The organism is Coprothermobacter proteolyticus DSM 5265 (assembly GCF_000020945.1).
Taxonomy (GTDB): domain Bacteria; phylum Coprothermobacterota; class Coprothermobacteria; order Coprothermobacterales; family Coprothermobacteraceae; genus Coprothermobacter; species Coprothermobacter proteolyticus.
On record NC_011295.1, the window covers coordinates 682,128 to 739,798 of the forward strand.

Annotated in this window: 58 protein-coding genes and 9 tRNA genes (2 of these 67 cut by a window edge); 64 read left to right on the top strand and 3 right to left on the bottom strand. The window is 44.3% G+C overall.

What is annotated here, in order from left to right; genetic code table 11:
• From COPRO5265_RS03515 to COPRO5265_RS03790, 56 genes are all read left to right on the top strand, one after another.
• A tRNA-Leu gene (locus COPRO5265_RS03515) sits at positions 1-39 on the top strand; it begins 47 nt to the left of the window's first position.
• Positions 10-972, top strand: coding sequence for an AIR synthase related protein (locus COPRO5265_RS03520; protein ID WP_234397833.1), 963 nt, complete (start codon positions 10-12; stop codon positions 970-972). Before COPRO5265_RS03515 ends, COPRO5265_RS03520 begins: the two co-directional genes overlap by 30 nt.
• A 151-nt stretch (positions 973-1,123) precedes the next feature.
• Positions 1,124-1,306 carry a ferredoxin gene (locus COPRO5265_RS03525; RefSeq protein ID WP_012544499.1) on the top strand — a complete coding sequence of 61 codons (183 nt, stop codon included), beginning with the start codon at positions 1,124-1,126 and terminating at the stop codon, positions 1,304-1,306.
• A gap of 146 nt (positions 1,307-1,452) precedes the next feature.
• The gene (gene rpsT / locus COPRO5265_RS03530) at positions 1,453-1,719 is read left to right on the top strand and encodes a 30S ribosomal protein S20 (RefSeq protein ID WP_012544144.1); all 267 of its coding nucleotides are present in this window, start codon (positions 1,453-1,455) and stop codon (positions 1,717-1,719) included.
• 57 nt (positions 1,720-1,776) lie between these two features.
• Positions 1,777-1,959 carry a ferredoxin gene (locus COPRO5265_RS03535; protein WP_012544776.1) on the top strand — a complete coding sequence of 61 codons (183 nt, stop codon included), beginning with the start codon at positions 1,777-1,779 and terminating at the stop codon, positions 1,957-1,959.
• 36 nt (positions 1,960-1,995) lie between these two features.
• Positions 1,996-2,556, top strand: coding sequence for a dCTP deaminase (gene dcd, locus COPRO5265_RS03540; protein ID WP_012544487.1), 561 nt, complete (start codon positions 1,996-1,998; stop codon positions 2,554-2,556).
• Positions 2,557-2,562: 6 nt separating this feature from the next.
• Positions 2,563-3,912, top strand: a complete 1,350-nt coding sequence (gene glmU, locus COPRO5265_RS03545) for a bifunctional UDP-N-acetylglucosamine diphosphorylase/glucosamine-1-phosphate N-acetyltransferase GlmU (protein ID WP_012543485.1) — start codon at positions 2,563-2,565, stop codon at positions 3,910-3,912.
• Positions 3,912-4,862, top strand: a complete 951-nt coding sequence (locus COPRO5265_RS03550) for a ribose-phosphate diphosphokinase (protein WP_012543903.1) — start codon at positions 3,912-3,914, stop codon at positions 4,860-4,862. Before glmU ends, COPRO5265_RS03550 begins: the two co-directional genes overlap by 1 nt.
• Before the next feature lie 23 nt (positions 4,863-4,885).
• Positions 4,886-5,521 (top strand): 50S ribosomal protein L25, encoded by a 636-nt coding sequence (locus COPRO5265_RS03555; RefSeq protein ID WP_012543659.1) that lies wholly within the window; start codon positions 4,886-4,888, stop codon positions 5,519-5,521.
• A 15-nt stretch (positions 5,522-5,536) separates the two neighbouring features.
• Complete coding sequence (gene pth, locus COPRO5265_RS03560) at positions 5,537-6,115, top strand: aminoacyl-tRNA hydrolase (RefSeq protein ID WP_012544804.1); 579 nt, start codon at positions 5,537-5,539, stop codon at positions 6,113-6,115.
• Positions 6,102-8,795, top strand: a complete 2,694-nt coding sequence (locus tag COPRO5265_RS03565) for a helicase-related protein (RefSeq protein WP_041735667.1) — start codon at positions 6,102-6,104, stop codon at positions 8,793-8,795. Before pth ends, COPRO5265_RS03565 begins: the two co-directional genes overlap by 14 nt.
• On the top strand, positions 8,771-9,991 hold the full coding sequence (hisS, locus tag COPRO5265_RS03570) for a histidine--tRNA ligase (RefSeq protein WP_012543718.1): 1,221 nt from the start codon (positions 8,771-8,773) through the stop codon (positions 9,989-9,991). The genes COPRO5265_RS03565 and hisS overlap by 25 nt, the downstream gene beginning before the upstream one ends.
• A complete protein-coding gene (gene aspS / locus COPRO5265_RS03575; protein WP_012544867.1) occupies positions 9,984-11,711 on the top strand; it encodes an aspartate--tRNA ligase in 1,728 nt (575 codons plus the stop codon). Before hisS ends, aspS begins: the two co-directional genes overlap by 8 nt.
• A gap of 4 nt (positions 11,712-11,715) precedes the next feature.
• Positions 11,716-12,039, top strand: coding sequence for a hypothetical protein (locus tag COPRO5265_RS03580; RefSeq protein WP_041735669.1), 324 nt, complete (start codon positions 11,716-11,718; stop codon positions 12,037-12,039).
• Entirely contained in the window at positions 12,036-12,767 is a 732-nt protein-coding gene (locus COPRO5265_RS03585; RefSeq protein ID WP_012544273.1) for a sigma-70 family RNA polymerase sigma factor, read from the top strand. Before COPRO5265_RS03580 ends, COPRO5265_RS03585 begins: the two co-directional genes overlap by 4 nt.
• Complete coding sequence (locus COPRO5265_RS03590; RefSeq protein ID WP_012543801.1) at positions 12,760-13,785, top strand: AI-2E family transporter; 1,026 nt, start codon at positions 12,760-12,762, stop codon at positions 13,783-13,785. The genes COPRO5265_RS03585 and COPRO5265_RS03590 overlap by 8 nt, the downstream gene beginning before the upstream one ends.
• A complete protein-coding gene (ruvX, locus tag COPRO5265_RS03595; RefSeq protein ID WP_012543874.1) occupies positions 13,782-14,195 on the top strand; it encodes a Holliday junction resolvase RuvX in 414 nt (137 codons plus the stop codon). Before COPRO5265_RS03590 ends, ruvX begins: the two co-directional genes overlap by 4 nt.
• A complete protein-coding gene (locus tag COPRO5265_RS03600; RefSeq protein ID WP_012544595.1) occupies positions 14,182-14,472 on the top strand; it encodes a DUF1292 domain-containing protein in 291 nt (96 codons plus the stop codon). The genes ruvX and COPRO5265_RS03600 overlap by 14 nt, the downstream gene beginning before the upstream one ends.
• Before the next feature lie 37 nt (positions 14,473-14,509).
• On the top strand, positions 14,510-14,743 hold the full coding sequence (locus COPRO5265_RS03605) for a hypothetical protein (protein ID WP_012544745.1): 234 nt from the start codon (positions 14,510-14,512) through the stop codon (positions 14,741-14,743).
• Positions 14,744-14,745: 2 nt separating this feature from the next.
• Positions 14,746-15,789, top strand: a complete 1,044-nt coding sequence (locus tag COPRO5265_RS03610; protein WP_012543873.1) for an ATPase, T2SS/T4P/T4SS family — start codon at positions 14,746-14,748, stop codon at positions 15,787-15,789.
• Positions 15,776-16,837: a type IV pilus twitching motility protein PilT gene (locus tag COPRO5265_RS03615; RefSeq protein WP_012544179.1), complete on the top strand. Its 1,062-nt coding sequence runs from the start codon at positions 15,776-15,778 to the stop codon at positions 16,835-16,837. The genes COPRO5265_RS03610 and COPRO5265_RS03615 overlap by 14 nt, the downstream gene beginning before the upstream one ends.
• Positions 16,821-17,837 carry a type II secretion system F family protein gene (locus tag COPRO5265_RS03620; protein ID WP_012543535.1) on the top strand — a complete coding sequence of 339 codons (1,017 nt, stop codon included), beginning with the start codon at positions 16,821-16,823 and terminating at the stop codon, positions 17,835-17,837. The genes COPRO5265_RS03615 and COPRO5265_RS03620 overlap by 17 nt, the downstream gene beginning before the upstream one ends.
• 4 nt (positions 17,838-17,841) lie before the next feature.
• Positions 17,842-18,879, top strand: a complete 1,038-nt coding sequence (locus COPRO5265_RS03625; protein WP_012544586.1) for an aminopeptidase P family protein — start codon at positions 17,842-17,844, stop codon at positions 18,877-18,879.
• Between the two features lie 26 nt (positions 18,880-18,905).
• Positions 18,906-19,466, top strand: a complete 561-nt coding sequence (efp, locus tag COPRO5265_RS03630) for an elongation factor P (protein WP_012544516.1) — start codon at positions 18,906-18,908, stop codon at positions 19,464-19,466.
• A gap of 2 nt (positions 19,467-19,468) precedes the next feature.
• Entirely contained in the window at positions 19,469-19,762 is a 294-nt protein-coding gene (locus COPRO5265_RS03635; RefSeq protein ID WP_012543842.1) for a hypothetical protein, read from the top strand.
• Positions 19,749-20,195 carry a transcription antitermination protein NusB gene (locus COPRO5265_RS03640; RefSeq protein WP_012544677.1) on the top strand — a complete coding sequence of 149 codons (447 nt, stop codon included), beginning with the start codon at positions 19,749-19,751 and terminating at the stop codon, positions 20,193-20,195. The genes COPRO5265_RS03635 and COPRO5265_RS03640 overlap by 14 nt, the downstream gene beginning before the upstream one ends.
• Complete coding sequence (gene dxs, locus COPRO5265_RS03645) at positions 20,167-22,056, top strand: 1-deoxy-D-xylulose-5-phosphate synthase (protein WP_012544716.1); 1,890 nt, start codon at positions 20,167-20,169, stop codon at positions 22,054-22,056. Before COPRO5265_RS03640 ends, dxs begins: the two co-directional genes overlap by 29 nt.
• A gap of 79 nt (positions 22,057-22,135) precedes the next feature.
• Positions 22,136-22,954, top strand: a complete 819-nt coding sequence (locus COPRO5265_RS03650; RefSeq protein ID WP_012544443.1) for an NAD(+)/NADH kinase — start codon at positions 22,136-22,138, stop codon at positions 22,952-22,954.
• Entirely contained in the window at positions 22,951-24,552 is a 1,602-nt protein-coding gene (locus tag COPRO5265_RS03655; protein WP_041735679.1) for an AAA family ATPase, read from the top strand. Before COPRO5265_RS03650 ends, COPRO5265_RS03655 begins: the two co-directional genes overlap by 4 nt.
• Positions 24,518-25,618 (top strand): butyrate kinase, encoded by a 1,101-nt coding sequence (gene buk, locus COPRO5265_RS03660; RefSeq protein WP_012544271.1) that lies wholly within the window; start codon positions 24,518-24,520, stop codon positions 25,616-25,618. The genes COPRO5265_RS03655 and buk (COPRO5265_RS03660) overlap by 35 nt, the downstream gene beginning before the upstream one ends.
• 1 nt (position 25,619) lies before the next feature.
• Positions 25,620-26,513 (top strand): phosphate acyltransferase, encoded by an 894-nt coding sequence (locus COPRO5265_RS03665; RefSeq protein WP_012543943.1) that lies wholly within the window; start codon positions 25,620-25,622, stop codon positions 26,511-26,513.
• Positions 26,513-27,583 (top strand): butyrate kinase, encoded by a 1,071-nt coding sequence (gene buk / locus COPRO5265_RS03670; RefSeq protein ID WP_012544774.1) that lies wholly within the window; start codon positions 26,513-26,515, stop codon positions 27,581-27,583. The genes COPRO5265_RS03665 and buk (COPRO5265_RS03670) overlap by 1 nt, the downstream gene beginning before the upstream one ends.
• A 1-nt stretch (position 27,584) precedes the next feature.
• A complete protein-coding gene (locus COPRO5265_RS03675) occupies positions 27,585-28,217 on the top strand; it encodes a nucleoside/nucleotide kinase family protein (protein WP_012544053.1) in 633 nt (210 codons plus the stop codon).
• Between the two features lie 4 nt (positions 28,218-28,221).
• Complete coding sequence (locus tag COPRO5265_RS03680) at positions 28,222-28,455, top strand: 4Fe-4S dicluster domain-containing protein (protein ID WP_012544412.1); 234 nt, start codon at positions 28,222-28,224, stop codon at positions 28,453-28,455.
• Entirely contained in the window at positions 28,452-29,507 is a 1,056-nt protein-coding gene (gene vorB / locus COPRO5265_RS03685) for a 3-methyl-2-oxobutanoate dehydrogenase subunit VorB (RefSeq protein WP_012543710.1), read from the top strand. Before COPRO5265_RS03680 ends, vorB begins: the two co-directional genes overlap by 4 nt.
• 5 nt (positions 29,508-29,512) lie before the next feature.
• Positions 29,513-30,265 (top strand): thiamine pyrophosphate-dependent enzyme, encoded by a 753-nt coding sequence (locus COPRO5265_RS03690; protein WP_012544496.1) that lies wholly within the window; start codon positions 29,513-29,515, stop codon positions 30,263-30,265.
• Positions 30,262-30,810, top strand: a complete 549-nt coding sequence (locus COPRO5265_RS03695) for a 2-oxoacid:acceptor oxidoreductase family protein (RefSeq protein ID WP_012543807.1) — start codon at positions 30,262-30,264, stop codon at positions 30,808-30,810. Before COPRO5265_RS03690 ends, COPRO5265_RS03695 begins: the two co-directional genes overlap by 4 nt.
• Positions 30,785-31,288 (top strand): NUDIX hydrolase, encoded by a 504-nt coding sequence (locus COPRO5265_RS03700; RefSeq protein ID WP_041735683.1) that lies wholly within the window; start codon positions 30,785-30,787, stop codon positions 31,286-31,288. The genes COPRO5265_RS03695 and COPRO5265_RS03700 overlap by 26 nt, the downstream gene beginning before the upstream one ends.
• Positions 31,198-32,067 carry a tyrosine-type recombinase/integrase gene (locus COPRO5265_RS03705; protein WP_012544012.1) on the top strand — a complete coding sequence of 290 codons (870 nt, stop codon included), beginning with the start codon at positions 31,198-31,200 and terminating at the stop codon, positions 32,065-32,067. Before COPRO5265_RS03700 ends, COPRO5265_RS03705 begins: the two co-directional genes overlap by 91 nt.
• Positions 32,042-33,223 (top strand): phosphopentomutase, encoded by a 1,182-nt coding sequence (locus COPRO5265_RS03710; RefSeq protein ID WP_012544861.1) that lies wholly within the window; start codon positions 32,042-32,044, stop codon positions 33,221-33,223. The genes COPRO5265_RS03705 and COPRO5265_RS03710 overlap by 26 nt, the downstream gene beginning before the upstream one ends.
• Positions 33,224-33,240: 17 nt before the next feature.
• Positions 33,241-34,047: a purine-nucleoside phosphorylase gene (locus tag COPRO5265_RS03715; RefSeq protein WP_012544320.1), complete on the top strand. Its 807-nt coding sequence runs from the start codon at positions 33,241-33,243 to the stop codon at positions 34,045-34,047.
• Positions 34,047-35,336, top strand: a complete 1,290-nt coding sequence (locus COPRO5265_RS03720; RefSeq protein ID WP_012543549.1) for a thymidine phosphorylase — start codon at positions 34,047-34,049, stop codon at positions 35,334-35,336. The genes COPRO5265_RS03715 and COPRO5265_RS03720 overlap by 1 nt, the downstream gene beginning before the upstream one ends.
• A gap of 7 nt (positions 35,337-35,343) precedes the next feature.
• Entirely contained in the window at positions 35,344-37,461 is a 2,118-nt protein-coding gene (locus COPRO5265_RS03725) for a poly(A) polymerase (RefSeq protein ID WP_012544223.1), read from the top strand.
• Between the two features lie 46 nt (positions 37,462-37,507).
• Positions 37,508-38,488 carry a tryptophan--tRNA ligase gene (trpS, locus tag COPRO5265_RS03730; protein ID WP_012544391.1) on the top strand — a complete coding sequence of 327 codons (981 nt, stop codon included), beginning with the start codon at positions 37,508-37,510 and terminating at the stop codon, positions 38,486-38,488.
• Positions 38,485-39,651 (top strand): (d)CMP kinase, encoded by a 1,167-nt coding sequence (gene cmk / locus COPRO5265_RS07370; protein WP_012543775.1) that lies wholly within the window; start codon positions 38,485-38,487, stop codon positions 39,649-39,651. Before trpS ends, cmk (COPRO5265_RS07370) begins: the two co-directional genes overlap by 4 nt.
• Positions 39,648-40,814 carry a (d)CMP kinase gene (gene cmk, locus COPRO5265_RS07375; protein WP_012543439.1) on the top strand — a complete coding sequence of 389 codons (1,167 nt, stop codon included), beginning with the start codon at positions 39,648-39,650 and terminating at the stop codon, positions 40,812-40,814. Before cmk (COPRO5265_RS07370) ends, cmk (COPRO5265_RS07375) begins: the two co-directional genes overlap by 4 nt.
• Positions 40,801-41,649 (top strand): LytB protein, encoded by an 849-nt coding sequence (locus tag COPRO5265_RS03745; RefSeq protein ID WP_012544492.1) that lies wholly within the window; start codon positions 40,801-40,803, stop codon positions 41,647-41,649. The genes cmk (COPRO5265_RS07375) and COPRO5265_RS03745 overlap by 14 nt, the downstream gene beginning before the upstream one ends.
• Positions 41,618-42,895 (top strand): ribosome biogenesis GTPase Der, encoded by a 1,278-nt coding sequence (gene der, locus COPRO5265_RS03750; protein ID WP_012543644.1) that lies wholly within the window; start codon positions 41,618-41,620, stop codon positions 42,893-42,895. The genes COPRO5265_RS03745 and der overlap by 32 nt, the downstream gene beginning before the upstream one ends.
• 1 nt (position 42,896) lies before the next feature.
• The gene (murC, locus tag COPRO5265_RS03755; RefSeq protein ID WP_012543896.1) at positions 42,897-44,252 is read left to right on the top strand and encodes a UDP-N-acetylmuramate--L-alanine ligase; all 1,356 of its coding nucleotides are present in this window, start codon (positions 42,897-42,899) and stop codon (positions 44,250-44,252) included.
• A gap of 99 nt (positions 44,253-44,351) precedes the next feature.
• Complete coding sequence (locus COPRO5265_RS03760; RefSeq protein ID WP_012544234.1) at positions 44,352-48,047, top strand: 5'-nucleotidase C-terminal domain-containing protein; 3,696 nt, start codon at positions 44,352-44,354, stop codon at positions 48,045-48,047.
• Positions 48,048-48,113: 66 nt separating this feature from the next.
• The gene (locus COPRO5265_RS03765; RefSeq protein ID WP_012543584.1) at positions 48,114-49,826 is read left to right on the top strand and encodes an NAD+ synthase; all 1,713 of its coding nucleotides are present in this window, start codon (positions 48,114-48,116) and stop codon (positions 49,824-49,826) included.
• 18 nt (positions 49,827-49,844) lie between these two features.
• Positions 49,845-49,922: transfer RNA gene (locus COPRO5265_RS03770), tRNA-Pro, on the top strand.
• 4 nt (positions 49,923-49,926) lie between these two features.
• Positions 49,927-50,003, top strand: a tRNA-Arg gene (locus tag COPRO5265_RS03775).
• 5 nt (positions 50,004-50,008) lie between these two features.
• A tRNA-His gene (locus COPRO5265_RS03780) sits at positions 50,009-50,085 on the top strand.
• An 8-nt stretch (positions 50,086-50,093) separates the two neighbouring features.
• Positions 50,094-50,170: transfer RNA gene (locus tag COPRO5265_RS03785), tRNA-Arg, on the top strand.
• 6 nt (positions 50,171-50,176) lie between these two features.
• A tRNA-Arg gene (locus tag COPRO5265_RS03790) sits at positions 50,177-50,253 on the top strand.
• Positions 50,254-50,280: 27 nt separating this feature from the next.
• On the opposite strand, the gene COPRO5265_RS03795 is transcribed toward COPRO5265_RS03790, so the two are convergent.
• The 3 genes from COPRO5265_RS03795 to nadE form a co-directional block, all read right to left on the bottom strand.
• Entirely contained in the window at positions 50,281-50,484 is a 204-nt protein-coding gene (locus COPRO5265_RS03795; RefSeq protein ID WP_012544037.1) for a helix-turn-helix transcriptional regulator, read from the bottom strand.
• 12 nt (positions 50,485-50,496) lie between these two features.
• A complete protein-coding gene (locus tag COPRO5265_RS07380) occupies positions 50,497-50,871 on the bottom strand; it encodes a DUF3796 domain-containing protein (protein WP_012544581.1) in 375 nt (124 codons plus the stop codon).
• Between the two features lie 96 nt (positions 50,872-50,967).
• Positions 50,968-51,858: an NAD(+) synthase gene (nadE, locus tag COPRO5265_RS03805; RefSeq protein WP_012544665.1), complete on the bottom strand. Its 891-nt coding sequence runs from the start codon at positions 51,856-51,858 to the stop codon at positions 50,968-50,970.
• Positions 51,859-51,968: 110 nt separating this feature from the next.
• On the opposite strand from nadE, the gene COPRO5265_RS03810 reads away from it, so the two are divergent.
• The 8 genes from COPRO5265_RS03810 to COPRO5265_RS03845 form a co-directional block, all read left to right on the top strand.
• Positions 51,969-52,044 (top strand) — tRNA-Lys (locus COPRO5265_RS03810).
• A 2-nt stretch (positions 52,045-52,046) separates the two neighbouring features.
• Positions 52,047-52,122, top strand: a tRNA-Lys gene (locus COPRO5265_RS03815).
• Positions 52,123-52,130: 8 nt separating this feature from the next.
• A tRNA-Leu gene (locus COPRO5265_RS03820) sits at positions 52,131-52,216 on the top strand.
• A gap of 56 nt (positions 52,217-52,272) precedes the next feature.
• Positions 52,273-53,472, top strand: a complete 1,200-nt coding sequence (locus COPRO5265_RS03825) for a trigger factor (RefSeq protein WP_012544054.1) — start codon at positions 52,273-52,275, stop codon at positions 53,470-53,472.
• Between the two features lie 3 nt (positions 53,473-53,475).
• Positions 53,476-54,075, top strand: a complete 600-nt coding sequence (gene clpP / locus COPRO5265_RS03830; RefSeq protein ID WP_012544504.1) for an ATP-dependent Clp endopeptidase proteolytic subunit ClpP — start codon at positions 53,476-53,478, stop codon at positions 54,073-54,075.
• 5 nt (positions 54,076-54,080) lie between these two features.
• Positions 54,081-55,334, top strand: coding sequence for an ATP-dependent Clp protease ATP-binding subunit ClpX (clpX, locus tag COPRO5265_RS03835; protein WP_012543920.1), 1,254 nt, complete (start codon positions 54,081-54,083; stop codon positions 55,332-55,334).
• A complete protein-coding gene (lon, locus tag COPRO5265_RS03840; RefSeq protein ID WP_012543642.1) occupies positions 55,327-57,633 on the top strand; it encodes an endopeptidase La in 2,307 nt (768 codons plus the stop codon). Before clpX ends, lon begins: the two co-directional genes overlap by 8 nt.
• A gap of 37 nt (positions 57,634-57,670) precedes the next feature.
• Position 57,671: a 1-nt sliver of a hypothetical protein gene (locus tag COPRO5265_RS03845; protein WP_236608181.1), read on the top strand. It continues 572 nt past the right edge of the window; just 1 of its 573 coding nucleotides falls inside the window; its start codon straddles the right edge of the window (only 1 of its three bases is visible, at position 57,671); the stop codon falls past the right edge of the window.

Genomic DNA, 57,671 nt, shown 5'->3' on the forward strand with positions numbered 1-57,671 from the left:
CAAGCGCTCGTGTGGGTTCGACTCCCACCGCCCCCACCAATGGAAGGCAAAGTACCAGTTTCTTATATAGGCGATTTGGTAGAGCGGTTCTACGGAAAACGCCGTCAAGAAGTGTTGATCGATGCTAGCAATCTCACTGACAGTGCAGTGGTAGATTTAGATGCTCCCATGGTGGTTAGTACTGACCCAATAACTGGTGCTGATAACCATGTGGTTACACAGCTAGCAGTCCACATAAATGCAAATGATGTAAGGGTTGCTGGCGGAGAGCCAGTAGCTTTTTTGGCAGTTCTTCTTTTGCCCACCAATTTTCCACAAAAAGACATAGAAGGCATGTTTGAGCATCTTCATGAAGGGTTGGATTACGAGAATGCTCAGTTAGTGGGAGGCCACAGCGAGTTTACATCAGCTGTGACGAAACCTGTAGTAGTTGGCACTATGTTTGGTAAAAGGATTAGAGTACTTGGTAAGGACCTTGTAAGACCTGGGCAGCACGTGTTTTTCGCAGGAACATTGGGCCGGGAGGCTATGATGATTTTAAGGGGTTCCTACGGAGACGACATACTCAAGGTTTCTGTCAAGCCCATCATGGATGTCGCCTTAAATGTTCCCTCATTGGTCTTTGCCCATGATCTGACTGAGGGAGGGCTAGTGGCTGGTCTCTGGGAGCTGACACGGGGAACGTCCCTTGGCATTGAGGCTTCTTTTCCTGAGAGTTATCTGGACCAAGAACTGATTCAGCTTTCCCGCCGGTTCCAGTTTAACCCCTACAAAATAATTTCTTCGGGTTCTGTGCTGCTGGTCTGCGAGAATGAACGTGAAATGAGAGAAAAACTCGAAGAAGAACATCTGCCTTTTGTCTATCTGGGGCAGTTACATAAAAACTCTGTTACGTCTTTGAATGGTGTGCCACTGGGGGATCTTGATCCTGAAGGCCCCGATGAGCTCTGGACTTTGCAGAAGAGAGTATAGCTCCAATACTTCAACACTACACAGTAGCTAATAGCTTGCTTAGAGAAGAAAGCCATTTTAGTGAACGACATTGTATTCTTCCAAGTGTTCAAACGTTTACAAATGTGTATAATTGTGTTAGATACCCTATCTCAAAGGAGGCTTGCCAAAAATGGCTGTAAAAGTAGACAAGGATTTGTGTATTGCTTGTGGAGTATGTATGGCACTGTGCCCAGAGGTATTTCAGGCTGATGCCGAAGGAAAAAGCGAAGTAATCCCAGGTGCAGATGAGAGTCTGCCTTGTGTGGATGAAGCAATTGATTCTTGCTCAACAGGGGCTATCAGCAGGGAATAGTCTACGTATCCTAGTACACTGAGCTGTGGATCGGCTAGTTACTCTTTAAGTCATTGAAAATGTCTATGCTGTGAAACGTTGACAATTTCAAATTTCTTGCTATACTTAAAATACAAGTCAAGAAATTTGTTGAAAGGAGTGAAGTTATGGCTAACACAATTTCTGCAGAGCGACGCATTCGGCTTACGAAGAAAGAAACCGCATACAACAGATACTGGCGTACAACCATGAAGACGTATGTAAAGAGGGCTAAGAAAGCTATCGAAAGTGGTGATCGTGAAGCAGCTGAAGCAGCCGTGCTGAAAGCTCAGAGTGTCATTGACAAGGTGGCAGTAAAAGGCGTTATTCACAAGAACGAAGCTGCCAGGCGTAAATCTCGTCTGATGAAGCTATTCAATCAGAAGTTTCAGTAGTGTTGGAAGCAGTATGTCTTGTATAATGAAGACAGCCTGTAAAAAGGAGGGCTGAGCATGGCTCTAAAAGTTGATAAAGAACTGTGCATAGCCTGCGGGGTATGCATGGCACTGTGCCCGGAAGTTTTCCAAGCAGATGCTGAGGGCAAGAGCGAAGTAATAGAGGGCGCTGATGAGACGCTGCCCTGCGTAGACGAAGCAATAGATTCGTGCCCTACGGGAGCAATTAGTCGGGAATGAGGCTTCGGCCTCATTCCTTTTACTTTTAGAATAAGGATGATTCTATCCGATGGTCTAATCAAGGAGCTTATATCTTACAGGGCATTGGTAATAGAGCCTTTGAGTGAAACACAAATACAACCTTCATCGGTGGATTTAACGCTGGGGAGTACATTTCTTGCCATTGACAATATTAACGTACCGTTCTTAGATCCAAAGAGAAAAGAAACAATTAAATATAGGGAGATTCACATAGAAAAGGGTGGCCAATTAATCCTTCAACCTGGCTTTTTTTTGCTAGGAACAACTACAGAGCGCCTCATGTTACCCAACTTTCTCGTAGCTCGAGTCGAAGGAAGATCCTCCTTGGGACGTATGGGCATTCTTATACATGCCACTGCTGGTTATGTTGACCCAGGATTTTGTGGTCAGATTACGTTAGAAATATCAAATGTGAATAACATACCAGTAGCTCTTTATCCAGGAATGAGAATATGCCAAGTAAGTTTTGAGTTGCTTTTTGAGAACTGTGTGATCCCATACGGGCTCAAAGGGAAGTATCAAGGACAAGAAGGTCCAGAAGGGACAAGAATTTTCTTGGATTTCTTAAAGGAGTGATGTGTAGTGCATAGTGCTATTGTACTAGGGGGTGGAGTTGGAAAAAGGTTTAATTCCAAGGTGCCCAAGATAATGCATACACTAGGGGAAAAACCTATTATCTATCACCTTTGGGACACGCTGCAAACAGTAGATGGTATCGAAGAGGTTATATTGGTAACTTCTCCTCAAATTGCCGAGTTACTACCTGATAATGCAAATGTGGTGATCCAGGATGAGCCCTTAGGAACGGCGCATGCTGCGTTCTTGGGAGCCTCCGTTGCCAAGAATGAGAATGTCATTATTGTCAACGCAGACATCCCCCTTGTTAGAAAGGAAACATTTTCGACAATGGTGGAATCTTCTTATTCAAGATTGATAGCAGTTACTCGGTTTCCCTTTGAAAGCGATTTTGGAAGAGTTCGATTTGTAGACGGTCTTTTGCGTCAAATAGTAGAAGTATCTGATTTACGAGATCGGCGCGAAAAAGAAATACCTTTTGTCAATACGGGGGTCTATAAGGCAAGAAAAGAAGACATAGTGAATGGTTTTCCGCTTCTTGGCAAGTCCAATGCAAAGAAAGAATATTACATCACGGATTTGTTCAATTTGTTAGCTGAGGATAAAGGAGTACATGTGCTTTTGTTTGAAGATTGGTCACAGTTCTTGGGTATCAATACTAGACAGGATTTGGCAAGAGTCTTGCATGTTTATAAGCAAAGGCTTCTGGAAAGAATTATGGAAGCGGCCACTATTGTGGACCCTGAGAGCACCTATGTGGGTGAAAACGTAAAGGTAGGAAAAGATACAATTATCCTTCCGAATACCACATTACTTGGTTCGACTGAAATTGGCGAAGATTGTGTAATAGGGCCGAATGTGGAAATAAGAGACTGTGTGATTGGGAACAAATGTGAGATAAAGTTTTCCGTGCTAGAAGAAGCAACTTTAGAAGACTCAGTCGTTGTTGGACCGTTTGCTCGTATTAGACCGGGAACTTACTTAAAGTCGAGCGCGAGAATCGGTAACTTTGTGGAAATCAAGAAAAGTGTTGTGGGTAGTAGGACAAAAATCAACCATCTTTCATACGTTGGGGATGCCGAAGTTGGCGAGGACACCAACATTGGAGCTGGTACGATAACCTGCAATTATGATGGCTACAATAAAAACCCAACGATAATCGGAAACAGGGTTTTTATCGGTTCGGACACAATTTTAGTAGCACCTGTTGAACTTGAGGACGATTCTTTTACTGCTGCAGGTTCAGTTATCACTGAGAAGGTGCCGAAATACGCTTTAGGCATAGGTAGAGCCATGCAGGTTAATAAAGAAGGTTGGGTGCTTAAGTACAGGAAGAAAAAGGAGATGAACCAGTAATGGGCGTTGATGGCAGACCGATGGCGGTCATTTCGGGAACTGCCAATAGACCTTTGGCAGAAAAGATTGTGAGCGAGCTTGGAATGGATCTGTTACCAGTAGAAATTTACCACTTTAAGGATGGTGAGACTGGTATACGGATTAAAGAATCGGTCAGGGGATACGAGGTTTTTCTCATACAGCCCACGTCTCCGCCTGTGAACGAGAACTTAATGCAACTATTAATAATGTTGGACGCTCTCCGGAGAGCCTCTGTTGCAGAAATCACTGTAATCATGCCTTACTACGGCTATGCACGCCAGGATAGAAAGAGCAAACCCAGGGAACCAATTTCGGCAAGACTAGTTGCTGAGCTCATAGAGGCTGCTGGAGCTGACAGAGTAGTGGCTGTAGATTTGCACGTTCCTCAGATACAAGGTTTCTTCAAAGTACCTGTGGATAACCTTACTGCCATGCCGCTTTTTGCTGATTACGTGAGAAGGGAAAAACCTTTGTTGCAAGATGTCGTAATTGCCTCACCTGATGTAGGTGGAGTAGTAAGAGCTAACGGGTTAGCATACCGTCTTGATAACAGGCCTTTGGTCATTTGTGACAAGAGAAGAACGGCAGCAAATGTGGCAGAAATTGTCCATGTCATAGGCGATGTTGTGGACAAAGACGTGCTCATTGTTGATGATATAATTGATACCGGCGGTTCTTTGATAAAGGCTGCTCAAGTCTTTAAGGATAGAGGGGCCCGTAGCATTTGGGCTTTCGCTACTCATGGCTTGTTTAGTGAAGGAGCAGTTGATGCCATTGAAAAATCAGTGATTGAGCGTGTTGTGGTTACGGACACTGTTCGAAGCGAATACTCAAGTGAAAAAGTGCAAGTGGTCAGTGTGGCGCGGCTAATCGCTGAGGCTATAAAACGTATAAGAACAAATCAAAGCATATCAGCATTATTTGATTAACTTAGATAAAAGGAGTGGTTAAAGTGGCTGTAAAAGTTATTAAGCGTACAGAAACGCAAACTGGAACAAGAAAGGTCAAGAAGATCAGAAAGAATGGTTACGTGCCAGCGGTTTTGTACGGGCAGGATATGGAAGCTACGCCCTTGTTGTTGGAGCGGAGCCAGGTTATAAGAGAACGTGTAACGTTAGGACGTTCATTGGAACTTGATGTGGATGGAAAGATTGTCAGGGTCATCGTTAAGGAAGAACAAGTGGATCCCATTTCACAGGAAGTGATTCACTTGGATTTCCAGGCATTGAGTGCTGGAAGCACTGTAACTGTGTCCATACCCATAGTACTGGTAGGCGAACCCGTAGGTATCAAGAAAGGTGGCATATTGGAATTCCCAACTCGTGAAATAGAAGTGGAGTTACCTACTGAAAAGTTAGTTGAACAGGTCACTGTGGATGTTTCAAATATGGACATTGGAGATATCATACACATCGGTGAGCTCGACCTTCCACCCGAGGCTAAAATCTTCGCAGATTTGGAAGAAGTAGTAGTCGCAGTAACAGTTCCAGTGGAAGAAGAAGTAGAAGAGGTCGAGGAAGAAGCAGCAGTTGAAGGTGAACCTGAAGTGATATCTAAGGGCAAGAAGGAAGAAGAGGAGGAAGAGTAATAATATATCCTTTTCATGCTACTAATTGTTGGACTGGGAAACCCGGGTATAGAATACGAGAAGACTAGGCACAACATAGGCTGGTGGGTTTTAGATCTTCTTAGGACTAAGCTCACCGGCCTTAATTTACGTTTACTGTGTTATAGCCGAGTTTATGAATTGAAACATGAATTAAAGAAAGAAGTAGATTTCATCGTTTATCCCCTAACATACATGAACAACAGTGGTAAGGCTGTGAAATGCCTTTACGAGCCTAGAATGGATCTAGTGGTAATTCATGATGATCTTGATTTGACAGTAGGAAAAACCAGAGTACGTTTTGGTGGATCAAGCGCTGGCCACAAAGGGGTATCGTCCATTATTGATGCCTTGGGAACTGATTCATTTTGGCGTGTAAAGGTGGGCATTGGGCGCCCATTCTCAAAACAAGAGGTCATAAACTACGTATTAGGTGAACCCCAGAAGAATGAGAAAGAAGTACTTATCAGGGCAGCAGATTACATAGCTGACCAGTTATGTTTGCTGATCACTGATCGGAATTTTTCACGTTTTCAACAGAACATAAACAGTTTTAATTCCAATGAAAATAACTAGTCAAGATCCGCTGGTTTACTTCGCTGCTGAAGCGAAGGGCTTGGAAGAAAACTTTCCGATTATTTTGCCAGAAGGCGAGAAGCAAGCTTTCTTGGATTACTACTCTGCTCTGGTTGGAGTTTCTCGAGCGATGGTTTACGATGCCAGAGACCTAGTGGAGGAAACCCTGCTACCAGAAGGCGATCCCTTGTTGATAACTAAAGGTACCCCAATGGATGTAGTTCTGAGTTTTCTTAAGTTGACAGGGTATACAAGAGTGGACTTTTGCTATGACAGCTTTCAGTGGGCGAAGCGAGGTTTTGTACTTGACATTTACTCTGACGAGCTCTATAGGTTGGATTTTGACGAGGAAGACCGAGTTGAAAGCATCCGCATAGTGGATTCAGAGACACAAATGTCCATAAGACGAACTGAATATGCCACGCTCTGGACAAGACAAATACCGGTGCGACCTATCGACAGAATGACCCAAGCTGTCATATACGATTCTGAACGTACTTATAGGGAGCTTAGAGCAGTTGAGGTTGAACTGACGTTTCCTATTAGAAAGGTATCGCCAGTTAAAATAGACAAGTTCATATCGGTGCCCAGTTTCAGCATCGACGACTTAACAGCTTACAAGGGCAAGATGGTTCTGGTTACCCAATTTCCCGAGGTGTTTTCGCGCAAACTTGGTTGGCCTGTGTTTGATTCCATTTCGGCAGGGCTGGCTTCCGGGGAAAAAAGGTTTCTGGTTCATGGCAGGATTAGGATGCCCTTCAGCCTCGATGGTTTCGATATACACATTGATCGCGAAGGACTGGGATGGAAAGTTGGGCATCGCAGATCCCTGGAGTTGTCTTGGCACGGGTTGAAGGTTGGGGAACCAGTGCTTCATGTAGACCGAGGCGTCGGTGTTTACGATGGTATTGAGTATGTGGAAGGGAAACCATACTTTTCTATTTCGTACAAAGATGGACATGTTTTGGTTCCTCTGGAGCGTAGTCAAAAGTTAGTTAGGGTTCCTTCGACCATGTCCATTGACAGTTTGGGACCAGCCAGATGGAGTAGAAAGAGTAGAGCTCTTCAGCAGCGAGCTCTGAAGATGAGATCTTTCCTTGAGAACAGGTTTAAGCAGAAGAAGAGCACTCAATCCTTCACTATAGAGCCTGATGAAGAAATTGAAAGCGCATTTGCACAGTCTTTTCAGTTTGAGGAAACTTCTGACCAAAAACAGGCTACTGAAGAACTCCACGCTTGGTTAGCAATCCCTCATCCTGAGGAAGCGTTGATCATAGGAGAATCTGGCGTGGGCAAGACCGAGGTACTTATGCGTGCGGCTGTCGCTGTGGCCTCCGCTGGCTATAAGGCTGTCATTGTGGTTCCTACTAGAGTGTTGGTGGATCAATATATGGCTGCCTATAGTGAACGCATCCAAAGCTGCGGTCTCCTATTGTCTGACGATCCTGCTTTGCCTTGGGACATATTGGTGGGGACTCACAGCCTTTTGAAAAAACAGCTTTATGATGACAAGCTAGCTCTGGTCATATTCGACGAGGAACAGAAGTTTGGAGTGACACACAAAAACTGGTTTCAAGAACATTTCCCGTGGGTCAAAGTTATCTTCAGTAGTGCCACACCCATACCTCGAACGTTTTTCTTGGCACGTCGCGGGTATGTAAAGCTTATACGAATGCACGAGCTGCCTTATGGTAGGCAAAAAGTTACTGTTTTTGCCGATGAATACTCTCCTGATTTAGTAAGGAAAGTGCTATCTGATGAACTAGATCGGGGTGGATTGGTCATTTACATTCACCCGACTATTGAAGGTATTGACCTTAGAGCTTTGGAACTTCAGCAGATGTTCTTGGACGCGGAAATAGAGGTTCTCCATGCTCGGATGACCGATAAACGGATAAAGTCCATATTCAAAAAGCTGCAAGAGGGAAAAATAGATATTCTTGTTGCCACCACTATCATGGAAGCAGGTGTGGATTTGCCTATTGCGAACACCATCGTCGTAGAAGACGCCACTCATTTGGGTGTATCGCAGATGTATCAACTTAAAGGTAGAGTGGGAAGAAACAGTGTCAAGGGCTATGCTTGGTTTCTTTATCCGCCGACGGCTTCCCCAGCTACGCGAAGTCGCATACACTCTACTGTGAAGTTGCTCAATTATTCTGATAGTTATGCTCTTGCGGAATTGGATACACGTTACCGTGGGATTGGTGAGATTTTCGGTATACGGCAACATGGCTTGGTCAAACAAGAAGACGTGTTTGCTGTGGATGCACTGCTGGAGCAAACGTATAGGGAAGAAGAAACTGAAATTGTGTCTTGGCCAATTAAGATGAACATACCTGAATGGATCTTGCCTGAGCCTGAAAGAAGTAATTTACTCAAGGACATTCTGGACGCTGATACAGAACGGGAGCTTATGCAACTGTTCTTGATGTTCAAAGATCTTGTGGGGCACATTCCTGAGGAGAGTAAAGCTCTGTTTGCTTATTCTTTGCTTAAGGTTTTAGGTAATAAAAGAGGTATCACAATGATAAAATTCAATTCAAGAGGGTTTCAGCTGGTTAGGGAGAATGAGATCCAAGATTTTAAAACTGGTTCAGTCTCTTCATGGGATGCGATTTTTGCCGCGGTAGAGTGTTTAGGAGGTGCCAAAGAATGGTTCGAAATCCTAAAGGCATGAGAGACATTTTGCCTCCCGAAACCTTTAAATGGCGAAGGTTGGAGATTCTGTTGTCTAAAGCCGCTTTACTTTATGGCTATGGTGAAATAAGAACACCCATTTTAGAATTTTCTGAGCTTTTTAGAAAAGGTTTGGGAGACGAAAGCGATGTGGCACTCAAGGAAATGTATGAGTTTGAGGATAAGAATGGAGATGTGTTGTCCCTACGGCCAGAAGGAACAGCTCCTGTGGCTAGAGCGGTAATTCAACATCACCTCTATGATATCCCCGTACTTAGGCTCTTTTACACGGGGCCTATGTTTAGGAGAGAAAGGCCTCAAGCTGGGCGATACCGCCAGTTTCATCAATTTGGTATAGAAGCCTTTGGCGTATCCCAACCTTACATGGATATCGAAGTACTGCTTGTTGTGAAGAGGATATTCAGTCTTCTCAATTTGCCATTAACCATACATATTAATAGTTTGGGCTGTGATGAATGCAGACCAATTTACATGGAACAGCTCAGAAATTTCGTACTTTCAGCAATACCTGAAGATGAAGAAATTGAGCGGTTTAAAAAGAACCCTTTAAAACTGTTCGACTCCAAAAGACCTGAGCACGCTGAAGTAAAGGCTGAGGCACCGAAAATCTCAGAATATCTTTGCCCGGCATGTAAGGATCACTATGCGCACGTTATACGAGCAGCGAAGTTGTTCGGAGTCCCCATCGTTGAAGATCCTCAGCTAGCAAGAGGCTTTGACTACTACACTAGAACTGTTTTTGAGGGGTATGTAGGCGAATTCAATCTTGCTGTAGTTGGTGGTGGACGATACGACCATTTGGTTTCTTTCTACGGAGGGCCTGACGTACCAGGCATTGGGTTTGCTATTGGTCTAGAAAGATTGATTACATCCTTAGAAAAAGTGCCAATAATAGACCCAGAGCCGAAGAAAACTTACTTTTTGGCCACTACTGGCGAAGATATGATTGAACCTGCTTTCCAGTTAGCGGAAAAACTTAGAGATCATGGTATTGGGATAATAATGGATTTACGGCAAGGAAAACTGCAAAAGCAGTTAAAATTAGCTAATAAAGTGGAAGTTCGGTATGTACTCATACTGGGTGAAGAGGAACAAAGGAACCATGTTATCACATTACGGGATATGGTGACTGGTGAACAGCGCATAGTTGCTCAGGAGGCGGTTTTAGGTGAATAGAATCTACATCGGCGATGTGAAAAATGTGAAATTGGATTCAGTTGTAGAATTGTGCGGTTGGGTACAGTATGTTAGGGATTTCGGTAAGGTTGTATTTTTTGTCATAAAAGATAGGACAGGCATTATTCAGTGCTACACAAGTACACAAAGTGAAGAACTCCTGGAGCTAGTCAAAAAACTGTCCATAGACGACGTGGTCCGCGTCCGAGGCACGGTAAAACGGCGTCCAGAAGATCAGATTAATCCAAATATGGAAAACGGCGATATTGAAATCGAAGTAGAGGATTTCGAAGTTTTGAATCCATGTGCGCCTTTGCCTTATGATGTTAACGGAGAGCCCAGTGAATTTACTAAACTCAAGTACAGATATGTGGACATAAGGCATGGGGAGTTGCTAGCGAACCTAAAGACTAGGAGTGTTGTATCTTCAGTTATCAGAAATTATCTCTCGCGAAAGGGCTTTTGGGAAATAGAAACGCCTTATTTGACCAAGTACACACCAGGAGGAGCACGAAATTTCGTGGTACCAGTGAGACAGCAACCTGGTTATTTTTACGCTTTGGCTGAAAGCCCGCAAATATTCAAGCAAATGCTTATGATAAGTGGTGTAGATAGGTACTTTCAGTTTGCTCGCTGCTTTCGTGATGAAGATCTTCGCGCTGATAGGCAACCTGAATTCACTCAGGTAGATATAGAAGCTTCTTTTGTCACAGAAGAGGACATATATGATCTAGTTGAAGGCATGATGCAAGAGTTATTCAGGGAAGTCTTGGGAGTACAAGTGGAGACGCCTTTTCCTAGGATGACCTACGATGAAGCCATGTCTTTGTACGGTTCTGACAAACCTGATCTGCGTTTCCAAATGACTATAGACGATTACACAAACAGTTTCTCAACCAGCAAGTTTAATGCATTTAGAAATGTCATTGAACGTGGCGGTGTAGTAAAAGGTTTGTACTGGAATAAGCCCTTAGATCGATCTGCGCTGAAGGTGTTGGATCAAGCTGCATCTGGTAGCGGGAATAAGTTTTTGTTTGTGAGTAAATCAGCCAATGGTTTGCTAACCAACGGACCAAAATCTGTATTGACTGAGGAAACTTGGCTCGAAGACGGAACATATGTTTTTGCCGCAGGGGACGAATGGGATGTGCTGCCGTTCTTGGGAGAGTTAAGACTGGCTTTAGGCGAGTACTTAGGCTTGTTAGACGATAACGAATATAAGTTTGTCTGGGTGACCAGTAGACCCATGTTCGAAATAGCTGAGGATGGATCGCTACAGGCTGCCCATCATCCGTTCACTATGCCTGATGTCACCTCTATCGATGAAATTAGGAAAGATCCATTAAAGGTAAGGGCGAGAGCATACGACATTGTTCTAAATGGCGTTGAAATAGGTGGAGGAAGCATAAGGATACATAAAGCTGACCTTCAAAGGGTGGTTTTCGAAATTCTTGGTTTGAGTAGTGAGCAAATAGAGGAAAGATTTGGGTTCTTCCTGGATGCTCTGTCATGTGGTGCTCCACCTCACGGAGGCATTGCTCTAGGGTTTGACCGGCTTGTTATGCTCCTTTGCGGAGCAGATAGCTTAAGGCAAGTTATTGCTTTTCCAAAGACCAAATCGGGGACATGTCCACTCACAGGTGCCCCTGCAAGATTGTTCGCTAGTCAACGTCAGGAACTGTTACCTATATTCAAACAAGTTGTTGAGGAGGGTGGTTAGTGGGTTGATAATAGAGCTCTGTATTCCGTGTTTAGAGGAATATAGCTTACTCTTGCAGAAGGTTGTTGCTGGAGTAGGCCAGATATGGAATTTGGATTTAGATAAGTTTTTTGAACTAAGCTTGGTCGTTATGAAGGCCTTTGAAGGCACTACGAAAAGCGCTGGTTCAGGCAACTTTCGTCTCAGATTGTCCCGTTTAGACGAGGATACGATGCAGGTTGACATTGAAAGCGACAAGACAATTGACATGGAGACCTATAGATTGTTTTTACTACCTTACATTACTCAGGAACTTGAGAGATATAGGAAGGTCATCTTGCACTTATGACAGAGAAGGAGAAAAAACTAGCGTGGGAGCTTCTTGAACGGTATGCGGAAACAAGGGATCCTCGCATACGTGACACGCTTTTTTTAATGTATAAGCCGCTTGCAGATTCTGTGGTAAATAGATTTGCTCCTTATCAGATAGATAAGGATGACTTGCGACAGGAAGCATACCGTGCATTGGTTGATGCAATTGATCGATTCAACCCGTCGTATGGGAACTTGTTTGAGACTTTTGCTATTCCGACCATAGTGGGTAATCTTAAGCGCTATCTGAGAGACTATGGGTGGGCGATTAGCGTGCCTAGGAGTATGGTTGATATGGCCTATAGCATCCAGAAAAAGCTTCCTGAGATAGCCGAAAAATTGGGTCATGAACCCACCATAAAAGAAATAGCTGAAGAACTTGAGTTGGACGAAGAGCAGGTTAGTGAAGTACTTGCAATAATGGCAGTTAAGAATACGTCTAGCATAGATTCTAAAATTACCGATGAGAGTGACACCACAGGTGAAGAACTATTGGGACTCCTGAGTGATCGAGATTTGGAAGATGAAGCTCTGTTGGAGATAGCAGTGTCAGAACTACCTGAACCTGAACGTTTTATAATTGAAAAACGCTTAGAAGGTCTCTCTCAAAGTGAAATTGCAAAGCTTTTGAATATTTCGCAAGCTCAAGTCTCACGTTTCGAAAGAAAGGCAATTACTAAGTTAAAAGAGGCCATACATGGATAGGAAAAACCTGATGAAGGTCATTCTTCAAGGCGAAGCTGCTTTTTTGCTCATGGCTTTCGCCTTCTATCTTGTAGTTCGAAACCTGTCAACTATTTACGGGTGGATTGTTTTCTTAGCGTGGCTTACGTTTGCAATGTATGTCGTTGAAGCAGCAGCAAGGTTATTCAAGGTGCAAAAAAGGTTTGCTGCTTTGGTCGGGGTGATAACTGCTATCCTGTTGCTTATAGGATTGGGGATATCCATTTTTTATCTAATTCAGAGTATTATTCCACCGTTAACGAAAAGTATTGAGAACCTCGTAGCGTACTTACCGAAGCTTCAAGAAACGGTTGGGGAATGGGCGCAGAGAAGCGATGTTCTAACAAGGGTTTTAGACGAGATCTCAAGTGAGCTTCAGTCGTTGGTAGGTGCCGAAACAGTGAAAAACGTGCTTTTGACTGTTGGTAGATTCGTCACTTCATCTGGTGGCAGCCTTTTTCAAATTACACTAGCTGTGTTAGTTTCAGGTCTTCTTATACCTTACAAGGACAAACTTGTCAATTTCGCTGACCGTAAGCTGCCTGCTGCAAAATTCAAGCAGCTTGATGTAATGCTTGGGCAATACGCTCTACAGCGTTTGGTTAGTGGTTTTGCGCTCGGTGTAGTTCTCTTCATTGGCAATATCATAATCCTGAGGAATGGTGGCATGGCTTTGGGAATAGCAAGCCTGGCCTTTGTCTTGGATTTTATTCCTTATGTGGGGCCCTTTTTTGCTTTTATCATCAATGCCATTGTTGTTTTAGTTGTTTCGCCTAAGTGGCTGAGTTTACTCCTTAGCTTGATTATCTTTTTGACTGGGCAAGGTGTAGAACAGTTAGTAGCAGCTACCATGGCGAGTGTGCAGTTCTCCATTCCGTTTATCGTGGCCATTGCGTTAGTGATTTTTGGTGGTGTGGTAGCTGGCGTTCCGGGGCTCATACTCGGAGTACCTATTGGTGCCTATCTTATCAATCTGTGGAGTAAGCCGAAAGAGATATGATTGTCGCTGTGGATTTTGGGCTAAAGAGAATTGGTATGGCACGGAGTGATGATAGTGAGACATGGGCTTTTCCACATAAAACACTGGAAGGGAACGATTTGGAAACGAAACTCATTATCGAGCTGAAGAAAATCGGACCGAGGGTGGTAGTTTTGGGACTTCCCAGAAACATGGACGGGACTGAAGGGGAGATGGCTGTAGCAGTTCGAGCTTTAGGTCAGCGTTTGGAGGATGTTGGATTCACTGTGGATTTTTGGGACGAGAGGCTTACGTCTAGGTTGGTTTCTCGTCAAGACCCGCGAAGCTTGAAAAAAGCGATAAAAGATAAGGGTAAGGTTGATTTGATGTCAGCTGTGCTAATATTACAGGAGTATATTAATGCGAGGAGGAGAACAAATGAACCACAATGAAGAACACGAGCATAATCACGAGGAAATGGAAGAAGTCATCATATCCTTTACAGACGAAAATGATGTGGAGCATCAATATGCCCTTATTGAGGAACTATCCGTAGGCGAAGCTCTGTACGGAGTTTTTGCTCCTGTTGAAGAAGAAGGCGACCTGTTGGTATTTCGTATAGAAGACGACCAGCTAGTGGAGATTGAGTCTGATGAAGAATTCGAGAAAGTAAAAGAGGCTTGGGAAGCTCTGTTGGAAGCTGAAGACGAAGAAGAAGAGGAAGAGTAGTAGTTTATTAGACACATAGCTTTAAAATTGACTTGACGTGTTCAAGATTGAACTGATTTTAGGAAAAGCTGATGTAGGCGTTGTACAGACTTTGATTGAAGGGCTGGACAACGCCTATTCTATGATGGGGACTAGCCGTATCTCGGATGACAACTACAGAATGACTCTTCAAGCTACTAGCTTTTGCCTAAAAGAACTTATTTCAGTTATTCTCAGCTGCATGCTGCAGGGAAATGTGAAGTCCTTCTTAGTTACCACTTGGGAAGACTGACGTTGGACAACAATACCTTTAACACAAGCCTCTACGGCGGTATAAATGATTACGTAGCTGCAGCCCACGAATTGGCGGCTTCTGATCTTCACTTTGTTCCAGCCGCTGATCGTGTAAATGTTTTCACTCGCACTAACGGTGATATGCACTTTCAAGGTGCCATTAACCACAGCGAATACGATCGATTGCTTAATGCTTTCAAGTTCTCGAGTGGGTTAGACGTTGCTGACAGCAGAGTTCCACAAGATGCACGATTATCTATGCCTACCAGAGATGGCACGTTATTCCTGCGCGTTTGTATCTTACCTACAGTTCATGGAGAATCCTTAACATTGAGGTTACCAACTAAGGACCAGTATGCTTCCTTTGTCGATCTGGGCATGGATTCCAAGCAGGCTGCTTCGTTCGAGGAAGCGATCAAGTATGGTAAGGGAATTGTGTTAATAACTGGACTGACAGGCTCAGGCAAGACTTCTACGTACTATACAACATTGAGGTTCTTGCAGAACGATGGCATGAAGATCATTAGCCTCGAAGATCCTGTGGAACAGTTCTTAGATGGTGTAGTGCAAGTGGAGGTGGGGGAAGAGGTTGGATTTGGATACAAAGAAATAATTAGATCGGCGCTAAGGAGTGACCCTGATGTCATAGCAATTGGAGAAATAAGGGACGAAGAAACAGCCAGGGCGGTTATCAACGCGGCTTTTTCGTCACGTCTAGTCATTGCCACTATGCACAGTCGTGACCTATCTCATGCACTCAGGAGGCTCTTGTACTTTGGAGTTTTGGCCCAAGACATAGAAGCCACTATTTCTTTTTTGATTCATCAGCGGCTGATCACCTTACGAAGCAATGAAAAGATGTACCGGACAGCTGTTTTTGCAGTAAAAGATGGTGCTATTAGCTGCTCACAGCCTTTTCTGGGAGAGCTCACAAGTCTCACCTACGATTGCATCTGCCGTCGGCTGGGGAATTATTCACACTTTGGTCAAGAAATTGTTAAAATTGATAGTGATTTGGAGGGGATAGCCTTTGGACATTTTTGAGCTCCTTAGGAAAACAACGGATTTAAAGGGTACCGATTTACATTTGACGGTTAATTTACCACCCATGATTCGCATTGATTCGGTTCTTCACCCTTTGGGAGATCAGATCTTAACTCCTGAGGATACCGCTGCTATGGCTGCGCAGATCCTACCCAAAACGCAGGAAACTATTTTCAAGTCCCAGCTAAATGCCGATTTCTCGTTTGGTGTTACTGGCCTTGGTAGATTCAGGGCAAATGTGTACCTGCAGCGGGGAAGTGTTGCATTAGCCATAAGACGGTTACCTTTTGACGTTCCTTCTTCTGAAGAGCTTGGGCTACCAAAAATTGTCACTGATTTGGCGAAGAAGAAGATGGGTATGGTCATCGTTACAGGTCCTACAGGATCTGGGAAGTCAACTACCTTAGCGTCCATTATAAAGACCATAAATGACTCTTTCCGATATCACATCATTACACTTGAAGACCCTATTGAATACACTTTCAGACACAACCTCTCAATTGTTAACCAGCGTGAGGTGGGAAATGACGTGCTTTCATTTGCCGAAGGTCTTCGGGCTGCCTTAAGAGAAGACCCTGATGTGGTTATGTTAGGAGAGATGCGTGACTTAGCTTCAATTTCAGCAGCGCTAACCTTGGCCGAAACGGGGCATTTGGTTCTAACGACTTTGCATACGAAGTCAGCAGCAGAAACCGTGGACAGAATTGTGGACGTATTTCCTCCGAACCAACAGCAGCAGGTCAGAACTCAGCTTTCTAGTGTGCTGGAGGGAATAGTTTCTCAGCGCCTTTTGCCCAAAAAGGGTGGGGGATTGATTTTGGCGTATGAGGTTCTTATAGCAACTCCTGCCGTGCGTTCGCTTATCAGAGAAGGGAAAACTCATCAAATACCGTCTTCCATTCAGACGGGTTCATCTTTTGGCATGGTTACCATGGAAAACAGGTTATTCGAACTTCTGCAAAAGGGTTTCATTGATGAAGATCAAGCCATGGAAACGGCGAATTATCCTGATGTATTAAAAAGATTGATAGATGCTCAGAAAAAGTAATAGTAGTGGCAGGAAAGGTTCACAGGCCGCAGAGGATTTTCTGATCGATGTGGCACAACTGATGGCTGGAGGATATAGCATGTCCGATAGCGTCGTTATATTAAGTCAGGAGTCCAGATACGGCTTGGTGCCTGCATTGCTCAAAGACTCACTTGCTGAAGGCCTTGCGTTCTCTGAGGCTCTGGAAAGAATCCCTACCATCATAGATCCGGTGATAAGTATGTACATACGATCTGCAGAGGAGACAGGAAATCTGACACATGCCATGCAGGAAGTTTCTACAAGAATATTAGCTGGTAGAAAGTGGGATCAGATGGTGTCAGAAATACTCTTTTACCCACGTCTGGTACTTGTTGCAGTCACGCTGATTTTGGACGCATTTTGGTTGTTTTTCTTACCATTCATTGAGAGTTTCCTTTATTCTATGGGAATGGAGGCAGTGTTTTGGACAGAATTGGTGAGCCTGTCCAAGTCTTTTATGTGGGCACTTCCCCTTATAAACATTGGAAGCGCTTGGGTAGCATTTAGTGATGGACTGGTTTCTATGCTGGTGCCAAGAAGTGTAAAAACTTTGAGTAAGGATGTTTGGTTATTCAGCTCATTGGAATCAATGCTACAGGCTGGTTTGCCAATGGGAACTGCCATATTGACTCTTTCTCATATAAGTACCAATATTAAAGGTGAGCAACAAACCTTGATGAGGTTATATGAGCGATTAAAGTCAGGAGAAAGGTTAAGTATGGCCATGAGTATGGAGGAAGGACGTTGGGATTCCACTGTAATTTCACGCGTTGCTATCGCTGAGAAAAATGGGGTCCTGAACCAAGCTTTGAGTTCGATTACTTCGCAGCTAGAACACAGAAGGCAGATGACCATGGCACACTATGTTCAGGCGCTAAAATCTTTCTCGGTTTTAATGGCGGGCTTGGCTGTTTTTGGAATTACCTACTCGGTTTACAAACCTATGGTTCAAATGTTGATAGATCTAAGTGGTATTTAAGGAGGTGTTGTTTTTGAACATAGAAAGTCTGCTGCAAGGAGCAGATGCCCTTTTTATTAACGACCGTCCCACCCTGCGCTGGTTGAGTGGATTCACTGGCGACGAAGGTTATGCTTTAGTTACTAATGACGTCAAGTTGCTTCTGGTGGATTCTCGTTTTACTGAACAAGCTCTTTTAGAAACCAAAGGCTTCGAGGTTATTGAATACAGGCCACCGTTAGTCGATTTCCTTAGTGAACAAGGTTTCCTAAAGGGTACCATAGCCATTAATGGTGACTACATCAGTTACAGGCTATCCTCTAAGTTGGCTGAGAATGGAGTTAAGCTAATGGACGTAGGGGAGGAGATACTCCTTCAACGTGCAGTAAAGACGCCAGAGGAGATTGACTACATTAAACAAGCTATCTTCATAGCAGAGGAGGCTTTTAGGAGATCCTTAGGCAGCATTAAACCTGGAGTAAGCGAGAAGGAATTTGTAGCTGAACTAGAGTACCAAGCGCGCAAGTTAGGCAGTGAGGGGATGGCTTTTGATACCATTGTGGGCAGCGGGTGGAGGGGTGCATTGCCACATGGTGTAGCCAGTGACAAGAGAATTGAAGACGGTGACTTGGTTGTAGTGGACTGGGGCTGTGTTTACAAGGGCTACTGCAGTGATTTAACACGCACAATCATTGTCGGTAATGCTGACGCGAAGGCCATGGAGGTTTTGAATGTTGTACTGGAAGCTCACCGCTTGGCAGCTGAAGCAGAAGAATTCACTTTTGGTTCTGATCTGGATGCCATCGCTAGGGATTACATAACTAGTAAGGGTTTTGGTAAATACTTTGGTCATGGGTTGGGCCATGGTATTGGACTTCAGATCCATGAGTACCCTTCACTTTCTGCCAGGACACAGCATCAGCTCATAGATGGTCATGTCTTTACCATTGAACCTGGCATTTATCTACCTGGAGAATTTGGTGTGAGAATTGAAGATGACTACGCCATATTAGGGGGTAAAATTAATAAGCTAAGCAACTTAGAACAGGTCATAATGGTATAATTATGGGAAGCGAGAGGTGATGAGATTTGATTTCAACTAACGACTTAAGACCGGGCATCATAGTTGATTTGGATGGTACATTGTACCTAATCGTTACTGCTCAACATGTAAAACCAGGAAAAGGTTCTGCTTTTGTTCGCGTGAAAATGAAAAAATTATCGGATGGGTCTACTATTGAGCAGACGTTCAGAGCTGGAGAAAAAGTTCAAAGGGCTTATTTGGAAACAAAGCAAATGCAGTATTTATATTCTGACGGCGAGCATTTTGTTTTCATGGATACGGATACTTATGAGCAAGTCACGCTCTCGGGTGACATAATGAGTGATGTACAGCAGTGGTTAAAAGAAGGCATGATGGTTAATGTCCAGTTTTATCAAGGAAAAGCGGTAGGCATAGAAGTACCAACTTTTGTTGAATTAGAGGTTGTTGAAACTGAACCAGGAGTTAGGGGTGATACCGCCCAAGGAGGCTCAAAACCTGCTAAGTTGGAAACTGGAGCTGTTGTGCAGGTTCCCTTGTTCATAACGGAAGGTGACATTATTAGAGTCGACACTCGAACTGGGGAATACGTAGAAAGGGTTGGTTAATTGTGCATTTAAGGTCTGAAGACATAGTTGTTCTAAGGGCGGCTCTTGCTCTAAGCTTAATGGAGGTACCTGGGGTAGCTAAGATGTCTCCTAAAGAGGCTATTAACAGGGTTCAGCTTTCTAGAGCCGCTGATGAGAAACTTTTGATTTCCATAAATGTGGACTTGGAAACAAATGCTGATCTGGGTGAAGTAAAAAACAGAATAAAGGATTTTGTCAGAAGGGTTCTATTGGCATATTTTGACAAAGAGCTGGACTACGACATTATTTTGGAAATCGAAAATGTCAAAGAGTAGAGGAAAACTTTTTGAAACAGGGCGAGAACTTTTGCTTCAGGAACTGCTCGGTTATGAGTTGGGTTTGACCAGCCAAGAAGATCTTTGGCCCAGGCTAAAGGTTGCCTTGCCAAAATCTGACAGAGTCAAACGTCATATAAAACGTCTGCTAAATGCTTATCTGGAAAACCGCGAAGAGATTGATATATGGATTGACCACAGTTTGAAGTCTAAGTCTTTTGCAGCTTACAGTGATTTAGAAAAAATGATAATGAGACTGGCTGTCGTAGAAACTCGGTTTTTTGGTGACGAAAAGATGATGCCGATTATTGTGAGCACTTGGGTAGATATTGCTAGGCGTTATGTTGACGAAAGTTTTGCTAAAGCAATACATGCCATCATGGGCACGTGCTATGAGGAACAAAATGCAGATACAGGATTATCAAAACCTTAAACAATGTGATTTGAAATCACTTAAGAATTTGGCTCAGGAAATTAGATCATTCATATTAGAATCAGTCCACAAGCAAGGTGGACACGTAGCGTCTAATCTGGGTATGGTGGAGATAACTTTGGGCATAGCCCAAGTTTTTGACCTTGATCAAGATGCTGTTATTTTTGATACCTCTCACCAAAGCTATACGTATAAACTACTGACACGAAGATCCGAAGATCTGCCTACTATTCGGACGTTGGGCGGATTATCGGGATTTACAGATCCAGTTGAGTCAACTTATGATAAGTACTATGCTGGTCACGCTGGTACAGGCTTAAGCCTTGCTTACGGTGAGGCAATGGCTAGAAAACTAAAAGGGGTGCCCGGGCGTGTGCTCGTAGTGGTAGGCGACGGTGCTCTGACCAACGGCATTAGTTATGAAGGATTAAACAACATAGGTGCCAGTGGGCTGCCCATAGTGATCATTCTCAATGACAATGAACACAGCATTTCTAAAAATGTGGGAGCTATGGCTGCATATTTGGCCAAACTAAGATCTTCAGGTACCTACAAGAGCATGAAAAACTTCGTTACAAGCACTCTGAGAAAGGCTGGGGCTAAGAACATTGAAGAAGCTCTTGAAAAAGCGAAGTTGGCACTCAAGGAAGCGTTTCAGTTAGATACGTTCTTCGAGAAGCTTGGAATTGTGTATTTAGGGCCCTTTGATGGGAACGACTTGGAGTCTGTGCTTATAGCTCTGGAAATAGCTCAGAGTTTTGATAAGCCAACGGTGGTTCACTTCTTGACAAGAAAGGGCGCAGGCTATGAGCCCGCAGAAAAGTCTCCGGTGGCATTCCATAGTGCGGCTCCGTTCAATATTAGAACGGGCGAAATGAAACCTGAAACTTCGAGAACCTTTACAAAGGCATTTGGGGACTTTATGGCTGAGATTGGCAAAGACACTGATGTGGTTGCACTCACAGCTGCCATGACTGACGGTACTGGGCTCAGTCAATTTGCAGAGAGATATCCAGACCGTTTTATTGATGTAGGTATTGCAGAAGAACACGTGGTACTAACTGCTAGTGCAATGTCGTCTCATAGTCTTAAGCCTGTTGTGGCAGTTTATTCCACCTTTTTGCAGCGCTCCTATGATCAACTCTTACATGACATAGCACTACCAAAAAAGCACGTGGTGTTTGCTTTAGATAGGGCCGGGCTTGTTCCGTCGGATGGCCCAACCCATCAAGGTCTATGGGATATTGCCTATGCTTTGCACGTACCAAACAGCCGAATTTATACTCCTTTTGATGAAGAGTCCCTCGTACGGTCATTACGGGAGGCTCTGGAATGCGATGTTCCTTGTTTTGTGCGCTACCCTAAAGCAGTACTGACACAGGTGGAGCTCGAAAACCATGGCAGCTTTGTCTATGCAGGCTTTGGACAAGATGTCACATTGGTCGCTTATGGCCCTATGGTAATTCAGGCAGCTGATGCTCTAAACCATTTGAAGAACTATGGCATTATGGGGGAGGTTTTTGGTCTTTGGCAGGTTCGTCCCCTGCCCGATGGATTATGGGAGCATCTTCAGGGGAAAAGAAGCATTTATGTAGTGGAGGAAGGTATTAAAGACTATGGCGCTGCAGCTTTTCTGAGAAGTTTGGGACTGGAAGTGTACTCCTTGGGTGTTGCAGATCCATTTGTTCCTGCTGGAACCAGAGAGCAACTTCTTCAACTGTGCCATTTGGATGCTGAGGGCATAGCAAAAAGAATAACAAGGCGTGAACTGTTGCGTCGCCCGCTGAAGCAGGCGAAAACGGGCTTTTCGCCATCAGAACCTTCTGTAGTACCATCATTAGTTAGAAAAAGACCAAGCTAGGTAGATCCTTTTTCATTTATCACAACGTGCATGAGTGAGAATGTTTTTTGTTTTCCTTTCTTTTTGAATTAAACTTATAATGATGGGTGGTACAGTACGTTTTAAAAGTTTTCATATCGAATCGCATCTGTGGAAAACTTCGGCTTTTGAGGTTGTAGAGCTTTTTAGACAAACGGCTCGAACTAGGGGTCTTGAAGAAACAACGTGTCAAGATGCCGATGTCTTAGTAGCAATTGGTGGTGATGGAACATTTTTGCGCACGGCGCAAATGGCTTTCACATTCAAGAAACCTTTTTGGAGTCTTGGAACCGGGAGGCTGAACTTTCTTCCAAACAATGTTCCTGACATTCACAAAGCCATGGCAGATTTTTTCGAGGGTGACTTAGAAGTAGAGTATTTACCTGTTTACAGGTGGTTACTCGGAGAAAAAGATGTGTCTTCTCGATCTGGTTTTTTTATAAACGATTTGGTAGTAGCAAAACCGGGTTACGACACTACCATAACCCTTAGGGTCCTCGTAGACGGGAGGGACATCATATCTGCGGTTGGGGACGGAGTTATTATAAGTACGCCTTTGGGTTCTACTGCTTATAACCTTTCGGCTGGTGGGCCGGTGATGGACAGAGGAGTAAGAGGATTTTGCGTAACACCGCTAAACGCCCACCAAACTAACCTTAGGCCCCTCATAGTACCTGAAGAGCGAGAAATCGGCGTGCAAGTCATTGAAGCATACAAAGGGGCTGTAGCGGTGGCTGATGGAAGCACCAGTTGCCAGCTCCCGGTGTCAAAGATGATCAGAATCTGGAGTTCAGGGGAAGTTGTAAAACATCTTATAAACCGAGATGCTATGACTTTCTACGAGAGAGTCATTAGAAAGTTCGGTTGGTTAGGTTCATGATTTCGAGTGTAAAATTCAGTGGTTCCGATGTCATTGAAGATGTTTGCCTTCCTTTTTCAGAAGGTTTGAATGTTATAACAGGCGAAACGGGTACAGGCAAGACAGTACTCATAAACTTGCTTGGCTATACGCTGGGCTTTCCATTACAGATCCCGTTCTTTCTGAAGAAGGGACAGGTAGAAGTTCGCTTCTCACAAGGACAAGAAGAGTACGTTGTGAAGCTACAGTTGGGTGGTAGTAGGCGAACGTTGGAATTAAACAGCCAGCGGGTTGGCAAGAAACAACTTAGAACGCTGTTTCAAAACCGTGTTATTTTATCTTCACAATTTGACTCTAAGATATTAGAATCTTCTGAGCAAATTCTTAGTGTGCTTGATTCATTTGCCGGTTTAGGAGACCTTCATAATACCTACATTTCGGTTTTTGGCAAACTAAGTGAAGTAGACAGCTCTCTGAGACGGTTAACAGAGCAGCTTTCTCAGTCAGCAAAAGTGAGGGAAAGTCTACAGTCAGAGCTTGAAGAACTAAGAGCCTTCGGTCCCAAAGAGGGGGAGTATGAGGAGCTAAAGAGCTTGCTACTGAAAATCAGTGAAAAGGAGCATATAACTGAGGCTAGACGGCAAGTAGTTGAAATCCTTCAGGAAGAATCACCGTTTTATGAAGGTTTAAAAAGCTTACGTGCGGCACTTTCATCTCTGAGTACGTTCTATGAGGACGCTTCTACTACTCTAAGACTTGTTGACGAACTTCGCCGCGGCTTAGAAACATTGAAATCGGGGTCGGAGGAGCTTGAAGTTAATCAGTCTAACGTTGACGAGATCAACGAACGATTGTTCAAGTATGAGAAGTACTTTCGTCGATACGGATTTGGAGAGTCTTCGATTATTGGCAGAATTCATCAGCTCGAAGCGGAACTTCAGCAAATTGATAACCTGCCCGACAGATTGGAGGAACTTAGCAAAAGCAGAGAGATGCTAAAAAGCCAGCTTATTGCAGCTGGCCTAGAGTTAGCTAAAAGACGCAGAAGTGCCGTTGAACGGGCTTTATCAGACATGCAGATGTTCCTTCGTGAGACCAATGTGGAAGGCGATTTTTCGTGGCAATGGGTACCAACAGAGAACAGCTCGTTGGGCTTGGAAATTCCGCAAATTGGCATGGTAAGATCTGGACAGTTTGTTCCTGCTTCTGCTCTTTCTGGCGGAGAAAAGAATCGACTTTTACTCGCTTTTAGAGTAGTATTTAGTTTCCCCAATTCAGTTCTCATATTTGACGAGCCTGATGCTGGTCTTGGGGGCGAAACGCTTTCGAGACTAGTAAACCTTCTTAAACGGGTGTCAGAGAATAGGCAGATCATATTAATTACTCACAATCCGCAAGTGGCAGCTGCTGCCAAGAGTCACTTCTTGGTGGAGAGAATATTAAACGATGATAAAATGCGTGTTAAAATAAACTTGTTGCAAGGTCAAAGGAGGATCCACGAAGTAGCAAAGATGATAGCTGGACAGTACGTTACTGCCACAACGCTGGAATTAGCCAGCGAGCTGGTTAACCGACTCTCAGGAGGTGAACCGTTTGGAGAAGTTTATACTGGTGATTAATCCTGGGTCTACTTCTACGAAATTAGCACTGTTTCGAGCTTTGGAGAATGAAGTTGAAGTTGCAGTTGAAGAAAATGTTTCGGTGCCCGTAGACCTATTAGAGCAGAAGCCTCACTACGTCGATCAAATTGACTTCAGACTACAGCAGGTATTGGAGTTCATTGACAAACACGGTGTTAGATCTGACCAAATACTTTGCATCGCATCCCGTGGTGGTCCCATAAAACCATTGCCTGCTGGAACCTATCAAATCACCAAAGAAATAGAACAGGACATAATGCAGGAGCGCATATTAAGCCCTCACAGCTCACTCATAGGACCTGTTGTGGCCTTTAGGCTTTCTCAGGAGTGGGGTGTTCCCGCTTATTTCACTGATCCAGTATCGGTGGACGAATTCATACCTGAGGCTAAGATCAGTGGATTGCCCGAGATTCCACGCTACAGTGCGCTTCATGCTCTCAATTTAAGAGCTGTGGCAAGAAAGTACGCTGAATCCAAAGGAAAATCAATAGATGAACTTACGGCAGTGATAGCCCATTTGGGTGGCGGTTTTAGCATTGCTGCCCTAGAAAAGGGAAAGCTCATCGACTCAACTAACCCCAATGAAGAGGGCCCTTTTCAGCTAGAAAGGGCAGGTTCTTTGCCAGTCTCGGACTTCGTAAATTACATCTACGAGAATTGGCCTGATCAAAAGAATTTACGAAGACGTATATCTGGGAAAGGCGGGTTAGTAGCCTATTTTGGCACAAACGATTTTAGAGAAATACTAAAGCTTGCAAAAGAGGATAAAGACAAAGCTTTGGTGCTTGAGAGCATGTATTACCAGGTTGCAAAGTACATAGCTGCCATGAACGCAGTGCTTCGGAATGAGGCTGAAGTTATCATCTTCACCGGAGGTATTGTCTACAATGACGAGGCTGTGGATGGAATAAAGCGGTACAGCAGTTGGCTTAAAAAACCTTATGCCATTTACCCTGGTGGGTACGAGATGGAAGCTTTGGCGACCGGTGCGTTTAGAGCTTTTAAGGGTATTGAACCTTTACGTGTTTATGGGGGTACCGACTAATATGGCTATAAACAGTTTACAGAGCTTGCTGGACATGGCAAAGAAAAGTAAAAATCAGAGAGTAGCTGTTGCAGGCTTTGACGAGGAATCAAAGCAAGCCATAGAAATAGCTGCAAATGAGCTAGGCTTGGCATTTACGGTATTTGATTGGCGCTTCCATGGAGAAATGGGACTGCCGTCGCAGGTGGAGTTTGTGAATTGTTCATCTCCTGAGGAAAGTGCGTTTCAAGCAGCAAAAGCAGTTTCCAATGGACATTGTTCCATAGTTATGAAAGGGTTTGTAAGCACTTCAACCTTTTTAAAGGCCATATTGGATAAGAGTTTATCGTTGAGGGGCAAGGGGCTTATGTCTCATTTGGCCCTTTTCGAGGTCCCCACATATCACAAAATCATTGGTGTGACTGATGGTGGCATGATAATAGCTCCCGATTTAGAGCAGAAGGTTCAAATAATTGAAAATGCTGTGTCGTTTTTTGATGCGATGCATTACGAGCAAATCAAGGTTGCTGTTCTCTGCGCTGAAGAAAGGCCGAATCCCAACATGCCCTGCACCTTGGATGCTGCAGTTTTGAGAACGATGAGTGAGCGTGGTGAGTTTGGCAAGAACGTACTAGTAGACGGACCATTGGCTTTTGACTTGGCTTTTAGCGCTAGAGCTGCTCAAGTAAAAGGTGTGAGCTCACCAGTAGCAGGCGATGCGGACGTGCTGCTTGTTCCTGATATTGAAGCTGGTAATCTGCTGGGCAAAAGTTTTTCTTTCCTCTGTGGAGGTAAAATGGCGGGGTTGGTGTTAGGTGCAAATTGTCCTGTAATTTTGCCGTCGCGTTCTGACAGCGACGAGAACAAGTTTTATTCAATCGTGGCAGCTGTTGCCTTCACAGGAGGTGCTCAGTAATGGGATTTCAAATATTAACCATAAACCCGGGTTCTACAAGTACGAAAGTTGCCTGGTTTGATGATGATAAGTTGGTTTGGAAGGATTCAGTGGAGCACGATGCTGTAACGCTGTCACAGTTTCCTAGTATTGCTGCTCAGTTTGAACTGAGAGCTTCAGAAGTGGAAAAAGCCGTAGAAAAGCACGGCAGTGATTTGAATACCCTCGATGCTGTTGTGGGACGTGGCGGTTTGCTTCGCCCCATCTCCAGTGGTGTGTATAGTGTGAATGAGACCATGCTTAAAGAGCTTATCGATGCACGCTATGGTGAGCATGCATCAAACTTAGGCGCTCCCATTGCCCATGCTATAGCATCAAAAGTCGGGTGTCCTGCTTTCATTGTTGACCCGGTAGTAGTTGACGAAATGGATGACATTTCCAGGCTTAGCGGTTGGCCTGAACTTCCTCGAAAGAGTATTTTTCATGCTCTAAATCAGAAAGCAGTTGCTCGTCGCGTGGCAAGGGATTTTTTCTCAGTACCTTATGAACAGCTCAATCTCATAGTAGCTCACCTAGGTGGTGGCATTAGCATTGGCGCTCACAAAAAGGGACGCGTTGTGGATGTGAATAACGCTCTTGGTGGAGAAGGACCTATGAGCCCTGAAAGAGCAGGGACCCTGCCCATCATGAAACTGGCAGATTATCTGTACGAGCACAAACCTGATAGAAAAGAGTTTTCTAAGAAGCTCGTTGGTAAAGGTGGATGGGTAGCCCACCTAGGAACAAATAGTGGTAAAGATCTAGAGGAACGTGTAAAAAATGGAGATGAACATGCAATACTTATCCTAAAAGCCACCGGTTATCAAATTAGTAAGTGGATAGCTCAGATGGCTGTGGCGCTAGCAGGGGAAGTAGACGGAATAATCATAACAGGCGGGCTGGCATATATCCCTGAGTTAGTTGACTTTATTCAGGAAAGAGTCCTCTGGATCGCTCCTGTTTTTGTTGTGCCTGGAGAGGATGAAATGCTGGCTTTAGCAGAAGGCGCTCTTAGAGTGCTACGAGGACAGGAGGAAGCGAAGACATACTAGCATGATTGCTCAATTAAGCACGTTTTTCGATGAGGAGAGTTTGATTGCGCTAACAGGACCTCGTGGTTCAGGTAAGACAGAAATTGCAATTAACTTGATGGCGAATTTCGACAATGTTCAGGTTTACGACGCTGACATGTACAAACCTTTGATGAGAGCTCGAGATGTCGCAATGGGCGACCGAAGGGAAGGAAGTATAAACCCTCAGTGGAAATACATGGATACACCTGTTATTGAATATACTCCTGAAGTATGGTTGAAACAAGGACTTAAAGTAGTTCTGGACATGGGTGGTGGCGAACTTGGACTGGTTCCCTTAACCACCATGAAGAACTTGCTGCGGGATAGGAACATATTGTTTTACGTAGTGGTTAATCCTTATAGGCCGCAAGCAGAGTTTTTGGTAAGACGTGTTCTGTCCATGCTTCCTGAACCACCGAATTTTATTCTGAATCCACATCTATTGGATGAAACGGATGCGGATGTGGTTCTCCATGGTTTGGAACTTTATAAGGAAATGCACTTGCCTGAGCCAAGCATTTTGGTACTGTTGGAACAAGTGGCTAAAGAGGTCGAGAAGGTGGTAGATTTACCACTTTTCCCAATAAGAAGATATTTGCAAATGGAGGTGTAAGAGCATGAGTGAACAGGCTCTGAAAGTTGTCATCGATGAAGAGCTATGCAAGCAATGCGAGCTCTGTGTCGCAATTTGTCCCATGCATGTGCTGAGGATTTCTAGCAAAATAAACAGCAAAGGTTTCCACCCTGCAGAGCTTTTTGACAATGACAAATGCATAAGCTGTGGATTTTGTGCTATGACATGCCCTGAAAGGGCTATCGCTGTTTACAAGCCGGAGGTGGAAAAAGCATGAGTGAACGCATATTGATGAAGGGTAATGAGGCTGTTGGCGAAGCAGCAGTGAGAGCCGGTTGTAGATTGTATTTCGGGTACCCCATAACACCTGCTAGTGAAATTGCAGAGTACATGGCATACCGCTTACCACAGGTGGGAGGAATATTCATCCAAGCCGAGTCTGAGCTCGCTGCGTCGAACATGGTCTATGGTGCGGCAGCAGCGGGAAAGTATGCCATGACGGCCTCAAGTAGTCCTGGTATATCCCTTATGCAGGAAGCGCTTTCTTATATGGCAGGAGCGGAAGTTCCAGGTTTATTTGTGGATGCTGTACGCGGCGGTCCAGGACTGGGTGATATTCAGGCTGCTCAGAGCGATTATTTCCAATTGACCAAAGGCGGTGGCCATGGCGACTATCATTTAATTGTGTTCGCACCATACACCATACAAGAGGTCATAAACATTATGCCCGTCGCATTTGAGACTGCTTTTAAGTATAGAAACCCTGTTGTGATTGCCATAGATGGTCTAATCGGCCAAATGATGGAAGCCGTGGAATTTCCATACTTTGTTAACCCAGATGAGATCGCGTTGCCAGATTGGGCACTGAGCGGTAAATTCCGTCATGGGAATAAGAAGAACGTAAATACTTCGCTGGAATTGGATCCAGAAAAACTTGAAGTCATTAACTGGCGTTTGCAAGCAAAATATCGTGAAATAGAAGAAAAAGAATCGAGATACGATTACGTAGGTGTGGACAATCCTGAGACACTGGTGGTTGCATATGGTACAGTAGCCAGGGTCACTATGTCGGCGCTTAAGAAGATGCTTGGTGAAGGTAAGAGTATAGGGCTATTTAGGCCAATAACCATATGGCCGTTCCCAGGTAAGGCGTTAGCTCAAAAGGCTGCCAATGCAAAACGTATTGTGGCACTGGAAATGTCTGCTGGCCAAATGATTGAGGATGTGAAGTTAAGCGTGTTCGATCCCAATAAGGAATATGAGTTCCATGGACATCCAGGCGGAACAACATTTACGCCTTCCGAAATAGAGCAAATACTAAGAGGGTGATGTGCATGAAGATAGTTTATGAGAGACCAAAAACATTGGAAAAGGTGGTGAACCACTATTGCCCTGGTTGTCACCATGGCATATTGCACGCTCTCATCGCTGAAGTCTTGGATGAAATGAATCTGGCTGACAAGACTGTTGGCGTGGCCCCGGTAGGATGCGCTGTCATGGCATACAACTACCTAGACATTGACTGGATAGAGGCACCGCATGGACGCGCAGTAGCCATAGCTACGGGTATAAAACTAGCTCATCCAGACATTTTGGTGTTTACCTATCAAGGAGACGGTGATGCGGCATCGATTGGCCTAGCTGAGACGCTTTATGGCGCCATTAGAGGAATAAATGTGACCACGTTCATGTACAACAACGCAATTTACGGCATGACAGGCGGACAGATGGCTCCTACCACACTCATAGGCATGAAAACTACTACATCTCCCTATGGAAGAGATCCTAGACGCGAAGGTTATCCAGTGAAAATGGCAGAAACTATTGCTTTGCAAGATGGTACGGCTTTTTCAGTCCGGAGTGCGCTTTTTAATCCGAAAGCTATCACTGAAACTAAAAACCACATTAGGCACGCTTTTGAGCTTCAAATGAATGGTGAAGGATTTACATTCCTTGAAGTAGTTGGCACTTGCCCAACTAACTGGGGAATGACTCCTGTAGAAGCCAGCGAATTTGCAAAGAATGAAATGGTGAAGACATATCCGCTTGGGATTAAGAAAGATGTAAAAAGGAGTGAGACAAGATGACGCGCAACGTAGTCGCAGCTGGTTTTGGGGGCCAAGGCGTCATGCTGCTAGGGCAAATCTTGGCACTGGCAGCAACTCAGAAGCAGCTAAACGCCACCTGGTTACCTTCATATGGTCCTGAGCAACGTGGGGGAACAGCAAACTGTACGGTTGTGGTTTCTGACGAAGAAATTGGATCTCCTGTGGTGGATAAACCCATGTATGTGGTCATTATGAACAACCCGTCCATGGAAAAGTTTGAAAAGATGGTGGAACCAAATGGCACTGTTATTTTGAACAGCACTCTTATAACATTGGAGCCCAAGCGTACTGATGTAAATTACCTTAAAGTTCCAGCCAATGAATTGGCAGAGCAGGCTGGTTCACAGAGAAGTGCAAACATGGTTATGCTCGGAGTCATCGGTTGGCTCTGGAAAGACATTTTCACATTGGAAGAGTTGGAGCAGGCTATGGTCGAAAAAGTTGGCGACAAGCGTCCACAGCTGGTTGAAACCAATAAAAAGGCCATAGAACTTGGATATGAATTCGCCAAAAACCTTGTTTAAGGGAAAATTCCTTGAGCTTGAACTGATACAGGAGAAATATGAAGTTGTAAGGCGCCCAGCAGCTGTGGGCGCCTTGGTTTATTGGTGTAGCCAGGAAAAAATAGTTATGGTAAAACACAAGCGGCCCGCTGTAAACGACTGGGTGTGGGAAATAGTGGCTGGCATTGTTGAACCTGGTGAAAGTTTGATAAATGCTGTAGAAAGAGAAGTTATGGAGGAAGTCGGGCTCACTGTTAAAAGTGTTGTGGGCCTTGGATCTTTCTATCCTACTCCTGGCTACAGCGATGAAGTTATCCATCTCTTTTACGTAGAGGCTGACAACAGCAAACTTAATAGGAACGACACTGATGAAGATTTAGAGCCTTTTGCGCTTAAAATTGAAGATGTATGGAAGCTGGAGCACAAGGACATGAAAACATTACTCTCACTTTACTTAAGCAAAGCAAAAGGCTTGTTGAAGAATATGAACAATGGCTAGTCCTAAGAAAACAAGCTTCACCTAGGACTGTACGTTCTTACCTAAAGGATGTTGACGATTTCTTAGCTTTTGTGGAACAGGAGCGTTCCACCGACATTGAGTTGTTTAAACAGTTCCTTCACGATAAGGGACTTTCTCCTTCAACCGTAGCGAGAAAACTTTCAGCTGTTTCTTCTTTTTCTGCTTTCCTTAGAAGACAGGGTATAGCACTTGAATTTGAAAGGCCAAAGGTAAAAATACCTCAAAAGCTCATGCAAGTGCCTAACTGGAATGATCTTGACCAGCTTGTAGACGAAGTACAAGATCACGAGGTGAGATTGGCGCTAAGAATGATGCTCCATTGTGGTTTACGAGCTTCTGAAGTACTTGAACTTCGATGGTCAGACATAGGCGACGATTATATGCTGGTTAGAGGGAAGGGTGGAAAACAGCGCATGCTACCCGTATCTGAAGCCATCAGAACAGATATTGAGTCAATCAAGAGAAAGGGTTCTTATGTGTTTTGCGACAAAAAAGGAAAGAAAAGGTCTAGAGTCTGGCTGTGGCGAAAGACCCGAGCTTTTCTAGGTACACATCCTCACATTCTCAGACACGCTTTTGCCACTGAACTTACTAATTATGCTGACATCAGGGTTGTACAAGAATCTCTCGGACACAGTGATATAACAACAACCCAACGTTACACCCATGTTTACCGCGAAGCTCTCAAGGAGCTCGTGGAAGGAAAGAGTTTATTAGGAGGCGAAACCATAGATGACGATGAAAGAGAAGGTATTTAAACGTGTTTTCTTAGTTGTCATTGACAGCTTTGGCGTTGGAGCAGAGCCTGATTGGGCAGAATATGGGGATGACCCAAGTTTGAACACAGCGCTTCACGTCATCGACGACAGACCTGCTCCGTCTTTTTTGTGGAGCAGAGGACTTGGTTACTTGCTTAAGGAAGAACCAATAAAACAGCCCAGCGTTGTGGCAAAACTGCAGGAACTCTCTAAAGGGAAAGACTCTACTACTGGGCACTGGGAAATTGCAGGATTAGTTATGACTACACCTTTTCCAACCTATCCCCATGGTTTTCCTCCAGAGGTTATGGAGGAATTTGAACGTAGAATTGGCACGAAAACACTGGGAAACTTTCCAGCTTCAGGAACTGAAATAATCAAACAATTAGGGGAAGAACATATGCGCACTGGTTATCCCATTGTTTACACTTCGGCAGATTCAGTTTTCCAAATAGCTGCTCACGAAGACGTCATACCAGTGGAAGACTTGTATCGGATGTGCGAGATCGCTCGAGAACTTCTTACTGGCGACCATGCCGTTGCAAGGGTCATAGCTAGACCTTTTGCGGGGAAGCCAGGTGAATTCTACCGTACGCCCAGAAGACGTGATTTTTCTCTTCCTCCGCTGGGGCATACCATACTCGATGAACTTGTGGAGAAGGGAATACCTGTAGTTGCCGTAGGAAAAATCCATGATCTTTTCGCGGGTAGAGGAATCTCTCAGAGTGTGCACACAGAAAATGACGCTGAGGGAATTAAGGCTTTGCAGGAGTTATCGAAAACTTTCCAACAGCGAGGACTAGTTTTTGCTAACTTGGTAGATTCTGATATGATTTATGGGCACAGAAGAAACGTAGAAGGCTATTATCAAAACATAATGATGATCGATGAAGGACTGAGCTTGCTCTATGATAATCTAACAAACGAAGATTTGCTTATCGTTACTGCAGATCATGGTAACGACCCCACATTCCCTAAACATACTGACCATACTCGAGAATACGTGTCCTTTATAGCCTGCTCACCGAGTTTTACTGAAGGCTCTTTTCTGGGAACGCTTCGTGGATACGTGCACATAGCACAGACAGTGATTGAAGCATTAGGAGTAGAAAGTGCAAGAAAGTGGGGAAGAACTCTTTTGAAGGAGGATGTATAAAAGTGGACATCAGAGACATGGTGACTGAAACTATTCAATTCTTAGAAAAGAAGATGGACAGACCTGATGTTGCTATAATCATCGGTTCTGGTCTGGGTAACTTAGTTAAGAGAATGGACGTTAAAGTTCGAATACCTTACCACGATATACCTCATTTCCCAAAGAGTACCGTGAAAGGTCATGCTGGCGAAATCCTTTCAGGGGTCATAGGTAAGAACAAGGTTATGGCTTTTAGTGGCAGATTTCACTACTATGAAGGCTACAGCATGGCAGAAGTTACCTACCCTGTCAGGGTAGCCAAACTATTGGGAGCCAAATTGCTCATTGTAACTAATGCGGCAGGAGGATTAAACCCTAAGTTCCATGTAGGTGATTTGATGCTCATAACCGACCATATCAACTTCATGGGCGTGAATCCCTTAATAGGTCCAAATGTGGAAGAATGGGGTCCCCGCTTTGTTGACCTTTATCACGTTTACAGCGAGCAGCACATGAATAAGCTACGTGAAATAGCAGTCAGGAAAGGTTTAACTCTGCGTGAGGGTGTGTACTTAGCTGTTTCCGGTCCTACGTACGAAACTCATGCTGAGTTGAAAATGATGCAAGGATTCGGAGCAGATGCAGTGGGCATGAGCACAGTTCCAGAATGCATTGTAGCTGCACACATGAGCCTACCCGTATTGGGTGTATCTGTGATAACGGATATGGCTCTCCCATATATCATTCAGGACATCAGTCATGAGATGGTATTAGCGGCGGCGGAAGAAGCCAGTGAAAGATTAAGTGATCTGATTTGGGAATTTCTTCAGGAGGTGACCTTGTAGTGTTACCTCAGGAGTTCATAAGAGTAAAGCGAGACGGTGAAAAACATACCAGGGATTCTATGAAAGAATTCTTTTCACAGTACCTCAATGGTAATGTAGCTGATTACCAAATTTCAGCTTGGTTAATGGCAGCGTTCTTAAAAGGTTTGGACGATGAAGAAACATTTTGGTTAACTGAGCAAATTGTTAGTAGTGGCGAAAAGCTGGATCTCAGCGACATAGATGGAATAAAAGTGGACAAACACTCTTCTGGCGGTGTGGGTGACAAAGTCTCCTTGGCCATAGTGCCACTTTTAGCGTCAACGGGCTTAGTAGTTTCTAAAATGAGTGGCCGTGGTTTAGGACACACAGGAGGAACCATCGACAAGCTGGAATCCATTCCTGGGCTGCGAACCGAGTTCTCTACAGAGGAGTTCAAGGCACTCTTGAGACGTGCGGGTTTAGCCATCGTCTCTCAGTCCGAAAGCCTAGCACCTTTAGATAAGAAGCTCTACAGTTTGAGAGATGTAACTGCAACTGTGGAATCTTTACCTTTGATTGCTTCCAGCATAATGTCAAAGAAGATTGCCGTAGGCAGCGACCTGGTAAGTTTGGATGTAAAACTAGGTAATGGGGCATTCATAACTAGCCTGGAAGATGCCAAAGAGCTTTGCAGAATCATGATGAGCTTAGCTGAACAATTTGGTAGAAAGGTGGAAATTCATGTCACCGACATGAATGAACCACTGGGATGCAGTGTTGGCAACTCTCTTGAAGTAATCGAAGCTTTGGAATTCCTCAAAGGCAAGGTAGAAAACAGGTTCGCTACACTGGTAAAGGAACTGTACAAAGATACTGTGAACAGTACAGGTGTAGAAGCTCCTGACGTAGATCAACTTATCGCTTCAGGTAAGCCCCTGGAGAAGTTTGCACAAATGATAGAGGCTCAGAGTGGAGATCCTAAAGTGGTAGAAGATTATTCCTTACTTCCCATGGCCAAAAGCGTTCATGAACTCAGAGCACAGCAGTCAGGCTATTTGACGTTCGTAGATACAAAGGAAGTGGGCATGGCAGTAGTTGAGCTGGGTGGCGGACGAAAGAAAAAAGAAGACAACATTGATCATGGCGTTGGTATAAAGTTCCTTGTTGAAGGTGGTAGCAAAGTCGATGCTGGTGATATCGTGGCGCTTGTGTATTTCAATAATGAAAATACCCTAAATAGTGCACTAAAGAGGCTTGAGCATGCTTTTACTATAACGGAGACAGAACCCCAGGAGCGGCCACTTATTTGGTGGAGTAGTTACCAATAATTGAGTCATGACTATCGTAGTACATAAAGGAGTCGATCTTGACGCTTTCGGTTCTGCTTTAGCACTTGCACATGTGTTCGGTGGAAAAATGTTCTTGCCAGAACCCAAAAACAGAAATGTTGCTCGTCTTTCACATGCTGTACAAGAATGGGTAACGGATAGCGTTGAGGGTAACGTGATCTTTTGTGACACAGACAGCCTAGGAAACTGGAAAGCAGAGTTCATCTTTGACCACCATGGCACAGTATACGGCGCAAACAGCAGTGCGGTAGCCATATGGCTTGAAGACTGCGGATATCTGCAGAAGATGTCTGAGAATGTTTTGGAACTACTCATGTCAGGCATATATGAAGATACTGGTTTTCTTCGATATCACTCAGCTAAGCCTTGGGACTTTGCAGCTGTAAGCTCCCTTAGGCGCCTAATGAAAAGGCCCTTCGAGTTGGATATTCACGTGAGTCCGCCTCTTAGTGAGTCACACTTCAAAGCCATGTTCAAAATACTTGAACGGCAGCATGAAATCAGACTACTGAGCAAGATCATAGATATCTCATATATCTATGAGAAGGAAAGTGAAGGGGAAATTTCTTCAGTGGTACAGCTACTACAATCCATGCAGGATATAAATGCTTACGTACTTCTTGTGGGAAGCAAGAGTAGGATACTTGGCATATGTCGCAGTGACGAGACCGTGCCACTGTGGGATCTCTTGCAAGACCTTAATCCGAGTGGCCACAAGTATGCTTTTGTGTTCAGAAAGAGAGGCAATTTAATAAGCTTTTACGAGACCCTGCCCGATTTGCTTAGGTCAAAGATGTTAGCTCAAACGTTGGTGACGGAAGTTAGCTTGTCAAAGATGGTTTTGTTGAAACCATGCAGCGTAAAAGAGGCGTTACGTTATTCTCGCGACTACGGTTTGGCTGTGGTATGTTTACAGGAGGAGCGTGGGCTCTATTTTATAACTAGGCACGACTTAGAAAGATTGGAAAGGTTAGGACTTGGAGAGAGTGATGTCCTCGGTTTTTCAAGGGTGTTACCATGTTTTGAGCAGCAAGACGATTTGGCAAAGGCTTACCCCATTCTCAGACAGCGTATTCCTCTAGTTGTTAAAAAAGATGATGAGTTTTACATTGCAACCACAGATGACTTGTTAAGGCAAGGTGTGGTTCAGTTTTATGAAAACCGCAGTGAAGTTATCAGGGTAGGAGAAACACTGTATGACCAAATTGGCTCTTTGCTTGAGCATCTTTCGAAAAAAGGGCTAAACGTGTATTTGGTTGGTGGCGCCATCAGAGATTACCTCTTAGGCAAGACACCTGACGATATTGATTTGTGCTTTGAGGGCGATATCGAGAAAATTTGCTTGGCTTTAGATGAGCTAGGTGTGGGCTATGATATGTTCGGTAAGACTTTATCAGTGAAATGTGAATGGAACGGAACTAAGGTTGAATTCACAAGAGCTCGCAAAGACTTGTACAAGAGCCCTGGGGTGTTAGCAGAAGTAGAGCCTGCTACCATATTGGAGGATTTGGAGAGAAGAGATTTTACCATAAACGCCATAGCTTTGCAGCTTACACCTGGTGTAAGTATTCTGGACCCATTCCAAGGGTTGGACGATCTAAAAGACAGAGTTATAAGACTTATAAAACCTTGGTCACTCAGAGAGGACCCTTCCAGAGCTTTTAGAGCTATAAACTACAAGAACAGGCTGAATTTTTCGCTGGATTCTCAGCTCAGACAGGAACTTACAGCGGTCCAGGTGCAAGGCAAACCAGCGCCACGAGTGCTCATGGAACTTCGAAGCTTGCTTAGATCCTCTCAAGTGTTCGAAAACGTAAGAGATGTCATAAACTTCGATCTTATGAGGTTCTTTGGTAGGTCTTTTGTGTTTGATGAAAGGCTAATGTCCATGCTTGAGGAATTTCAGCAGGAGCAACAAGTACGGACCATGGAAGTTAGAAGGATCTATGAACTGGTCACAGTAATCCTGGGTCTGGGCTTTAAGGATAGAGCAGAAAGAGAACGTTTTTTTAGGCTCCTCGGCGGTGCTGGCAGGCTTAAAGCTTTATCTGAAAAGTTGGAAGAGGAAGGGACCATAGGTAATCTACTTACGGATTGGCAGTAGCGATAATGCATGTAGACTGTGAAAAAGCTTTGTTGGAGGTGAAAATGTGGCAAATAACGATGTAGTTGTAAGCGGTATAAGACCAACCGGTGTACCGCACCTCGGAAATCTACGTGGTGCACTGCAGCAATGGGTTGATCTGCAGGAAAAATATCCGTGTTTTTACTTTATTGCCGATTGGCATGCGTTGTTCGGTCTTGAAGAACGTAGCAGAGAAATAAAAGAAAATACAAAGAAAGTACTTGCCACACTACTTGCAGTGGGACTTGATCCAGAAAAGAGCACCATCTTTATTCAATCGCAGGTGCCAGAGCACCTAACGCTTTTTACCATTTTTTCTGCCATAACGCCTGTGGGATGGTTAGAGCGTAATCCTACATTAAAGGACATGGTCAGAGCAGAAGAGCCTCTACCTTATGGGTTGTTGGGGTATCCAGTATTGCAGGCTGCAGATATCTTGCTTTACAAAGGTACCATGGTTCCAGTGGGAAAAGACCAGCAGCCTCACTTAGAGATTTCACGTGAGATCGCAAGGCGGTTCAACAGTCTATTCGGTGTGGAGTTCTTCCCTGAACCTCAGGCTGTGCTAAATGAGTATCCCGTACTTCCTGGTACAGACGGAAGAAAGATGAGCAAGTCATATTCAAATGTGATCAGCATTGAAGACGACCATGAAACCGTAAGATTCAAGGTCAGACAAATGATAACAGATCCTCAGAAGATAAGAAAGTCCGATCCCGGTCATCCAGATATTTGCTCAGTATTTCAGTTGGAGAAAGGCTTTGTGGACAGTGCTTATTCTAAAGACATTTACGATCGTTGTGTTCAGGGGCTTTTGGGATGCGTTGAACACAAGAATATGCTGGCTGACATCATTTGGCAGTATCTTGAGCCCATACGGGAGAAGTATTTCTACTATTTAGAGCATGAAGAAGAACTCTGGAAAATAGCGTCCTACGGCAACGAAAAAGCTGAGAAGGTGGCAAAAGAGACCATGAGAGAGGTGCTGGATATTATAGGCTTATGATCATAGCCATAGATGGACTAGCAGGTAGTGGGAAGACCACAGCTGGCAAAGGATTAGCCAAAGCCATTGGATTTCGGTTCATCAGTTCTGGGCAGTTATACCGATTCAAGGCATTAGAGCCTGATGTGGACCTTTTAGAAGCTATAAAGGAGCACAAGCTGAAAATTGAGTGGGACATAGAATGGGAAGGTAAAGGCATATCGGCGGAGCTACAGCGAGAAGAGATAGGCAGCAGAGCATCAGAAATAGCGTTATTGAGAGAGGTTAGGGATGAAGTAAACAACGTACTAAGGTTTGTAGCCGAAGGCGGGAACTATGTCATAGAAGGCAGAGACATAGGCACAGTAGTATTTCCCGAAGCTGGAGTGAAGTTTTTCCTAACAGCAGAAGAAGGGGTTAGGGCGAGGCGTAGAGCAGAGCAAGTAGGAGAAGAAGTAAACATAGCAGAGAGGGACGAAAGGGACAAGAAGAGGGAGATAGCGCCAGCCAAGGCAGCTGAGGATGCCATAATCATTGATAACAGTTATCAGAGTGTAGAAGAGACGATAAAGGAGATGGAGGGGCGCTTACCTAAGGACGAATTCGACTTTCAACGTTTTTTGCAATACGTACTAGGTCCACCGGTAAGAGGGCTATTTCGTATAGAGGTAGTAAAAAGTCATCCTTTGAAGTATGGTCGCTGGATACTCACACCTAATCATGTTAGTGGGTGGGATCCTATCTGCTTAGCAGCAAAAGTACCTCGGCCTCTGCATTTCATGGCAAAAGCCGAGCTCAAGCACTCCTTAGGACCTCTTCTTTCGCTATTGGATATAAGCCCCATTGCTAGGAACAAACCTGACGTCAGAGCCATAAGAACTGTTCGGCATTTCTTATACGGCGAAAAGCTGGTAGTTATGTACCCTGAAGGTCATCGCCACCGAGACGGAACTGTGGGCGAGTTTAGGAATGGAGCTTTCTACTTCGTTCGCAAGAAAATGGCACCCGTGATTCCCGTTGTCATTAAAGGGTTGGAAAACCTCAGTTTCAATACCTTTTGGAACCGCCATGTAAGAATAGCTTTCTTGGATCCCATTTACCCTGTGGATGTAATCGGCATGAAAGAAGAGGAAATAGCCAGAATGGTGCGCGAACAGATTTCGGAGTGCTACAACAGCTTATGATCATAGCCATAGATGGACTAGCAGGTAGTGGGAAGACCACAGCTGGCAAAGGATTAGCCAAAGCCATTGGATTTCGGTTCATCAGTTCTGGGCAGTTATACCGATTCAAGGCATTAGAGCCTGATGTGGACCTTTTAGAAGCTATAAAGGAGCACAAGCTGAAAATTGAGTGGGACATAGAATGGGAAGGTAAAGGCATATCGGCGGAGCTACAGCGAGAAGAGATAGGCAGCAGAGCATCAGAAATAGCGTTATTGAGAGAGGTTAGGGATGAAGTAAACAACGTACTAAGGTTTGTAGCCGAAGGCGGGAACTATGTCATAGAAGGCAGAGACATAGGCACAGTAGTATTTCCCGAAGCTGGAGTGAAGTTTTTCCTAACAGCAGAAGAAGGGGTTAGGGCGAGGCGTAGAGCAGAGCAAGTAGGAGAAGAAGTAAACATAGCAGAGAGGGACGAAAGGGACAAGAAGAGGGAGATAGCGCCAGCCAAGGCAGCTGAGGATGCCATAATCATTGATAACAGTTATCAGAGTGTAGAAGAGACGATAAAGGAGATGGAGGGGCGCTTACCTAAGGACGAATTCGACTTTCAACGTTTTTTGCAATACGTACTAGGTCCACCGGTAAGAGGGCTATTTCGTATAGAGGTAGTAAAAAGTCATCCTTTGAAGTATGGTCGCTGGATACTCACACCTAATCATACAAGCGCTTGGGATGGAGTGTGCCTTGCAGCAGTCTTGCAAAGGTCGGCTTACTACGTAGCAAAAGTGGAGCTTCGGCGCATACTTGGGCCTTTGCTCTCTATTTTGAATGCTGTTACCATTGTCAGGGATACTCCAGACCTTAAGGCTATAAAGGCCATCCGTGCGTTGCTGACCAAAGAGAAGATCGTCGTTATTTACCCGGAGTCAAAGATTTTCACTGATGGTATTATGGGGCCTTTCAAAGAAGGTGCTTTTTATTTTCTTCGAAAAAGAATGGCGCCTGTCGTCCCTGTGGTCATAAAAGGCTTAGAGAGAATAACGGTGAATACATTTTTTACTCGGCATGTAAGAATAGCTTTCCTTGACCCCGTATACCCTATTGACGTATTTGGCCTTCGAGAAAATGACATATCTGATAAAGTTAAAAAGCTTATGGTGAACGCTTATGAAAGTATGTAAAAAGGAACTTCATTTGGCTTTCCCGCAAGGTCCCTGTTTCGGAGTAAAAAGGAGCATCGAGCTTTGTCGCAAGATCTTGGAAAAGCACGGAACTGTTTTTGCTGTTCACCCTTTGGTTCACAACGAAATTGTCATGGCTGACCTTGCAAAGCATGGGTTGATTCTGGAGGAAGACGTAGAGAAGATTCCTTCTAATTCCTGGGTAGTGCTATCAGCCCATGGTACGCCAAAGGATGTTTTGGAACGTCTGAAGGAGAAGAACTGTAAAGTAGTAGATGCCGTTTGCCCTTTGGTTCTTTTTGTGCACAAGAAAGCGTTGGAAGCAGTTAAGAACTTCGGTAAGGTCAACATAGTTGGTGATTCACAGCATCAGGAGATAAGAGCATTGACTTCGGAGCTTCCGGAAGGCTCGTATGTACTTTGCGGACCAGAAGGTAAGCTGGCGGACAAGCGTTTCCCTGTAGTGTTTCAAAGCACCACAGATCCAATTATTTTGCACGAGTTAGACGCTGAAGGTTACCGCATTATGGACACCATTTGTACTGCTACCAAGGGACGTCAACAAGCAAATGCTCAGCTTATTGAAAATTGTGATGCTCTGATAATCCTGGGTTCTTCTACTAGTGCCAACAGCAGGCACCTGGCTGCAAAAGCCTCAGCATCTGGTAAGCCAGTACTCCTCACGCTTGATCTAGATGAGGCAGCGTCTTTTGCCCTGAACTATGATATCGTTGGGATCATAGCAGGGGCTTCAACACCACTAGATCTGGTCTACCAAGCCTATGATAGAATAATTACCGCATATGAAAAGGTTTGTAATAATTGGAGCTCCTAATGTGGGAAAATCTTCTCTTTTCAATCGCCTAGTGGGAGGGCGTAAAGCACTAACCTATGATCAGCCAGGTGTAACACGCGATTATCTTTCCCACATTTGTGAGTGGCGAGGCCGTTATTTTGAGCTTGTTGATACAGGCGGACTGTATCGAGGTGAGCAGGATTTAGAATCATTTTGGAAACGTTCCCTGGAAATAGCGCAGGATGCTGACGTAGTTTTGTTTGTTGTAGATGCTAGCGAGCACCTTAGCTCTGTGGAATACGACATTGCACAAGATCTAAGGAAAATGGGGAAAGAGGTCATAGTAGTAGGTAACAAAATGGACCTGTTGCCTGAAGGTTTTAATCCTGACCTTTATAATCTGGGTTTTGATAAAGTCCAATTTGTATCTGCTACAACTGGCCGCAACAGCGGGGACTTATTGGACCTAATGTGGAAATATCTAGGTGAGGAAGATCAAGACATAACTAAAGAAGATGTTGAGTTTAGAGTTTCGGTCATAGGTCGCACAAATGCAGGCAAATCGACGCTTATGAACAGACTCTTAGGCAAAGAACGCGTGCTAGTATCTGAAATGCCTGGTACAACCTTGGATTTCATCACAGAAACCATAAATGTGAAGGACATGGTTGTGGAAGTAACTGATACTCCGGGACTAAGAAAAGGAGACCTAAGACGGCTTTCTGTTCCAGAAATGCTGGCAGTGAAAAGATTGGAAAATCGATTACGCAAACAGCAGGTACTAATTCATGTTATAGACGCTTCTGTTGGACTCACATCTTTGGACGAAAGTGTCATAAGAATAGCAGAGGAAGAAGGAATTGGTTACATTGCAGTTCTGAACAAAATCGATCTTGCGGAAGATCCACGCAAAGCTGAGAGCATTCTCACCGAAGCATTCTTAGACAAGTTCCCGTGGGTTGATCGAAAAGCGGTGATCGCAGCATCGGCAGAAGAGAACTACAATGTGGATAAGGTGACTGATGCTTTGCATCTGGCAAGACAAGACCTCGGCATTACTTTTAAGCCTCGCGAGCTCACTGAGCTCATAAAGCCTTTGGAAGAAATCATTACCGGTTATCGTTTCTACTTTGCGCTGCAAGTATCCACTTTGCCTTCGGTGGTAAAAGTCTTTGCTAACAAAGCGGAAATGCCATCGAATATAATGACTTATTTTAGAAGACAGCTCAAGAAATCCATGGGGATAAAGACGGCTTTGCCAAAAGTTATATTGGAGAAATCCTAAAATGGTACAGTGGCAGGGAAGATATCACTTCATGGCTGTAGGGGGCATGGGCATGAGTGCCCTTGCTAAAATCTTAGCTCAAAGAGGCATTTCTGTTTCGGGCTGCGACGTGCAACCTCACTTTATGACAAAAGCAGATTTATCAGCGTGTGGTGTAACTTTGTTTACAGGACATGACCCAAAGCATCTTCAAGATGCAGATTTTGTTGTCTATTCCTCAGCTATTAAACCGGACAATGAGGAGTTTAGAGCTGCTTTGGATGAACACATTCCTGTTCTGCACCGCTCAGAGATTCTAGCAGATCTTCTGGACGAAGGTTTATCGGTAGCAGTAACAGGTACTCACGGTAAATCGTCGACTACGGGATTCATAGCGCAGGGGCTGGAACTTTTGGGTTTTGATCCAACTTTCATAGGAGGCGCCGTGGTAAACCCTTTAGGTGGAAATGCAAAACTGGGGAGCGGACCTGTCATAGGAGAAGTAGACGAAAGTGATGGTAGCCTAGTAAGGATTCCTGCATCGGTGAAAGTCGTTCTAAACTTGGATGACGATCACCTACCTTTCTATGGAACGATGGAGAACTTGGCTGCTACGGTGCACCGCTTCATATTGGGTCGCCCTCACAACAGTATTGCTGTGTTGAACTACAACGATCCCTTGCTCAGGGGAATGGATTACTCTTCAAGGCGTGTGCACTGGTGTGGTTTTGGTTCGCCGGATATACGCATTGATGCGCTTGAGCTTGAAGGCGTGAACCCTAAGATAAGTGTTTGTTATGAAGGGAAGCAATTCACTATTTTAAACGATGAAATTTTCGGTAAACATAATGGATTGAATTTAGCCATGGCTTTCTCTGTGCTTGTTGCCATGGGGATAAATCCAAACTCCGCCGCGAAGGTTTTGGAGGAAGTTCAAACTCCGCGCAGAAGACAGCAGATTCTGGGCAGCGTAAATGGAACATCGGTTATGGTGGACATTGCTTTGCATCCAACAGAACTAAAAGCTCTTCGTGAAGTGTTTGAATCGAGTAAGCGGCGGGTTCTACTTATTTTTCAGCCTCACCGTTATAGTAGATACAAGCTCCTGTTTAAGGACTTTGTGGAAGAGCTTTCCCTGTGGAGCGATGTGGTTATCACAGAAATATATCCATCAGATGAACCTGTTGAAGACACCAGTAGTTATCCGTTATATGAAGAAATAGGTAGTAGGAACAAGTTCTTCTATTCAGACAAAGAGAAGTTATTCCAAGATCTGCCTAACATCATGAACGGCTATGATATTGTGCTCTTTGCCGGTTTGGGAAGTATCGGTAATTGGGCGGAAGAGTTCTATACAGAAAACTCCACAAAAAGCTAGTCAACCAATTCTTCAAAAAGCTTTTTCGTTAACTAACTCTTAATTTTCCAACGTATAATATTTATAGTAACTATTCATGTTCAACCTGCAAAGGAGGAGGTGTTAGACTTGGATGGAAAGCTTCTAAAAAGGTATTTGTCCCTAGTTTTAGTCCTCGCTATGGTAGTTGGTTTTGCTCTTCCAGTAAATGTCGGTGCACAGGAGACAGTAAAAATCACAGTACTAGAGACTTCAGATGTCCACGGTCATATTCTGGCTTATGACTACGGTAAGGACAAAGAGGATCAAAGTTTTGGTCTATCTAAGGTTGCCACTTATGTTAATAAAGTGCGCACGGAAAACCCCAACACGATTCTTGTAGACAACGGTGATTATTTACAGGGCACACCGCTAGTTGAAAACTATCTTACAGCTACTCTAAATCCCATGGCTGCAGCTATGAATTACCTGAAGTACGACGCAGTGGTTTTAGGAAATCACGAGTTTAATTTTGGTATGGAGGCTCTAAAGAAGTTTGTAGAATCTCTTTCCGTACCAGTCATTTCTGCGAACGTGGTAAAAGCTGGAACTGAGGAGCCATATTTCAAACCGTATGTGGTCATTGAACGTTCCGGTGTAAAGATCGGAATTCTTGGTCTTACCAGCTTAGTGGTTAAGAAGGTGGAAAAACCAGCGAACTTGGAAGGTGTGGATCTAATTGATCCCGTTGAGACGGCTAAGAAGTACGTAAACATCCTCAAAAATGAAGAAAAGGTAGATGTAGTGATTTTAGCCGGTCACTCCGGACTGGAATACGATCCAGAGACCAAGACCTACAGCACTCGCGAGTACCCTGAGAACTTCATTTTCAACGTTGTAGACAAGGTTCCAGGTATTGATGCTGTTCTTTCAGGACACGATCACAATGAATTTGCGAAAGTAATTACCACATCTTCTGGAGCAAAAATCCCTGTTGTTCAGCCAAGCTCTTGGGCGAAAGCTGTTGGTCGAATTGACCTTACCTTAGTTAAGGAAAACGGTGCATGGAAAGTTTCCGAGGCAGTTCCCACAACAGTTAAGATGAAGGATTATGAAGAAGACAAAGAACTTGTTGCTCTGATGCAAAAGGAGCACGAAGAAGTTCTCCAATTCATTCGGACTCCCATCGGAGAATTTAGTGAAGATTTCCCTGTCTTAGATCCGTTGACAGCTCGTATGTCTGATAATGCATACTTTGATATCCAGCTAAAAGCCATGGAATGGGCTGCCGGTACTGACATTGCCGTACAGGCCATACTCCCTACAACGCCGCCTACATTTACTAAGGGCCCCATCACAATCAAAGATGTAAACGCATTGTACATTTATGCCAACACGCTTTACAAGGTAAAAGTAACAGGTCAAATGATTAAAGATTTATTGGAGAATTCAGCAAAGTATTTTGTTTATGGCTATGATCCGTTAAACGGTGCAACCTTAAGCTCTGATCCGAATTTCCGTGCCTACAATTTTGATGGTGTATCGGGCGTCAGTTACCAAATAGATGTAACGAAACCTGTGGGAGAAAGAGTGGTTAACCTGACTTACAAGGGAGAACCACTGAAAATGGACGATTGGTATGTGATCGCCATTAACAACCACAGGTTTGAATCGCTACGCGACACTGTATTCAAAGGTGCCGAAAAGCTTTGGGAAAGTGACATTGATATTGCTGAGTACATCGTAAACTATATAAAAGAACAGAAGACCATTGCCCCTGAGACCGATCACAACTGGTCTATAACCCCAACTTATCTCTTATACAATGCTCCTGCTTTGGTAAACGATTATGCTACCTTGGACGAAACTAAGACTCTGTATGCAGGATATCAAGGGCCTTCTGTTAGCCTGACCAGAGGAAGCGCTGCTTGCTTCTTCACACCCGTTTACATTACCGCAACCCCTAGCGGGGAGATACCAGAGTTTAAGGATCTTGACCCTAATGCAAACAGCTGCGTGAAGCCTTTGTTGCAGACGGGACTTTACGTTGGATATGGTGATGACACTGTAAGATTAGAAGAAGGTTTGACCAGAGAACAGTCCGTTGTGGTTGCATTAAGAGGAATGAAAGCAGCAGAAACACTGCCAAATGCTGATGAGGCCAACAGCATTCTAGCCAACTATCCAGACGCTGAGGAGGTCTCCTCTTGGGCACGACCCTATGTAGCGGCTGCGTTGAAGTACGGTTGGCTCAAGACAAGGGATGGCAAAATTGCTCCCAAGGACAGAATTACTGAAAGCGAACTTGTTTACATGCTTCACTGGAGCCGCTTCCCCAATGTGCGCATGCTCAGTATCAACGATTTCCACGGCAACATAAGCACTTTCTATAATGACAGCAACCTGAAAGCTACGGTGGGCGGATACGAGACCATTGCTTGGTATGTGAACAAGTACAGGGCAGAGAACCCTCTTTATACATACTTCTTTGATGCTGGAGATTTGATGCAGGGTACTCCTACGTCAACCATACTTCACGGTGAGCCATTGATTGCACTGCACAACGCTATTGGCGCCGATGCTATGACCATTGGAAACCACGAGTTTGACTGGGGTCTGGATGTGCTAAAGGAACGCATAGAACAGGCTAAGTTCCCCATAGTTTCTGGAAACATTTTTGATAAAGAGACAGGAGAACCGGTGGACTTTGCAAAACCCTATGCAGTGCTTGAAAAAGGCTTTCTTAGTGTGGGCGTTGTTGGCTTCACTACACCGGAATCTTCCATAACAGCTCATCCGTCTATTGTGGGCGGGTTGGAATTTAAGAGCGCCAGCTCCATACAGCCCTACATAACCGAGCTGAAAGATAAAACTGATCTTGTTGTTGTTCTCGCTCACGATAGTGCCTATCAAGATTCCAAGACAGGTTCCATAACAGGCCCATCTGTTGTGGATATTGCAAGCTATAAACCAGATGCACTGATTACGGGACACAGCCATACCCAGGTTGCTGGATTCATTGATGGAGTACCCACGGTGCAAGCTTGGTACAATGGGCGTCGAATCGGCGGTATAGGGCTTCTTTACGATGCGCTGGAAGGCGAAACTCTGATGAAGACAGCAACTTTGATTGCTCCTAAGGTTACTTCAGAAACAACCGTTCCAGCCGTGGCAGAAATCATTGCAACATATGACGAAAAAGTAGGTCCAGTATTCAGCACTGAGATTGGGTACACTGAGAAGGGATTAACAAGGAACTACTACGGCGAATCCAATTTAGGTGACTTCACTTCCGACATCATACTGCAGGCTGCAAGCAAAGCCATCGATGCTGTTGTGGATGCAGCTTTCCAGAATGCAGGTGGTATTCGCATCGACATTCCAACAGGCACAATAACTGTGGGCACCATTTGGCAGCTGATGCCATTTGACAACACGGTTGTTGTGATGGATCTTAAAGGCGCAGACATTAAAGCTCTGCTCGAGAGATCTTGCCTGAAGGAAGGCGAATCTGATGCAAATGGAGCTAGCAAGGGTCAACTACAACCTTCCGGGATCAGGTGGACTTGTGACATGAGCAAGCCCATAGGCGAAAGAGTTACTGCGGTCTCCTTTGAAAATGGTAAAGAGTTTAGCTTGGATGCAACTTACAAAGTCGCAACGAATGATTTCTTGGCAACTGGTGGAGACGGGTTCGCGGCGTTTAAGAACGGTACAAACGTTACCAACACCTTTGTTCTAGTGCGTGATGCAATCATTGAAGCCATAAAGCAGATGACTGAAGAAGGAAAGACTATTGACTACGAAGTAGTCGGCAGAATAACAATAATTCCGTAAGCAGTAGCTACGCACGCTGAAGAAGGGGAGCCAGCCGGCTCCCCTTTCTGTTATATAATCATCTTTATGAAAATAGGATTAGCTCAAATAAACCCAAAAGTCGGTGACTTTAATGGTAATAAACAGAAAATTCTTCATGCTCTCGATGCGCTAAAAGAAGCGGAAATTGTTGTGTTTCCTGAACTTGCTTTAACCGGGTACCCTCCAGAAGATCTTTTGTTTAACAGAGATTTTCTACAACAAAGCCAGCAGGCTCTACGTGAAATAGCACGGTCAGTTCCGCGTAATCAAGTGGTTATTCTGGGAGCACCCGAGAAGGAAGGCACAGACCTCTACAATAGTGCATTCCTTATCAATGGGGGAGAGATTGTCGGCAGTCACAGAAAAGTACTTCTGCCGAACTATGATGTTTTCGACGAAATGCGCTACTTCAAAGCTGGGACTACTGGTACTGTTTTGAGGTTTTCCAATACATCAGTAGGGGTAGTGGTATGTGAAGATCTTTGGCACCCAGATGGACCTGCGCAGTGGGCTGCAGCTAGCGGCTTGTCCACTTTAATAAGCATAAACGCGTCACCTTACGAACACAAAAAGCTGAACAACCGTTTAAACTTGCTCAAGCATTTAGCTAAGTCCCTTAATGTAAACATTGTTTACGTAAACATGGTTGGGGGCGAAGACGAGCTATTGTTTGATGGAGCAAGCTTGGTAGTTCTGAATAATGGCGATCTCATTTGTTCACTACCTTTTTTTGAAGAAAGCCTTTGTGTGGCTGATTTGCCTGTAACCCTAAAAGAGAACGTAACTGCGGTTTTATCTAGCAAGTTAGAAGAAGAAGAAACAAAGGTGAAGACCATCTCCATAGATGCAGTAGTCTCTGACTCAACACAGGTAGCGCAGAAAGTAATGATACCTGAAGATGATATCGCTAACCTTTACAAGGGGTTAGTTTTTGCTATAAGTGATTATGTGCATAAACAGGGTTTCAAAGGTGTGATTGTGCCAGTGTCGGGTGGAATTGATAGTGCATTGGTTGCTACCTTGAGCGTGGATGCTTTGGGCCCTGATAAAGTGAAGCTTATTTATCTGCCTACACGATTCAATCGCCCAGAATCTTTTGAAGATGCCAATTTGCTGGCCACTAACCTTGGGTGCACACTTTCAGTAATTGAGATCGACCATATTCTCCAAACCTATGAAGAGGTGTTAAGGGAAAAGTTTCAAAAACAAACGTTCGATGTCGCCGACGAAAACCTTCAGGCAAGGATAAGAGCCAATATAGCTTTTTACCTTTCAAATATGACAGGGTATTTGGTTATGTCCTGCTCCAATAAGAGTGAATCGGCTGTTGGCTACGGAACCATTTACGGCGATATGGCTGGTGGGTTTGCTCCTATCAGGGATGTGTTTAAAACTCAGGTGTATGCGCTTGCTCGGTACAGGAATTCCATGAAACCTGTAATTCCAGAGCGCACATTGATGCGCGAACCTTCAGCTGAGCTCAACGTAAACCAAAAGGATCAGGATGTTCTGCCACCATATGAAGTGCTCGATCCTCTGTTAGAGGATTATGTGGTTGATAACCTGCCTTTTGCTGAGCTTGCCCGCAAGTATGGAGAAGAAATCACAAGCAAGGTTCTGCGTATGGTCAAAAGTAGCGAGTTTAAGAGAAAACAAACTCCAGTAGCTCCTAAAGTATCCAGGCGTAACTTCGGAAAAGGTTGGAGAATGCCCATCGTTAATGGATTCAACCCAGACCGTGACACTGGCAGGGAATAATGGTATAATAAATTTCTGCGGGGCGTAGCGCAGCTTGGTTAGCGCGCTTGCCTTGGGAGCAAGAGGTCGGCGGTTCGAATCCGCCCGCCCCGACCAGGATGGGCCCGTAGCTCAACTGGACAGAGCATCGGCCTTCTAAGCCGAGGGCTGCAGGTTCGAGTCCTGCCGGGCTCACCAAGATGGTGAGCGTAGCTCAACTGGTCAGAGCACCAGACTGTGGATCTGGGGGCTGGGGGTTCGAGTCCCCTCGCTCACCCCATACGTAATGGGCCCGTAGCTCAGGTGGATAGAGCGACAGCCTCCTAAGCTGTAGGCCGCAGGTTCGAGTCCTGCCGGGCTCACCACTAGCCGCGCCTGTGGCTCAATTGGATAGAGCAGCGGACTTCGGATCCGCAGGCTGGGGGTTCGAGTCCCTCCAGGCGCGCCAGCAGATGCTCAGCGATAACTGTGCGTCTTACTCTTCAAAGATGAATATCTCTTCTAGGGGTGCGTTTACAGCTTTTGCAATGTCCATGGCAAGCTTTAGGGAAGGGTTGTACTTACCAGCTTCTAAACGCACTATGGTTTCCCTGCGCACATGCACCATGTTTGCTAATTCTTCTTGGGTTAACCCAGCTAATTGTCTGTATTTCTTAAGGTTACATATGAACTTTGCCATAGGAAAGCCTACTCAACGCTTCTCCAAATTGTAGAGTTTTATTCCATAGGTAGTGATCAATGATGCGTAGCATATAGCCACAAGCCCAACGGAAATGTGTCCCAGAATCGCTGCTGGGAAATACAATGACATTATCAAGTTTATGAGGAAGAAGATCGTTACTTCAACTATTGCCACATCGAAGGCAAACGCTTTTGCCGCTCTTACGTCTTCATAATAACGTTCATCGAGGACACTGGTGTCTATTCGTGCAACGAAGAAGTTAGCCAAGAAAGCAAAAAATGCAAAATAGCTAAGATACGACGGATCATGGGTTGAGAAGTAGTTTAAACCAATTAGACCAAACAAACTGAAAAACCCAAAAAGGAAATTCACACGTTTTGACATAGTTTTCCTCCTTTAGAAAGTGCAGTGGCCGTCTACTTAGTGATAATTATATCACATCACATAGGAGATACTGTAGAAGTAACAAATCATTTTTCTTTAAGCTCTTTTAAGCATGTAAGGTTTGCCTTCAAGTTTTTGAGTAAACTTTACCTGGTTAATGACAAGTTCCACGATATCAGCGGGGAATAGCTGCTTTAAGTCTTCAGCTGTTTTGCCTTCCTCCAAGCCCGCAAGTATTTGATCCAAAGTTTCATAGTTGATTCCGAGAGAATACTCGTCGGTTATGCCCGGAATGAGATCGGGGCTGGGTGGTCTATTCCTTATGTCTTCTGGCACTGAAAGGTATTCGCTCAGCTGCCTTACTTCGGTCTTGTAGAGGTGGGCGATGGGCGCCACGTCACACACGTCGTCACCGTACTTAACGTAGAAGCCGATTAGTCTTTCGGACAAGTTTGTGCACCCCACTAATAAGTAATCATTCTTCTCAGCGTAATAGTACAAGGTTGCCATTCTTACTCTGTGTTTTATCCTGTAATAGGCAATTCCTTCATAGAAATAGGGTAGCTGTGTGGGCGGTTCTTCCCACTGTGCAAAGAAAACCGGTTTGTTAAGTTTTTTTGTGTAGTCGTTGTAAAAACGTCTTACGATGGATTCTTTAAGCCCTCTGGTAGGCAACAGAAACAATGGCATGTCCTTGTAGACTCCGAGATGCCTTAGCAGTGGGGTCATGGATATGACTTTATAAGGTACCTTCTCTTGCTCCAGAAGCGAGCGGGCCAAAGTAGTTGACTTCTTCTCTGTATCTCTGTCTGGTAGTATCAAGCCAAGGACATTTTCTTTGCCAACAGCTTGCACTAGAAGCTTAAGTACCACTGCGGAGTCCAAACCTCCGCTTACTCCGATGAGGTAACCGTGCTTCCTCTCACTCACCAGCGCTTTACGGAGAAACTGTTCAATTCTCTGCGTTTCTTCCATGGCTGTGTTCATAACACAATTATAGTTATACCGTGGTCTATTTGAGTAGTAATTCAGCTTTGCTTATGAGTTCTTAGGTTTGTTGACAGCTGATTTAACATGTGATACTATTTAAATGTTCGGGGCCCGTAGCTCAGGAGGCAGAGCACCGGCCTTTTAAGCCGGGAGTCGCAGGTTCGAATCCTGCCGGGCTCACCAGTGGGCCGTTAGCTCAACAGGTAGAGCAACGGACTCTTAATCCGTGGGTTGCAGGTTCGAGTCCTGTACGGCCCACCAAAATGGGTGCGAAGGTGGCGGAACTGGCAGACGCGCTGGACTTAGGATCCAGTGGGCTAAACCCGTGCGGGTTCAAATCCCGCCCTTCGCACCATTTTTTATTAGTGGTAGCGAAATACTAGACAGTAATCAAGTTGAGGAGGTCTGACGATGAATTTGAACAAAATCTCTTCTGTGGAAGTGTCTGTTGAGGAAACATACGAGGGAGAGCAGTTTCAGAACATTGAGAATAAAACACTAGAAAAACTTGCGCGTAGTGTTCAAATCCCTGGTTTTAGAAAAGGGAAAGCACCAGTTAACTTGGTAAGAAATTATGTAAACCAAAGTTACCTCCAAGAAATGCTAGTGGATGAAATCGTAGACGATGTACTTCGCAGCGTAGCTTCAGAGTTAGAAGCGCCCGTGTACAAGGTTCACGTAAAAGAATCAAGTATTGAAGAACAAAAAGCTTACATCAAAATGGTGATTGAGTTGCTACCACAACCAAGGTTTGATGACATTGACTTTTCTAAGCTTCCTCCTTACGAAGAACCAAAGGTAACTGAGGAAGAAATAGAAGATGTAGTAGACCATTTACTGGAAGATCAGTCCGTAATAAGAAGCGTTGAAGTGGAGAAGCCTGAAGACGGCTATCTTGCCGAGATTGAATGGGCTCTTTTGGATGAACAGGGCAATCCCTTGAAACCTAGAAGAACCACTATTGAGATTGGTAAAGAAGAGTTCTTAGAAGGAACTGATGATTTGCTAAAGAGCATGACTGTGGGGGAAGAGAAAACCATGGCAACCCCTGATGGGGAATCCCAAATACGTATAAAGCTGCTTGATATAAAGGGAAAAGTAAAACCTGAACTAACTGACGAACTGGCAGCTGATTTGGGCTTCGAAAATGTAGAGAACTTAAGAAAAGCTGCTGAAGAAGAGATTAGAAGATATAAACTGGATCAGTACGTAGATGAGTGGCTGAATAATGTTTTAGATGACATTGCGGAGCAGCTGGAGATTCAGCTTCCACCATCCATGATAGAAGATGAGTATGAGCATCGCTATGAAGAGTTTATTAACATGCTTGAAAACAGTGGTTTGAACTTAGAATCTTATGCTTCACAAGTGCAGAAAACCCCTGATGAGGTCTTAACAGAAATCCGCGAGAATGTAACTAAGTCTCTGAAACGTTATTTCGTACTAGAGTTCTTAAAGAGTGCTTTAGGCATAGAGGCGGATGAAGCTGAGGTTAATGAATACTTGAAAACTCGTCAGGGTATAAATAGACAAGAAGCTCGTTACAATGTAGAGCTGGAGAAACTTATTGAAGTATTGAAGGAGAAAGTTTCGGCAAACAAGGAGGTTTGATTAATGAGTCCACTCATACCCTATGTTATTGAGCAAACGCCACGTGGTGAGCGTGGTTACGATATATACTCAAGGCTACTAAGAGACAGAATTGTGTTCATAAACGGTGAAATTGAGCCAGAAATGGCAGGAGTTGTCATAGCACAGCTACTATTCTTGGAAGCAGAAGACCCAAAAAGAGATATATATGTGTACATTAATTCACCTGGCGGCATTGTCACCGATGGTTTAGCTATTTATGACACCATGCAGTATATCGAGCCCGATGTGGTAACCATGTGTATTGGACAGGCAGCAAGCATGGCTGCAATCCTTTTAGCTGCCGGTACGAAAGGTAAAAGGTTCGCACTTCCGAATTCTCGGATTCTCTTGCACCAACCCATGGGAGGAGTGCAAGGGCAAGTGACTGATGTGGAAATACAGGCAAAGGAATTAGTAAGGATTAAGCAAAGGATAAATGAGATTCTAAGTGTACATACAGGTCAACCAATTGACAGAATATTGCAGGATACGGATAGAGATTTCATACTGACTCCGGATGAAGCCGTTCAATATGGTGTCATAGATCAAGTTATAACTAAGCGTATTAGGAAAGAGGATTAGTAACTATGCCGAAGGAAATTAGGTGCTCTTTCTGCGGTAGGACAGCAGACGAAGTAGATCAGATGTTAGCTTGGCCAAACGGTTTGTACATCTGCAACTATTGTGTTGAAGACGCTCACAAGCTCCTTGACGCAAACAAGAAAAAAGCATCTGATCCTACGGTTCTTGATGGCAAGCTGCCTACACCACAGCAAATCAAAAGCTTCTTAGATAACTACGTAGTAGGCCAGGAAAAGGCCAAGAGAATCGTTTCGGTGGCTGTTTACAACCACTACAAGCGGGTTAGAAGCAAACTTCGTGGCGATTCTTTTGGTACGGAACTTGGAAAGAGCAACATACTTTTTATAGGGCCTACGGGCACTGGAAAAACTTATGTTGCCCAAAACTTGGCAAAGTTTTTAAATGTTCCGTTTTCCATAAGTGATGCTACTAGTTTGACTGAGGCAGGTTATGTTGGCGAAGATGTAGAGAATATTCTTCTAAGGCTTATTCAGGCCGCAGACTGGGACATTAATAGGGCACAGTATGGAATAGTTTATATTGACGAAATAGACAAAATAGCAAAAAAGAGTGAAAATCCTTCCATAACACGAGACGTGTCCGGTGAAGGCGTGCAACAGGCACTACTTAAGATTGTTGAAGGAACCATTGCTAATGTTCCTCCTCAGGGTGGAAGAAAGCACCCTTACCAGGAATTCGTGCAAATAGACACTTCAGACATCCTCTTTATGGTCGGAGGAGCCTTCGAAGGCTTGGAAGACATTATTCGTCAGCGTTTGGGAAAGCGTACAGTGGGTTTCATGGCTGATCCCAAGGCATTGGATTCAGATGAAGTCCTCGACATGGTTATTCCTGAGGACCTCCTTAAATTCGGTATGATACCCGAGTTTGTTGGAAGGTTCCCCGTGGTAGCCACATTCCACAAGTTGTCAACCAAAGACCTGGTAGATATTCTGACTAGGCCAAAAAACAGTTTGGTGAAGCAGTATAAAGCCTTATTTGCTATGGATGGTGTTGAACTGGAGTTTACTGATAAGGCGTTGGAAGCAATAGCTCAAGAAGCCGAAAAGCGTGGTATGGGCGCTAGAGGTCTTAGGGCCATACTCGAGGAAACATTGATGGATCTCATGTTTGAAGTGCCAGAGAAACCTGAGATAAAGAAAGTTATCATAACGTCAAAGTGCATCCAAGGTGAAGAACCTGTTTTCTTAACAGAGCTTGATTTAGCGCAGGGTAGGAGTGTAGCAAACTATGAGTGAAAAATTACCCGTTATTCCACTGAAGAATGTGGTAATGTTCCCTGGCATTGTTCTGCCTTTACTCATTGGGCGGCCAAAGAGCATAAAAGCACTAGAAGAGGCTATGAAGGGGACCAAGCAAGTTATCTTACTTGCGCAGAAGGATGAGAACATTGACGAGCCAGCACCTAGTGACCTCTATGACGTTGGAGTTATCGGCGAAGTTATCCAGATTTTTAGGGCGCCCGATGGAACTGTTCGCATGGTTGTGGAAGCCAAAACCAGGGTAAAAGCGTCTGTAAGTGACAGTGGTGAGTTCCTGGAAGGGAACTATGAGGTTTTAGAAGAAGTAGAAGGCGATGCCACGCGCACTGAAGCCTTGGTCAAAGCTACCATTGCCAGGTTCGAAGAGTATGCTCGTTTATCCGGCAGAATACCCATTGAAGTTGTCGCTGGCATTGGTGGTTTGGACAATCCGGGGAAGATTGCAGATATGGTTGCAGCAAACATGTTTATTTCATACTATGAAAAGCAAAAAGTTCTAGAACTCCTGAGCATACCCGAAAGACTTGAGCATGTACTTCAGCTTCTCCTACGTGAAATAGAAGTGCTGAAGCTTTCTCAGGAGATTGAAGAAACAGTGCGCGAGAGGATGGAAAAGAACCAAAGAGAGTACATCCTCAGAGAACAACTCAAAGCCATACAAGAGGAACTTGGAGAAAAAGACGAGAGAACCATCGAAATTGAACAATACAAAAAGCGGATCGAAGAAAGTGGCATGCCCGAGGAGGCTCGGAAAAAAGCTGAAGAGGAGTTAGATCGACTTCAAAGGATGCCCCCTTATTCTGCTGAACTCGCTGTCATACGGACATATTTGGATTGGTTAGTTTCTCTACCTTGGAACGCTCGAACTGAAGACGAAGATGACCTCAAAACTGTTAAGCAAAAACTAGACAAGAGCCACTACGGTTTGGATGATGCAAAGGAACGTATCGTGGAATTCATAGCAACTAAGAAGCTGTCAAGCAATCCAAAAGCTCCAATCCTTTGTTTAGTGGGCCCTCCTGGTGTAGGAAAAACATCACTGGCGAAAGCCATAGCTACGGCTTTGAACAGAAAGTTGGTTCGTATTTCTTTGGGCGGAATTAGGGACGAAGCGGAGATTCGTGGTCATAGGCGTACCTATGTAGGTGCAATGCCCGGCAGAATAATTCAGGGCATCAGGTCAGCGGGGACAAAGAATCCGGTGTTCGTTCTGGATGAGATTGATAAACTGTCATCTGATTTCTTGGGCGATCCTTCTGCAGCACTCCTTGAAGCACTGGATCCTGAACAGAACTATGCTTTCCAGGATCATTACTTGGAAGTTCCATTCGATCTATCTGAGGTGTTTTTCATAACAACTGCTAATAATTTGTATACCATACCTCCCGCGCTGCTTGATAGGATGGAAGTCATACGCGTTCCTGGTTATACGGAAGAAGAGAAACTGCACATTGCTAAAGACTTCATACTCCCGAAACTGTATGAGCAAAGTGGCCTTAATCCAGAAGAAGTGAGCTTTTCAGATCAGGCCATAATTCGCATTATTAGAGAGTACACACGTGAAGCTGGAGTACGTAACTTGGAAAGGAACCTGCTTAGCATATTAAGAAAACTAGCCGTGGAAAAACTAGAAAAAGGTTTTTCTCGTGTCAGGATAACAGTAAAAAACGTCGAGGATTACTTAGGAGTTCCCAAATTTAGGTACGGAAAGGCTTTGGAAAAACCAGAAATTGGTGTTGTAGCTGGCCTCGCATGGACTGAATTTGGCGGAGAGACCATGCTTATCGAATGCCAAGTTGTAAAAGGGAAAGGCCAGCTTATTCTAACTGGCAGCTTAGGACAAACATTAAAGGAATCAGCCATGGCTGCTTTAACTTATGTAAGAAGCAGAGCTAAACAACTTGGAATAGATGAAGAGTTTTACAAAAAATACGACATACATGTGCACGCTCCTGAAGGAGCGATACCTAAAGATGGCCCTTCTGCAGGTATCACCATTGCCACTGCAATGATAAGTGCACTCAAGAAAGAGCCGGTACCCAATGATCTTGCCATGACTGGCGAGATAACGATAACAGGAAAGGTTTTACCCATTGGCGGAGTAAAGGAGAAAGTCCTGGCTGCTCATAGGATAGGCCTAGATAGGGTTATTCTTCCTAAGGACAATAAGATAAATATGGAAGAAATTGGCGATGAAGTGAAGAAAAAACTCCGCTTTTATTTTGTTGACACCATGGACCAGGTGGTGGAAATAGTTTTTGGAAAAACATCTTAAGTTCACTGTTGTTTTGGTCGCTATAATCTGCTTACTAG

Coding starts and splice junctions, on each gene's coding strand:
- COPRO5265_RS03710 (WP_012544861.1), top strand. CDS start 32,042: ATGACGATGAAAGAGAAGGTATTTAAACGTGTTTTCTTAGTTGTCATT.
- COPRO5265_RS03765 (WP_012543584.1), top strand. CDS start 48,114: ATGAAAATAGGATTAGCTCAAATAAACCCAAAAGTCGGTGACTTTAAT.
- murC (WP_012543896.1), top strand. CDS start 42,897: ATGGTACAGTGGCAGGGAAGATATCACTTCATGGCTGTAGGGGGCATG.
- nadE (WP_012544665.1), bottom strand. CDS start 51,858: ATGAACACAGCCATGGAAGAAACGCAGAGAATTGAACAGTTTCTCCGT.
- COPRO5265_RS03700 (WP_041735683.1), top strand. CDS start 30,785: ATGAATTCGCCAAAAACCTTGTTTAAGGGAAAATTCCTTGAGCTTGAA.
- cmk (WP_012543439.1), top strand. CDS start 39,648: ATGATCATAGCCATAGATGGACTAGCAGGTAGTGGGAAGACCACAGCT.
- COPRO5265_RS03550 (WP_012543903.1), top strand. CDS start 3,912: ATGGGCGTTGATGGCAGACCGATGGCGGTCATTTCGGGAACTGCCAAT.
- dcd (WP_012544487.1), top strand. CDS start 1,996: ATGATTCTATCCGATGGTCTAATCAAGGAGCTTATATCTTACAGGGCA.
- COPRO5265_RS03655 (WP_041735679.1), top strand. CDS start 22,951: ATGATTTCGAGTGTAAAATTCAGTGGTTCCGATGTCATTGAAGATGTT.
- COPRO5265_RS03585 (WP_012544273.1), top strand. CDS start 12,036: ATGACAGAGAAGGAGAAAAAACTAGCGTGGGAGCTTCTTGAACGGTAT.
- COPRO5265_RS03690 (WP_012544496.1), top strand. CDS start 29,513: ATGAAGATAGTTTATGAGAGACCAAAAACATTGGAAAAGGTGGTGAAC.
- COPRO5265_RS03680 (WP_012544412.1), top strand. CDS start 28,222: ATGAGTGAACAGGCTCTGAAAGTTGTCATCGATGAAGAGCTATGCAAG.
- COPRO5265_RS03825 (WP_012544054.1), top strand. CDS start 52,273: ATGAATTTGAACAAAATCTCTTCTGTGGAAGTGTCTGTTGAGGAAACA.
- rpsT (WP_012544144.1), top strand. CDS start 1,453: ATGGCTAACACAATTTCTGCAGAGCGACGCATTCGGCTTACGAAGAAA.
- COPRO5265_RS03725 (WP_012544223.1), top strand. CDS start 35,344: ATGACTATCGTAGTACATAAAGGAGTCGATCTTGACGCTTTCGGTTCT.
- vorB (WP_012543710.1), top strand. CDS start 28,452: ATGAGTGAACGCATATTGATGAAGGGTAATGAGGCTGTTGGCGAAGCA.
- COPRO5265_RS03650 (WP_012544443.1), top strand. CDS start 22,136: ATGATGGGTGGTACAGTACGTTTTAAAAGTTTTCATATCGAATCGCAT.
- COPRO5265_RS03525 (WP_012544499.1), top strand. CDS start 1,124: ATGGCTGTAAAAGTAGACAAGGATTTGTGTATTGCTTGTGGAGTATGT.
- dxs (WP_012544716.1), top strand. CDS start 20,167: ATGCAGATACAGGATTATCAAAACCTTAAACAATGTGATTTGAAATCA.
- COPRO5265_RS03675 (WP_012544053.1), top strand. CDS start 27,585: ATGATTGCTCAATTAAGCACGTTTTTCGATGAGGAGAGTTTGATTGCG.
- COPRO5265_RS03590 (WP_012543801.1), top strand. CDS start 12,760: ATGGATAGGAAAAACCTGATGAAGGTCATTCTTCAAGGCGAAGCTGCT.
- clpX (WP_012543920.1), top strand. CDS start 54,081: ATGCCGAAGGAAATTAGGTGCTCTTTCTGCGGTAGGACAGCAGACGAA.
- COPRO5265_RS03795 (WP_012544037.1), bottom strand. CDS start 50,484: ATGGCAAAGTTCATATGTAACCTTAAGAAATACAGACAATTAGCTGGG.
- COPRO5265_RS03745 (WP_012544492.1), top strand. CDS start 40,801: ATGAAAGTATGTAAAAAGGAACTTCATTTGGCTTTCCCGCAAGGTCCC.
- COPRO5265_RS03665 (WP_012543943.1), top strand. CDS start 25,620: ATGGCTATAAACAGTTTACAGAGCTTGCTGGACATGGCAAAGAAAAGT.
- COPRO5265_RS03695 (WP_012543807.1), top strand. CDS start 30,262: ATGACGCGCAACGTAGTCGCAGCTGGTTTTGGGGGCCAAGGCGTCATG.
- COPRO5265_RS03620 (WP_012543535.1), top strand. CDS start 16,821: ATGCTCAGAAAAAGTAATAGTAGTGGCAGGAAAGGTTCACAGGCCGCA.
- COPRO5265_RS03715 (WP_012544320.1), top strand. CDS start 33,241: ATGGTGACTGAAACTATTCAATTCTTAGAAAAGAAGATGGACAGACCT.
- pth (WP_012544804.1), top strand. CDS start 5,537: ATGCTACTAATTGTTGGACTGGGAAACCCGGGTATAGAATACGAGAAG.
- der (WP_012543644.1), top strand. CDS start 41,618: ATGAAAAGGTTTGTAATAATTGGAGCTCCTAATGTGGGAAAATCTTCT.
- COPRO5265_RS03705 (WP_012544012.1), top strand. CDS start 31,198: ATGGAAGCTGGAGCACAAGGACATGAAAACATTACTCTCACTTTACTT.
- ruvX (WP_012543874.1), top strand. CDS start 13,782: ATGATTGTCGCTGTGGATTTTGGGCTAAAGAGAATTGGTATGGCACGG.
- COPRO5265_RS07380 (WP_012544581.1), bottom strand. CDS start 50,871: ATGTCAAAACGTGTGAATTTCCTTTTTGGGTTTTTCAGTTTGTTTGGT.
- COPRO5265_RS03600 (WP_012544595.1), top strand. CDS start 14,182: ATGAACCACAATGAAGAACACGAGCATAATCACGAGGAAATGGAAGAA.
- cmk (WP_012543775.1), top strand. CDS start 38,485: ATGATCATAGCCATAGATGGACTAGCAGGTAGTGGGAAGACCACAGCT.
- lon (WP_012543642.1), top strand. CDS start 55,327: ATGAGTGAAAAATTACCCGTTATTCCACTGAAGAATGTGGTAATGTTC.
- COPRO5265_RS03565 (WP_041735667.1), top strand. CDS start 6,102: ATGAAAATAACTAGTCAAGATCCGCTGGTTTACTTCGCTGCTGAAGCG.
- COPRO5265_RS03640 (WP_012544677.1), top strand. CDS start 19,749: ATGTCAAAGAGTAGAGGAAAACTTTTTGAAACAGGGCGAGAACTTTTG.
- clpP (WP_012544504.1), top strand. CDS start 53,476: ATGAGTCCACTCATACCCTATGTTATTGAGCAAACGCCACGTGGTGAG.
- hisS (WP_012543718.1), top strand. CDS start 8,771: ATGGTTCGAAATCCTAAAGGCATGAGAGACATTTTGCCTCCCGAAACC.
- COPRO5265_RS03535 (WP_012544776.1), top strand. CDS start 1,777: ATGGCTCTAAAAGTTGATAAAGAACTGTGCATAGCCTGCGGGGTATGC.
- buk (WP_012544774.1), top strand. CDS start 26,513: ATGGGATTTCAAATATTAACCATAAACCCGGGTTCTACAAGTACGAAA.